Annotated in this window: 57 protein-coding genes, 1 tRNA gene and 1 other RNA gene (2 of these 59 cut by a window edge); 28 read left to right on the top strand and 31 right to left on the bottom strand. The window is 63.9% G+C overall.

Annotated elements, in window-relative coordinates; all coding sequences use genetic code 11:
* The 3 genes in view from ABDZ81_RS15315 to glpA are tightly spaced (at most 49 nt apart) and all read right to left on the bottom strand, a layout consistent with a single transcriptional unit that may run on beyond the window.
* Positions 1-540, bottom strand: the 5' portion of a protein-coding gene (locus ABDZ81_RS15315) for an anaerobic glycerol-3-phosphate dehydrogenase subunit C (RefSeq protein WP_343774882.1). It extends 804 nt beyond the left edge of the window; 540 of the gene's 1344 nt are visible here — the first part of the coding sequence; it begins with the start codon at positions 538-540; its stop codon lies beyond the left edge, outside the window.
* 49 nt (positions 541-589) lie between these two features.
* Positions 590-1885 (bottom strand): glycerol-3-phosphate dehydrogenase subunit GlpB, encoded by a 1296-nt coding sequence (gene glpB / locus ABDZ81_RS15310; protein ID WP_343774881.1) that lies wholly within the window; start codon positions 1883-1885, stop codon positions 590-592.
* On the bottom strand, positions 1875-3671 hold the full coding sequence (gene glpA / locus ABDZ81_RS15305; protein ID WP_343774880.1) for an anaerobic glycerol-3-phosphate dehydrogenase subunit GlpA: 1797 nt from the start codon (positions 3669-3671) through the stop codon (positions 1875-1877). Before glpA ends, glpB begins: the two co-directional genes overlap by 11 nt.
* A gap of 252 nt (positions 3672-3923) precedes the next feature.
* Between glpA and glpK the strand changes: the two genes are divergently transcribed.
* Together glpK and ABDZ81_RS15295 are read left to right on the top strand one after the other, a co-directional pair.
* Positions 3924-5462, top strand: coding sequence for a glycerol kinase GlpK (glpK, locus tag ABDZ81_RS15300; RefSeq protein ID WP_343774879.1), 1539 nt, complete (start codon positions 3924-3926; stop codon positions 5460-5462).
* Positions 5463-5464: 2 nt separating this feature from the next.
* The gene (locus tag ABDZ81_RS15295) at positions 5465-6529 is read left to right on the top strand and encodes a DUF7973 family transport facilitator (protein ID WP_343774878.1); all 1065 of its coding nucleotides are present in this window, start codon (positions 5465-5467) and stop codon (positions 6527-6529) included.
* Positions 6530-6547: 18 nt separating this feature from the next.
* Here the strand turns inward: ABDZ81_RS15295 and bcp are convergent, their stop codons facing one another.
* From bcp to priS, 3 genes are all read right to left on the bottom strand, one after another.
* On the bottom strand, positions 6548-7030 hold the full coding sequence (bcp, locus tag ABDZ81_RS15290; RefSeq protein WP_343774877.1) for a thioredoxin-dependent thiol peroxidase: 483 nt from the start codon (positions 7028-7030) through the stop codon (positions 6548-6550).
* Between the two features lie 68 nt (positions 7031-7098).
* Positions 7099-8094, bottom strand: a complete 996-nt coding sequence (locus ABDZ81_RS15285) for a DNA replication complex subunit Gins51 (RefSeq protein ID WP_343774876.1) — start codon at positions 8092-8094, stop codon at positions 7099-7101.
* A gap of 7 nt (positions 8095-8101) precedes the next feature.
* Positions 8102-9310, bottom strand: a complete 1209-nt coding sequence (priS, locus tag ABDZ81_RS15280; protein WP_343774875.1) for a DNA primase small subunit PriS — start codon at positions 9308-9310, stop codon at positions 8102-8104.
* A 391-nt stretch (positions 9311-9701) separates the two neighbouring features.
* On the opposite strand from priS, the gene ABDZ81_RS15275 reads away from it, so the two are divergent.
* The 4 genes from ABDZ81_RS15275 (at position 9702) to ABDZ81_RS15260 (ending at position 14302) form a co-directional block, all read left to right on the top strand.
* Entirely contained in the window at positions 9702-11273 is a 1572-nt protein-coding gene (locus ABDZ81_RS15275; RefSeq protein WP_343774874.1) for a hypothetical protein, read from the top strand.
* Positions 11274-11436: 163 nt separating this feature from the next.
* On the top strand, positions 11437-12213 hold the full coding sequence (locus tag ABDZ81_RS15270; protein WP_343774873.1) for an SDR family NAD(P)-dependent oxidoreductase: 777 nt from the start codon (positions 11437-11439) through the stop codon (positions 12211-12213).
* A complete protein-coding gene (locus ABDZ81_RS15265) occupies positions 12210-13232 on the top strand; it encodes a TIGR04024 family LLM class F420-dependent oxidoreductase (RefSeq protein ID WP_343774872.1) in 1023 nt (340 codons plus the stop codon). The genes ABDZ81_RS15270 and ABDZ81_RS15265 overlap by 4 nt, the downstream gene beginning before the upstream one ends.
* Positions 13233-13330: 98 nt before the next feature.
* Complete coding sequence (locus tag ABDZ81_RS15260; RefSeq protein WP_343774871.1) at positions 13331-14302, top strand: quinone oxidoreductase family protein; 972 nt, start codon at positions 13331-13333, stop codon at positions 14300-14302.
* 81 nt (positions 14303-14383) lie between these two features.
* On the opposite strand, the gene ABDZ81_RS15255 is transcribed toward ABDZ81_RS15260, so the two are convergent.
* Together ABDZ81_RS15255 and folP are read right to left on the bottom strand one after the other, a co-directional pair.
* On the bottom strand, positions 14384-15061 hold the full coding sequence (locus tag ABDZ81_RS15255) for a 6-hydroxymethylpterin diphosphokinase MptE-like protein (protein ID WP_343774870.1): 678 nt from the start codon (positions 15059-15061) through the stop codon (positions 14384-14386).
* Between the two features lie 168 nt (positions 15062-15229).
* Positions 15230-16450 (bottom strand): dihydropteroate synthase, encoded by a 1221-nt coding sequence (gene folP, locus ABDZ81_RS15250; RefSeq protein ID WP_343774869.1) that lies wholly within the window; start codon positions 16448-16450, stop codon positions 15230-15232.
* Positions 16451-16726: 276 nt separating this feature from the next.
* Between folP and ABDZ81_RS15245 the strand changes: the two genes are divergently transcribed.
* The 3 genes from ABDZ81_RS15245 (at position 16727) to ABDZ81_RS15235 (ending at position 19373) form a co-directional block, all read left to right on the top strand.
* Positions 16727-17836 (top strand): GNAT family N-acetyltransferase, encoded by a 1110-nt coding sequence (locus ABDZ81_RS15245; protein WP_343774868.1) that lies wholly within the window; start codon positions 16727-16729, stop codon positions 17834-17836.
* Positions 17837-17965: 129 nt separating this feature from the next.
* Positions 17966-18499, top strand: a complete 534-nt coding sequence (locus tag ABDZ81_RS15240; RefSeq protein ID WP_343774867.1) for a DUF8114 family protein — start codon at positions 17966-17968, stop codon at positions 18497-18499.
* On the top strand, positions 18492-19373 hold the full coding sequence (locus ABDZ81_RS15235; protein ID WP_343774866.1) for an RNA methyltransferase: 882 nt from the start codon (positions 18492-18494) through the stop codon (positions 19371-19373). Before ABDZ81_RS15240 ends, ABDZ81_RS15235 begins: the two co-directional genes overlap by 8 nt.
* On the opposite strand, the gene ABDZ81_RS15230 is transcribed toward ABDZ81_RS15235, so the two are convergent.
* From ABDZ81_RS15230 to ABDZ81_RS15215, 4 genes are all read right to left on the bottom strand, one after another.
* Positions 19370-19648 (bottom strand): hypothetical protein, encoded by a 279-nt coding sequence (locus ABDZ81_RS15230; protein WP_343774865.1) that lies wholly within the window; start codon positions 19646-19648, stop codon positions 19370-19372. The genes ABDZ81_RS15235 and ABDZ81_RS15230 overlap by 4 nt on opposite strands.
* 160 nt (positions 19649-19808) lie before the next feature.
* Positions 19809-21677 carry a Glu-tRNA(Gln) amidotransferase subunit GatE gene (gene gatE, locus ABDZ81_RS15225; protein ID WP_343774864.1) on the bottom strand — a complete coding sequence of 623 codons (1869 nt, stop codon included), beginning with the start codon at positions 21675-21677 and terminating at the stop codon, positions 19809-19811.
* Positions 21678-21782: 105 nt separating this feature from the next.
* Positions 21783-22019 (bottom strand): HVO_2901 family zinc finger protein, encoded by a 237-nt coding sequence (locus tag ABDZ81_RS15220; protein WP_343774863.1) that lies wholly within the window; start codon positions 22017-22019, stop codon positions 21783-21785.
* A gap of 227 nt (positions 22020-22246) precedes the next feature.
* On the bottom strand, positions 22247-23653 hold the full coding sequence (locus tag ABDZ81_RS15215; RefSeq protein WP_343774862.1) for a class II fumarate hydratase: 1407 nt from the start codon (positions 23651-23653) through the stop codon (positions 22247-22249).
* Positions 23654-23781: 128 nt separating this feature from the next.
* Between ABDZ81_RS15215 and ABDZ81_RS15210 the strand changes: the two genes are divergently transcribed.
* The 6 genes from ABDZ81_RS15210 (at position 23782) to ABDZ81_RS15185 (ending at position 31224) form a co-directional block, all read left to right on the top strand.
* Positions 23782-25104, top strand: coding sequence for an ABC transporter substrate-binding protein (locus tag ABDZ81_RS15210; RefSeq protein ID WP_343774861.1), 1323 nt, complete (start codon positions 23782-23784; stop codon positions 25102-25104).
* Positions 25105-25224: 120 nt separating this feature from the next.
* On the top strand, positions 25225-26505 hold the full coding sequence (locus tag ABDZ81_RS15205; RefSeq protein WP_343774860.1) for an ABC transporter substrate-binding protein: 1281 nt from the start codon (positions 25225-25227) through the stop codon (positions 26503-26505).
* Between the two features lie 313 nt (positions 26506-26818).
* Positions 26819-28114, top strand: coding sequence for an extracellular solute-binding protein (locus ABDZ81_RS15200; protein ID WP_343774859.1), 1296 nt, complete (start codon positions 26819-26821; stop codon positions 28112-28114).
* Positions 28115-28132: 18 nt separating this feature from the next.
* Positions 28133-29122, top strand: coding sequence for a carbohydrate ABC transporter permease (locus ABDZ81_RS15195; RefSeq protein WP_343774858.1), 990 nt, complete (start codon positions 28133-28135; stop codon positions 29120-29122).
* Positions 29119-30042: a carbohydrate ABC transporter permease gene (locus ABDZ81_RS15190; protein WP_343774857.1), complete on the top strand. Its 924-nt coding sequence runs from the start codon at positions 29119-29121 to the stop codon at positions 30040-30042. The genes ABDZ81_RS15195 and ABDZ81_RS15190 overlap by 4 nt, the downstream gene beginning before the upstream one ends.
* 36 nt (positions 30043-30078) lie before the next feature.
* Entirely contained in the window at positions 30079-31224 is a 1146-nt protein-coding gene (locus tag ABDZ81_RS15185; protein ID WP_343774856.1) for an ABC transporter ATP-binding protein, read from the top strand.
* Positions 31225-31313: 89 nt separating this feature from the next.
* Here ABDZ81_RS15185 and fen read toward each other — a convergent pair whose 3' ends face one another.
* Both fen and ABDZ81_RS15175 read right to left on the bottom strand, forming a co-directional pair.
* On the bottom strand, positions 31314-32294 hold the full coding sequence (gene fen / locus ABDZ81_RS15180) for a flap endonuclease-1 (protein WP_343774855.1): 981 nt from the start codon (positions 32292-32294) through the stop codon (positions 31314-31316).
* A gap of 85 nt (positions 32295-32379) precedes the next feature.
* Positions 32380-32982 carry a GNAT family N-acetyltransferase gene (locus ABDZ81_RS15175; protein ID WP_343774854.1) on the bottom strand — a complete coding sequence of 201 codons (603 nt, stop codon included), beginning with the start codon at positions 32980-32982 and terminating at the stop codon, positions 32380-32382.
* A gap of 83 nt (positions 32983-33065) precedes the next feature.
* Here ABDZ81_RS15175 and ABDZ81_RS15170 point away from each other — a divergent pair, with 83 nt between their 5' ends.
* The gene (locus ABDZ81_RS15170) at positions 33066-33461 is read left to right on the top strand and encodes a hypothetical protein (protein ID WP_343774853.1); all 396 of its coding nucleotides are present in this window, start codon (positions 33066-33068) and stop codon (positions 33459-33461) included.
* 157 nt (positions 33462-33618) lie between these two features.
* On the opposite strand, the gene ABDZ81_RS15165 is transcribed toward ABDZ81_RS15170, so the two are convergent.
* Entirely contained in the window at positions 33619-33993 is a 375-nt protein-coding gene (locus tag ABDZ81_RS15165; RefSeq protein ID WP_343774852.1) for a DUF7344 domain-containing protein, read from the bottom strand.
* A 274-nt stretch (positions 33994-34267) separates the two neighbouring features.
* On the opposite strand from ABDZ81_RS15165, the gene ABDZ81_RS15160 reads away from it, so the two are divergent.
* The 3 genes from ABDZ81_RS15160 (at position 34268) to ABDZ81_RS15150 (ending at position 35774) form a co-directional block, all read left to right on the top strand.
* Complete coding sequence (locus ABDZ81_RS15160; RefSeq protein WP_343774851.1) at positions 34268-34540, top strand: ribonuclease P protein component 4; 273 nt, start codon at positions 34268-34270, stop codon at positions 34538-34540.
* Positions 34541-34653: 113 nt separating this feature from the next.
* Positions 34654-34899 carry a YhbY family RNA-binding protein gene (locus ABDZ81_RS15155; RefSeq protein WP_343774850.1) on the top strand — a complete coding sequence of 82 codons (246 nt, stop codon included), beginning with the start codon at positions 34654-34656 and terminating at the stop codon, positions 34897-34899.
* Positions 34899-35774: a mechanosensitive ion channel family protein gene (locus ABDZ81_RS15150; protein WP_343774849.1), complete on the top strand. Its 876-nt coding sequence runs from the start codon at positions 34899-34901 to the stop codon at positions 35772-35774. The genes ABDZ81_RS15155 and ABDZ81_RS15150 overlap by 1 nt, the downstream gene beginning before the upstream one ends.
* A gap of 149 nt (positions 35775-35923) precedes the next feature.
* Here the strand turns inward: ABDZ81_RS15150 and ffs are convergent.
* Positions 35924-36235, bottom strand: an RNA gene (ffs, locus tag ABDZ81_RS15145) — signal recognition particle sRNA.
* Positions 36236-36402: 167 nt separating this feature from the next.
* Positions 36403-36822, bottom strand: a complete 420-nt coding sequence (locus ABDZ81_RS15140) for a DUF7548 family protein (protein WP_343774848.1) — start codon at positions 36820-36822, stop codon at positions 36403-36405.
* A 98-nt stretch (positions 36823-36920) separates the two neighbouring features.
* On the opposite strand from ABDZ81_RS15140, the gene ABDZ81_RS15135 reads away from it, so the two are divergent.
* Positions 36921-37280 (top strand): DUF5798 family protein, encoded by a 360-nt coding sequence (locus tag ABDZ81_RS15135; protein WP_343774847.1) that lies wholly within the window; start codon positions 36921-36923, stop codon positions 37278-37280.
* A 76-nt stretch (positions 37281-37356) separates the two neighbouring features.
* Here the strand turns inward: ABDZ81_RS15135 and ABDZ81_RS15130 are convergent, their stop codons facing one another.
* The 3 genes from ABDZ81_RS15130 to ABDZ81_RS15120 form a co-directional block, all read right to left on the bottom strand.
* The gene (locus ABDZ81_RS15130) at positions 37357-37767 is read right to left on the bottom strand and encodes a CoA-binding protein (protein ID WP_343774846.1); all 411 of its coding nucleotides are present in this window, start codon (positions 37765-37767) and stop codon (positions 37357-37359) included.
* A 63-nt stretch (positions 37768-37830) separates the two neighbouring features.
* The gene (locus ABDZ81_RS15125) at positions 37831-38448 is read right to left on the bottom strand and encodes an RAD55 family ATPase (RefSeq protein ID WP_343774845.1); all 618 of its coding nucleotides are present in this window, start codon (positions 38446-38448) and stop codon (positions 37831-37833) included.
* A gap of 142 nt (positions 38449-38590) precedes the next feature.
* Complete coding sequence (locus ABDZ81_RS15120) at positions 38591-39445, bottom strand: geranylgeranylglycerol-phosphate geranylgeranyltransferase (RefSeq protein WP_343774844.1); 855 nt, start codon at positions 39443-39445, stop codon at positions 38591-38593.
* Between the two features lie 95 nt (positions 39446-39540).
* Between ABDZ81_RS15120 and ABDZ81_RS15115 the strand changes: the two genes are divergently transcribed.
* The 3 genes from ABDZ81_RS15115 to ABDZ81_RS15105 all read left to right on the top strand — a co-directional run bounded on the left by ABDZ81_RS15115 (position 39541) and on the right by ABDZ81_RS15105 (position 41720).
* Positions 39541-39615: transfer RNA gene (locus ABDZ81_RS15115), tRNA-Arg, on the top strand.
* A gap of 664 nt (positions 39616-40279) precedes the next feature.
* Positions 40280-40624, top strand: a complete 345-nt coding sequence (locus tag ABDZ81_RS15110; protein ID WP_343774843.1) for a hypothetical protein — start codon at positions 40280-40282, stop codon at positions 40622-40624.
* A complete protein-coding gene (locus tag ABDZ81_RS15105; RefSeq protein WP_343774842.1) occupies positions 40617-41720 on the top strand; it encodes a tyrosine-type recombinase/integrase in 1104 nt (367 codons plus the stop codon). The genes ABDZ81_RS15110 and ABDZ81_RS15105 overlap by 8 nt, the downstream gene beginning before the upstream one ends.
* A 218-nt stretch (positions 41721-41938) precedes the next feature.
* Here the strand turns inward: ABDZ81_RS15105 and ABDZ81_RS15100 are convergent, their stop codons facing one another.
* The 3 genes from ABDZ81_RS15100 to ABDZ81_RS15090 all read right to left on the bottom strand — a co-directional run bounded on the left by ABDZ81_RS15100 (position 41939) and on the right by ABDZ81_RS15090 (position 43640).
* Complete coding sequence (locus tag ABDZ81_RS15100) at positions 41939-42235, bottom strand: PadR family transcriptional regulator (protein WP_343774841.1); 297 nt, start codon at positions 42233-42235, stop codon at positions 41939-41941.
* Between the two features lie 208 nt (positions 42236-42443).
* Positions 42444-42758: a HalOD1 output domain-containing protein gene (locus ABDZ81_RS15095; protein ID WP_343774840.1), complete on the bottom strand. Its 315-nt coding sequence runs from the start codon at positions 42756-42758 to the stop codon at positions 42444-42446.
* Positions 42759-43241: 483 nt separating this feature from the next.
* On the bottom strand, positions 43242-43640 hold the full coding sequence (locus ABDZ81_RS15090; RefSeq protein ID WP_343774839.1) for a DUF7344 domain-containing protein: 399 nt from the start codon (positions 43638-43640) through the stop codon (positions 43242-43244).
* Positions 43641-43753: 113 nt separating this feature from the next.
* On the opposite strand from ABDZ81_RS15090, the gene ABDZ81_RS15085 reads away from it, so the two are divergent.
* Positions 43754-44035: a HalOD1 output domain-containing protein gene (locus ABDZ81_RS15085; RefSeq protein WP_343774838.1), complete on the top strand. Its 282-nt coding sequence runs from the start codon at positions 43754-43756 to the stop codon at positions 44033-44035.
* Between the two features lie 187 nt (positions 44036-44222).
* Here ABDZ81_RS15085 and ABDZ81_RS15080 read toward each other — a convergent pair whose 3' ends face one another.
* Positions 44223-44417 carry a hypothetical protein gene (locus tag ABDZ81_RS15080; RefSeq protein WP_343775307.1) on the bottom strand — a complete coding sequence of 65 codons (195 nt, stop codon included), beginning with the start codon at positions 44415-44417 and terminating at the stop codon, positions 44223-44225.
* Positions 44418-44817: 400 nt separating this feature from the next.
* Here ABDZ81_RS15080 and ABDZ81_RS15075 point away from each other — a divergent pair, with 400 nt between their 5' ends.
* Both ABDZ81_RS15075 and ABDZ81_RS15070 read left to right on the top strand, forming a co-directional pair.
* Entirely contained in the window at positions 44818-45195 is a 378-nt protein-coding gene (locus ABDZ81_RS15075; RefSeq protein ID WP_343774837.1) for a DUF7344 domain-containing protein, read from the top strand.
* Positions 45196-45589: 394 nt separating this feature from the next.
* Positions 45590-45880 (top strand): PadR family transcriptional regulator, encoded by a 291-nt coding sequence (locus tag ABDZ81_RS15070; protein WP_343774836.1) that lies wholly within the window; start codon positions 45590-45592, stop codon positions 45878-45880.
* 617 nt (positions 45881-46497) lie between these two features.
* Here the strand turns inward: ABDZ81_RS15070 and ABDZ81_RS15065 are convergent.
* The 6 genes from ABDZ81_RS15065 to ABDZ81_RS15040 all read right to left on the bottom strand — a co-directional run bounded on the left by ABDZ81_RS15065 (position 46498) and on the right by ABDZ81_RS15040 (position 51881).
* A complete protein-coding gene (locus ABDZ81_RS15065) occupies positions 46498-46773 on the bottom strand; it encodes a hypothetical protein (RefSeq protein WP_343774835.1) in 276 nt (91 codons plus the stop codon).
* The gene (locus tag ABDZ81_RS15060) at positions 46770-47558 is read right to left on the bottom strand and encodes a serine integrase family protein (RefSeq protein ID WP_343774834.1); all 789 of its coding nucleotides are present in this window, start codon (positions 47556-47558) and stop codon (positions 46770-46772) included. Before ABDZ81_RS15060 ends, ABDZ81_RS15065 begins: the two co-directional genes overlap by 4 nt.
* Positions 47551-47739: a hypothetical protein gene (locus ABDZ81_RS15055; protein WP_097007367.1), complete on the bottom strand. Its 189-nt coding sequence runs from the start codon at positions 47737-47739 to the stop codon at positions 47551-47553. Before ABDZ81_RS15055 ends, ABDZ81_RS15060 begins: the two co-directional genes overlap by 8 nt.
* A 147-nt stretch (positions 47740-47886) precedes the next feature.
* Positions 47887-48270 carry a hypothetical protein gene (locus tag ABDZ81_RS15050; RefSeq protein WP_343774833.1) on the bottom strand — a complete coding sequence of 128 codons (384 nt, stop codon included), beginning with the start codon at positions 48268-48270 and terminating at the stop codon, positions 47887-47889.
* Entirely contained in the window at positions 48267-48935 is a 669-nt protein-coding gene (locus ABDZ81_RS15045; RefSeq protein ID WP_343774832.1) for a hypothetical protein, read from the bottom strand. Before ABDZ81_RS15045 ends, ABDZ81_RS15050 begins: the two co-directional genes overlap by 4 nt.
* Before the next feature lie 1134 nt (positions 48936-50069).
* Positions 50070-51881, bottom strand: a complete 1812-nt coding sequence (locus tag ABDZ81_RS15040; protein WP_343774831.1) for a DUF262 domain-containing protein — start codon at positions 51879-51881, stop codon at positions 50070-50072.
* 284 nt (positions 51882-52165) lie between these two features.
* Here ABDZ81_RS15040 and ABDZ81_RS15035 point away from each other — a divergent pair, with 284 nt between their 5' ends.
* Together ABDZ81_RS15035 and ABDZ81_RS15030 are read left to right on the top strand one after the other, a co-directional pair.
* On the top strand, positions 52166-52516 hold the full coding sequence (locus ABDZ81_RS15035; protein ID WP_343774830.1) for a DUF7344 domain-containing protein: 351 nt from the start codon (positions 52166-52168) through the stop codon (positions 52514-52516).
* 724 nt (positions 52517-53240) lie between these two features.
* Positions 53241-53903: a hypothetical protein gene (locus ABDZ81_RS15030; protein WP_343774829.1), complete on the top strand. Its 663-nt coding sequence runs from the start codon at positions 53241-53243 to the stop codon at positions 53901-53903.
* Between the two features lie 51 nt (positions 53904-53954).
* Here ABDZ81_RS15030 and ABDZ81_RS15025 read toward each other — a convergent pair whose 3' ends face one another.
* Positions 53955-54980 carry the end of a helicase-related protein gene (locus ABDZ81_RS15025; protein ID WP_343774828.1) on the bottom strand. It continues 1881 nt past the right edge of the window, so only the last 1026 of its 2907 coding nucleotides appear in the window; its start codon lies off the right edge, out of view; it ends in the stop codon at positions 53955-53957.

The following is a 54980-nucleotide window of genomic DNA, read 5'->3' as shown; positions in this document are numbered from 1 at the left end:
GAAGTCCCGCTCGGCCGTGACGCCGAGCGTCTTCTCCATCACCCACCGGGCGGGGCCGAAGTTCATCATGAAGTTCGAGAGGCGCGGCACCTTCGACGCCAGCCAGGCCGACGTGCGGTAGTTCGAGAGAATCCGATTCCGGATGTACTCCGGCGAGAGCTTGTCCATCTGATTCTCCACGAACGAGCCTCTCGCGGTGTTGTGCATCTGGCTCAGGGGCACCTCGGAGGGGCAGGCGCTGTCGCAGCGCATGCAGTTCGAGCACTTCATCACCGAGTCGTCGATGTCGTGGTCGTCCTTGCGCTTGAGGCGCCACTGCTCGGGGCCCTGGAACTTCGGCCCGGGGAAGTCGTCGTCGACCTCTGCGACCGGGCAGTTCGTGTCGCAGGTCGAGCACTTGTAGCAGTCGTCCGAGCCGGGCCGGAGGTCCATGTCCTCGGACTCGGGGAACACCTGTACCGGTTCGAACTCGTCGTCGCCGGTGGCGGCTGGCGAGTCGTCCGTCACGTCGTAGTCGTCGGGGGTTTCGGCGTCACTCATTGGAGATCACTTCGGGGTCCGGTTGGTCGCAGCCCGCAGTCGGTCAGTTTCACGCGCGCTCACCCGCTCCGGTGCCGGCCGCGTAGCCGGTCGCCAGCGAGACGCCGGAGCCGGACTTCTCGGCCGCGAAGTCGTAGCCGCCGACGACGGCGCCGGCGGCCCGCAGGTTCTCGTAGGCCGGTTCGTCGTCGGCGTCCAGCGGCCGCGTTTCGCGGTCGACGGGGACGCCGAACCGGGCGAAGGGGTGGTCGTCGAACGCCCCCTCCTCGAACCAGTCGTAGCGGTCCTCGGGCTGGGGGATCGGCAGGTCGAAGATCGGCTCGTAGACGCGCTCGCGGTCGGACCGGATGCCTTTCCCGACGAGCCCGCCGGTCGCGAGCACGTACTGCTCGGCGCGGTAGGGCACGCGAGTCGCGGTGTGTTCGGCGATAACGCGATCGACGCGGTCGCCGTCGGCCTCGACGTCGACGACGGGGTTGCCGGTCTCGACGTGGACGCCGGCATCTTCCAGCGCCTCGAACAGCATGTCCGAGAGGCGCATCCCGGGGAGGCTCGGCGGCCCCATCGGCACCTCGAACACGTCGGCGCCCAGCGAGTCCGCGAGGTCGGCCCGCACCCCGGCCGGCTCGGCGTCGCCCAGAATCGCCGGGAAGCCGACGCGCTCGTGGCCGCCCAGGTGGGCCTTGACGCGCTCGGCGAGCGCCTCGCGGGCGGGGCGGGACTGCCCGTCGACCTCGATCTCGTCGTTCTGATCGAGGAGGTGGGCGTACCGCGTCAGCTTGGCGTCGTCGCGCAGGTCGCCGGGGAACCGCAGTGTCGCGCCGCGAACGTCGAAGGGGACGCCCGCCGCGCGCAGGTGGTCGGCCGCCACGTCGGCGTCGAAGCCGGTCACCGCGTCGAACCCGACGAGGAAGGCGTCGCGCTCGTCGCTCGCCAGTCCCGCGGCGGCGCCGGCGGGATACCGCGCCGTGGGCTTGACCGTCCCGCCGTGAGTCGGCACGAGCGCGTTGCGGTCGGTGTGGCCGCCGGCGTACGCGTCGCCGACGGCGTCGTCGAACAGGTCGAGTCCGCCGCGGACCGCCTCCTCGCCGACGCGCTCGTAGGGGTGGCCCTCTGGCACGGCGTCGAGCGCCCCGAACGGGTCGCTGATCGGCGCCGTCCGGCTCTCGTCGTCCGCGCCCTCCGGGTGGTAGCCGAGCACGTCGATCAGCCCGCTGGCCTGCCGGAGCGTGCTCTGCTTGTGGGCGATCAGGCGAACGCGCGCGCCCGTCTCGCGGGCGGCGAGCGCGGACGCCACGGCGGCGACGCCGCCGCCGATCACCAGCACGTCGTCCTCAATTGCCATGGTCGCCTCCGTCGGGACGGTCGGCGTCCGTTCGCGATCCGGCTGATCGCTCACCGCCGTCCGTCGCGCGCACCCCGCTGTCGAACGTCCCCTCGTCGCTCGACTCGGTCGCGCCCGGCCGCCCGTCGTCGAACGCCGAGAAGTCGACCGACTCGCCGGTGCGGGCGGGGTCGCCGTCGGCGTTGATCGTCGTGGCGTGCAGGGCGTAGTTGAGCATCGCCTGGGAGAGCTGTTCGCCCCACAGCGCGTGGCGCTCGCCCTTCCAGCGTTCCTGGAACAGCTCGTCGTAGGCGTCTCTGACTGCCTGCTCGTCGTACTCCGGCGAGAGCTCCTGGGCCATCCCGAGACAGCAAAAGCCGCCCTGGCAGTTGCCCATCGACGCGCGCGTCCTGATCCGGACGGCGTTGAGGTCCGTGCCGGACTGGTCGATGGCGTCCTGTATCTCCGCGCGGGTCACGGACTCGCAGTCACAGATCACCGGGTTTGCCTCGTTCGTGTCGAGCACATCTTCTGCGCGGCTGCCGAGCCGCTGGGTGCTGCGCCGGGCGACCGGCGAGCGCAGACCGAACCGGTCCATCGCCTCGTCGAGCGCCATCTCGTCCTCGCTTCCGGGAAGCGGTTCCTCGGCCGTGCGACAGCGGGCTCGGACGCCGAGCTTCTCGCAGACGTGATCGGAGATCTGCTCGGCCATCATCCGGTAGGTGGTGAACTTCCCGCCGACGATAGAGGACATCCCCGGCAGGTCGTCGCGCTCGTCGTGGTCCAGCAGGAAGAAATCGCGCGTGATGTCGGTCGGGTCCTCGGTGCCGGTGCCCGGCGGCTCGTACAGCGGCCGGACGCCCCAGAACGAGCGCACGGTCCGGGCCTCCGAGAGGATCGGCACCAGCTCGGTCAGCGTGTCGATCATCATGTCGACCTCCCACTGCTCCTCGGGGTAGTCCTCGGGGTCCTCGACCTCCTCGTCGGTCGTCCCGAGGATCGCGGTCGTCTCGTGGGGGACGACGATGTCGGCGTCGCCCTTCGGTCGGCAGCGGTTGATCACCGTGTCGACCTGCCGGGCGTTCATCACGACCATCACGCCCTTCGAGGGGCGGACCTCGACGTCGACGCCGGCCATCTCCCCCAGCTGGCCGGCCCACGCGCCCGTCGCGTTGACGACGTACTCGGCGTGAATCTCCTCGGTCGAGCCGGGCGTCGCGTGCTCGCGCTTGCCCGGGCCGCTGTCGTGGCGGACCTCGACGCCGGCGACCGCGCCGTCCTCGACGAGCACGTCGGTCACCTCGGCGTGGGTCTCGACGCGCCCGCCGTGGTTTTCGGCGCTGACGGCGTTGGCGACGCAGAGGCGGAACGGGTCGATCGCGCCGTCGGGGACGTGGATCGCGCGCTTGACGTCCTTCGCGAGGTACGGCTCGACCTCGCGGGCTTCCTCCGCCGAGAGAACCTCGGCGGGGATGCCACACTCCCGGCAGCCCTCCAGCTTCTCGCGGAAGTACTCGTCGTCGTCCTCCGGTCGCTGGACGAACAGCCCGCCCGTCATCTCGACGCAGTGGCTCGCGATGTCCCTGAGCACCCGGTTTTCCTCGATACACTCCTCGGCGCTGGCCTGGTCCGACACGGCGTACCGCCCGCCGCTGTGGAGCAGCCCGTGCATGCGCCCCGTCGTCCCGTGGGTGAGGTTCCCCTTTTCGACGAGGACGACGTCGACCCCCCGCATCGCCAGATCCCTGGCGATGCCGGTGCCGGTCGAACCGCCCCCGACGACCACGACCTCGGTACTCGTTGGCATTCGTCTGGTGAATCGTAGCGCGCCGGCCACTTTACTTTACCGCTATTCCGAGCTATTTGGTAAAGAACTCGTTCGAGAGTACAAACGAATCCGACTTCGGCGCTATTTTAAATTCTATTGCGTTACGGGATCCGAAACGAAGCCGTTTTAGGAAACATTTATAATGAATGTGGCTTATGTTTACTGACAACGCGCCACCGTCGGTAAATCGGTGGCGTGGCCGGACGATCGGTCCGGCGACATCGACCAACCATGACAGAGAATACCTACGTCGGCGCTGTCGACCAGGGCACGACCGGCACGCGATTCATGGTGTTCGACCACGGCGGGCAGGTTGTGGCGAACGCCTACGAAAAGCACGAACAGATTTACCCGGAACCCGGCTGGGTCGAGCACGACCCCCGAGAGATCTGGGAGAACACCAAAGACGTCATCACGCAGGCGCTGGCGGAAGCCGGCATCAGCGCGGACCAGCTCGAGGCGATCGGCGTCACCAACCAGCGCGAGACGACGCTGCTGTGGGACGCCGACTCCGGGCGGCCGATCCACAACGCCATCGTCTGGCAGGACCGCCGGACGACCGACCGCGTCGAGCAGCTCCAGGAGGAGGGCAAGGCCGACGACGTGCAGGCAAAGACCGGCCTGGAGCCCGACGCCTACTTCTCGGCGACGAAGGCCGAGTGGCTGCTGGACAACGCCGACCCGATCAAGACCGAGCGCGCCCGGCCCGCGGATGTGCGAGAGCGCGCCGAAGAGGGCGAGATCCTCTTCGGCACGATCGACTCGTGGGTGATCTACAACCTCACCGGCAACCACATCACCGACGTCACGAACGCCTCGCGGACCATGCTGTTCGACATCCACGAGATGGAGTGGGACGACGAGCTCCTCGAGGAGTTCGACGTGCCACGCGAGATGCTCCCGGAGGTACGCCCCTCCAGCGACGAGGACCTGTACGGCCACACGGACGCCGACGGGTTCCTCGACGCCGAAGTGCCCGTGGCGGGCGCGCTGGGCGACCAGCAGGCCGCGCTGTTCGGCCAGACCTGCTTCGACGCGGGCGACGCGAAGAACACCTACGGGACGGGCTCGTTCTTCCTGATGAACACCGGCAACGAGGCCGTCGAGAGCGACCACGGGCTGCTGACGACCGTCGGCTTCCAGCGCTCGGGCGAACCCGTCCAGTACGCGCTGGAGGGCGCGATCTTCATCACGGGCGCCGCGATCGAGTGGCTCGAGGACATGGAGCTCATCGACGACGCCGCCGAGACCGCCGAGCTCGCGCGGAGCGTCGACTCGACCGACGGCGTCTACTTCGTGCCCGCCTTCACCGGGCTGGGCGCGCCCCACTGGGACCAGCGCGCCCGGGGGACGATCCTCGGGATGACCCGCGGGACGCGCAAGGAACACCTGGTGCGGGCGACCCTGGAGTCGATCGCCTACCAGACCCGCGACGTCGCCGAGGCGATGGAGGCCGACAGCGGCATCGACATGCAGACGCTGCGGGTCGACGGCGGCGCGGTGAAGAACAACTTCCTCTGCCAGCTCCAGTCGGACATCATCGACACCGAGATCGCGCGGCCGCAGGTCGACGAGACCACCGCGCTCGGCTCGGCGTACGCGGCGGGACTGGCGGTCGGCTACTGGGAGACGGCCGACGAACTCCGGGACAACTGGCAGATCGACCGCGAGTTCGAGCCCGACCAGAGCGCCGACTACGAGGACAAGTACGAGCGCTGGTCGGAGGCCGTCGATCGGTCGCTCGACTGGGCACGCGACGGTGGTGAGTAACTATGGTAGTCGATCTGGCCGTGATGCAGGTTCCGGTCATCGGTCTCGAGTGGGAGCACTTCCTCGTGCTCGTGCTCGCCGCCGCCGCGGGCGGGGCGTTCGGCGCCGCTGTCGGCGCGCTGCCGTCGTTCGTCTTCACCGGGTTCGTCGTCCTGCTGGGCGAGGGCCTGGCAGCGCTCGGCGGAACCGGCACGGAGTTCACCGAACTCGCGGGCGCCAACCTGGCGTCCGGCGTGACCGGGACGATCGGGTTCGGTCCCGTCACCGGCCCGCACGTCGCCTTCGCCGGCGGCGTCGCGGCGACGTCGTACGCGGGGATGCGCTACGGCGAGATGGAGCCCCCGGACTGGGACTACCACTTCGGGAAGAACATCCTCTACGCGTTCGGCACGAAGCCGGACATCCTCGCCGTCGGTGCGATCTTCGGCGTGCTGGGCATGCTGATCGTCCGGATCGGTAACGGGCTCGCCCTGCCGTTCGACACGATCGCCTTCGCCGTGTTCGCGACCGCGCTGATCGCGCGGCCGGTGTTCGGCTACCCGGTGATCGGGAGCCCGCGCGGCGACGGCTACTTCGACATGTCGCCGTTCGCGCGCGAGGAGGAACGCGGCGACGGGAGCGGCCGGCTCTCCGTCGAACCGTGGCTGCCCCAGCAGTACAAGTGGTCCGGCGTCACCGCGATCGGCCTCGTCGGCGGCGCGCTGGGCGGGTGGACCTGGATCATGACCGGCAGCATCTTCATGGCGTACGGCATCTCGGCGGCCAGCCTGCTGTTCCTGAACCTGGGCGTCGAGAAGTTCCCGGTCACTCACCACATCACGCTCGGCGGTTCGACGTTCGCGGTCGTCGCCGCGGGCGCCACCGGCAGCGAGCTCGTCGTGATGCTCGCCGCGATCTTCGGCGGCGTCGTCGGTTCGCTGCTGGCGGAGGCCACCCAGCGGATCGCCTACGCCCACTCGGGCACTCACGTCGACCCGCCCGCGATGTCGATCTTCATCTACACGCTCGCCATCGGCGTGCTGTACCTGCTGGACCTGCTGCCCAACTCCGGCTACCTCGGCCTGTAATCAATCGACTCGGACCCACTACTTTCCTTTCGTCGCTTCGTCGCCGAACGTGAGATCCGCGAGGATCTCCTCGGCGTGTCCCTCGGGATCGACGCCCTCGTAGGTCGCCGCGATTCGGCCCTCCTCGTCGACGACGTACGTGTTGCGGAACACGCCGTCGAACGTGTTCCCGAACATGTTCTTCTCGCCGTAGGAGTCGTACGCGCTCGCGACCTCGCCCGACTCGTCGGACAGCAGCGTGATCGGCAGATCGTGCTTCTCGGCGAAGTCGGCGAGATCCTCGACCGGGTCGTCGCTGATCCCCAGGACTGCGACGTCACGCTCCGCGAACTCGTCGTAGGCGTCGCGGAAGCTACACGCCTCGGTCGTGCAACCGGGCGTGTCGGCCCGCGGGTAGAAGTAGACGACGACCTTGCGCCCCTCGAACTCCGAGAGTGCGACCGGCTCGCCGTTTTGATCGTGCAGTTCGAACTCGGGCGCCTCGTCGCCGACATCGAGCATGCACGATCAGAGTGCGTCGAGCGCAAAACGGGTTCCGCTCCGGCGCGGTATCGCCGCGGTCGTCTCAATCAGTCCAGCCGCTCGGCGGCGTCGCGCTCGATCAGCGGTTCGGCGTTCGTCTCCGGCAGCGTGACGACGTCCTCGGCGCTCAGTTCGTACTCCCGCTCGTCGACGCCGAAGATCTCGCCGACGTCCTCCGTGATGCGGACGGTCGTCCGGTCCTCGTCGAATTCGGGTAGGGCATCGGGCGCGTCCGTACTTTCGCCGGGACCGTCCGCGGCGTCTGCTCCGCTCCCGTCGTCGGCCGGCGTCGCGCTTCCCGACGGCGCCGCGTCGCGCTCGGCATCGCCGGACGCCAGCTCGCCATCGTCGGCAGCCGGATCTGGCGATCCGCCGTCGCCGGCGTCCGCCTCTCCACCGCCCATCAGATCGGCCGCGCTGACGGAAGATGCCTCGCCGGACGGTCGATCTGCCGACGAATCGGCGTCGTCGGCGTCGCTCCGGTCGCCGTCGACCGGCGTGGGGTCGGCGTCCGGCGCGGTCGGGTCGGTCCGGTCGGAACTCGGCGGCGACGCCGCGGCGTCCGCGTCGCCCGGTGCGGTACCGGTGGCTGTGTCGGTCGGAGCCGCTTCGGCGTCGCTCGCGGTCGGATCGTCGTCACCCGCGTTCCCGTCGACCTCGCCCGCCAGCACGTCGAGAACGTGGGACTTGTTGGTCTCGATCCGATCGACCAGATCCTCGAACAGGTCCTGCTCCTCGGCGGTCAGCCCCTCCTCGTCGGAGGGCATCCCGGCCGCGGCGAGGCTGGCGCGCTTGACGAGCTTGCCCATCCGGCGCTCGTAGATCGCCTCGACGACCTCCTCGGCGGTCTCGATCTCGTCGGTGAGCCGGCCGACCTCCTCCGAGGAGAACGGGTCCTCGGCGCGCTCGGCGGCCCGGTCGCGCTCGTCTTTGAGTTCGGCGACGTACTCCCCGACGTCCTCGTAGAACGAATCCCGCAGATGCTGGAGGCTGTCCTTCTGGCGCTCCTTGCTCTGGACGGATCGCAGGTCGTCGAGGTTCATTCGTGGCTCATTCTTTTTCCTTTTCCGCGTGGCCGCGGGCCATCAGGTAGACGCCCACGTGCTCGGGTACTGTCTGTGCACCCTCGGTTATTGTAAAACTGTCGCCGCCAAGACTGATCATCGCGCTGTCCTGTGATTCGCCCGGCATATCATCGATCCCGGTCACGTCGATCCGGATCTCCTGGCCGACGAACTGCTCGGTGACGGCGTCGGTCAGCGGCTCGAAGTCGGCCAGTTCGTTCCGGTCGATCCGCAGCACGCGCAGGCCGGTGCCGCCGTGGAGGCTGCCCGGCAGGCGGATCAGCCGGTTCGTGTCGGTCGTCACCGGCTCGTCGATCGGTGCGCTCTCGGCGTCGAGCACGTCCTCGGCGAGGATGCCCGCGAGCTGGTAGAATGCGGGATGGACGTCGACGTTACCCGCCGCGATCTGTTCGCGGTTGTTCCGCGCGGCCGTGAGCGCGCCGCGGGCCTTCCCTTCGCCGATGCCGTCGAACTCACGGAGTCGCTCCATGGCATCCTCCTCGGGGAGTTCCAGCAGCTCGTCGACGAACGCGTCGAGTCGCTCGTGGACTCGCCGGCTCCAGCCGCCGTCGGTGATCAGCGAGCGCTTGTGCGCCGGGCTGGAGCGGCCCGCGGTGCCGCCGACGGTCTCGTGTTCGATCAGGTGGTCGAACTCGACGTCGATGCCGCGCACGTAGTCGACGATCTCGCGGCGCTGCTCGCGGTCCAGCTCGCGGACGCCGTCGTCGCGGACGTGGACGTGATAGCCGCGGCCGCCCGAAAACACGACGGTCAGGTCCTCGAAGCCGAAGTCGTCTTCGAGGATGTCGAGCAGACGGAACAGGGCGTCCTTGCAGACCGCGAGCATCTCCTCGTAGCTGTCCTCGGTCGGCGAGACGCCGGGCAGGTGGTCGGCGTCGAGGTCGAATACGAGATCCGAGCTCCGCCAGCCCTTCCGGTTCATGTTGCCCGCGCTCGGGTCGTCGTAGCGACCCGCCGAGAAGTACACGTGGCGCGGTCGCTTGCGCGCCAGAAACTCGTCGAGCGCACCCAGCTCTAGCAGCGACCGGTGGCGGACCATCGTGGTCCCGGGCCCCTCGGTCCAGGGGATAAAGCCCCACTCGCGCTGGCTGGCGTCGGGCGGCGGCGCAATCGAGGTCCGTCGGTAGTAGTCGCGGAACCGACCTCGAAGGTACGCGCGGGTGCGCTCCTCCATCGGTTCACCTCGTATGGCCGGGGGGCTCCTAAAGCTACCCTTACTAGCTCGCAGGAGTGTTCTGTCAGCGTTCAGATGGCAGTAAGGCGACCGTATCGAGACCCGCACGACGCCGACGCGGCGGCTGCGACAGCCCGATCGACGCGGACGCCCGTACGGCGGTTCCTAACCGCTGTTCTCGAAGGCGGAATCCGGACGCGTCTCGCCGCCTCGCCGTTCGACCCCGCCTCGTGGTCGGTCGACGCCGGCGCCCGCGTCTCACCGGTAAGGCTGTCTTACGACCGACAGGCCAACCGATCACGTATCGGCGCCGCGACGCCGGTCCGAAGCCGCGCCACGGCGTCGAGTTTGGCACCCTATAACTAACGCCGAACGGTGCGTGCCCCCGGGCATGAGTGAGGAGGGCGACGACGGGCCGACCCGCCGCCAGCTACTGGGCTTGATCGGCGCCGGCGGGATCACGGCGATCGGCGCCGGGCTGATCATCACCGGCGCCCGCGTCTCGCCGACCGATGACGACGGAGACGGTAACGAGTCGGCCGACGGCGACCGGGAGCCCGACGAGCCGTCGGCTCTGTCGGCCGCCTGGGACGCGACGTACGGCGACGGTCCGAGCGCGTTCTCCGCGGCGGTCGGCGGGCGCGACGTCGGCTCTATCTTCTCCGACGGAAACGCGACGAACGAGACCGCCGGGAATACGACGCTAAACGGGACCGGAACCGCGAACGAGACCGCCGGGAACGCGTCGATCGGAAACGAGTCCGGGACCGGAAACGCGACTGACGGGAACGTCTCGGATTCCGAGGACGGTCCCGACGAAGCCGTCTTCGGCGGCGTTCGATCGACCGATCAAGACGACGGCGAGGGGTGGCTCGTCGGCGTCGAAGGTCCCGAGACCACGACGTTCGACGTCACGTACTCGGCCGATCAGGGCGAACAGGCGTTCGACGCGATCGAGTGCGTGCTCCCCGCCGCCGACGGGTGGGTGATCGTCGGCTGGACGCACGTTCCCTCGCCGGACGACGGGGACACCCCGGACCGCAAGTTTCCCTGGGCTTCCGGCGTCGACGAGGCCGGGAGCAGTCAGTGGTTTCGAACGTACGAGCGCCCCGGCGTCGAGTCCTTCCGCGACGTGTTCCGCGACGGCGTCCCGACGCCGGACGGCGGCTACCTGCTCGCGGGCGTCACGCTCGGCGAGTCGTTCGACGACATTCGCCGGGGCGACGGCTGGCTGGCGAAGATCGGCGCCGAGGGGCGACTGAACTGGGAACGGACGTACGCACCGGACGGCGCGAATCGAACGACGTGGTCCGACGACGAGCGGTACGACGCGTTCACGACGGTCCGGGCGGTCGATGGGGGGTACCTGCTGGCCGGGGCGGCGACGACAGACGGCCCCTCCGACTCGAACCCCGCGGACGGGTGGGTCGTGGCGGTCGATCCGAACGGCGAACGGCGCTGGTCCTCCACGTACGAGTACGCCGGGGGCGAGGACTCGGACGCCGTGGATCTGGCTGTATCGGACGTCCGACCGGCGGGCGACGGGTTTCTGGCGGTCGGGACCGCCGGGAGTTACGAGTACGTCCGCCCGCTCCGCGAGAACCAGCTGTTCGGCGACGGCTGGATCGCCGGCCTCGGCGCCGAGGGCGAGGTCCGGTGGGAACAGAGCGTCGCGGACGCCGCGCTCCGCACCACGGCCGACGCGGGCGACGCGGGCAGGATCGTGGCCGGCGCGCGCGAGAACCAGCCGTGGGTCGGCCTGCTCGGCGAGGACGGATCTCTCGCGGAGGAACTGACGCTCTCCGAGGCGGACGGCGTCGTCTCCACGGCGGCGGTGCGCGACGACGGCGCGATCGCGCTGGCGGGACGCCGGGACGACGGCGAGACGCCGGTGGCGTTCGTCACGCAACTGTCTCCGATCGAGGACGCCGCCGCGGAGAGCGATTCCGACGCAGAGGAGTGACATCGACGTCGAAGAGCGACGTCGACGCGGAAGCGCGACGCCGCTCCGATCGGGCTGGTCGCGATGTCGACGCCGGACCGATCGCCGGGCCAACTTTAAGATAGTTCACTGTGTACTCGGGAGTGTACATGTTTAGCACGCCACGCAGGGAGGTCGAGCGACGGTGACGGGCGGCCGATTCGGGATCGAGGGGTCGACGGCGATCGTCACCGGGGCGTCCAGCGGCATCGGGAAGGCGATCGCCGAGCGGTTCGCCGCCGACGGCGTCGACGTCGTGATCTGCTCGCGCGACGAGGACAACGTCGATCCGGTCGCCGAGCGGATCAGCGAGCGCGAAGCGGGCGGCGAGGCCGTCGCCGTCGAGTGCGACGTGACCGACCGGGACGCCGTCGAGGCGCTCGTCGAGACCACCGTCGAGGTGTTCGGCGGGCTCGACGTGCTGGTCAACAACGCCGGCGCCTCCTTCATGGCGAACTTCGAGGACATCAGCCCGAACGGCTGGAATCGGATCGTCGACATCAATCTCACCGGCACCTACCACTGCACGCAGGCCGCCGAGGAGGAACTCAAAGACGGCGGCGGCGTCGTGATCAACCTCTCCAGCGAGGCCGGCCAGGACGGCGCGCCGTTCATGAGCCACTACGCCGCGGCGAAGGCGGGCGTGATCAACCTTACCAAGACGCTGGGTCACGAGTGGGCCGACGACGGCGTCCGCGTCAACTGCATCGCGCCGGGCTACGTCGCGACGCCGGGCGTCGAATCGCAGATGGGCGTCACAGCCGAGAATATCGACCGCGACGAGGTCGACCGCGCGATCGGCCTGAGCGAGGAGATCGCCGACGTGGCGCAGTTCCTCGCGAGCCCGGCGTCGTCGTACGTCGTCGGCGAGACGATCCGCGCGGCCGGCGCGCCCGACCTCATGAAATCGCCCGACCAATGAGCGACGCGAGCTCGCGCGCCGATCGGGAGATCCATCTCCCCGTCGCGGCGCAGGACGGGGTCGACGCCATCGCCGAGATGACGAACAGAGCCGAGGATCGGGGCTACGAGCGCGCCTGGCTCCCCGAGACGTGGGGCCGGGACGCCGCCTCGACGCTGGGCGTCGTCGCCGAGCGCACCGAGCGGATCGAACTCGGCACCAGCATCGCCAACGTGTACTCGCGCTCGCCCGCGCTGCTTGGTCAGACCGCCGCGACGCTCCAGGAGGTCTCCGACGGGCGATTCCGCCTCGGCATCGGGCCGAGCGGGCCCGCCGTGATCGAGGGCTGGCACGGCGCCGACTTCGACCGGCCGCTCCGCCGGACGCGCGAAACCGTCGACATCGTGCGGAAGGTCGTCGAGGGCGAGCCCGTCGAGTACGACGGCGACGTGTTCACGCTGTCGGGCTTTCGGCTTCGCTTCGAGCCGCCGGATCCCGCGCCGCCGATCGACGTCGCGGGACTCGGTCCCAAGTCGGTCGAACTCGCCGGCCGGTTCGCCGACGGCTGGCACGCCACGACGTTTACGGCCGACGGGCTGCGCGAGCGTCTGGAGGATCTGCGCCGCGGCGCCGAACTGGGCGACCGCGACCCCGAGGACGTGCGCGTGACGCTGTCGCTGCCGGCCTGCGCGCTGGAGGACGGTGACGAGGCCCGGCAGCTCGCGGCCCAGCACCTCGCGTTCTACGTCGGCGGGATGGGCACCTACTACCGCGATTCGCTGGCCCGACAGGGCCACGAGGAACTCGCGACCGACATCGCGTCGGCGTGGGCCAGCGGCGAGCGCGACCGGGCGGTCGAACTCGTCGCCGAGAACGTGCTCGACGACATGGCGGCCGCCGGGACGCCCGAGCAGGCCCGCGAGCGGCTCTCCGAGTTCGAGTCGATCGAGGGCCTCGACGCCGTCGCGCTGGCGTTCCCCCGCGGCGCCGACCGCGAGGCGATCGACGAGACGATCGACGCGCTCGCCCCCGACGCGTGACGTTTTAGCGTCCGTTCGCGGACTGACTCGCCACAAACGACCCGACTGTTGTCCCACGTTGGACTTAATTTATCATTCGGGAGGTGCAAACGGTTCCCATGAACGTGATCGAGGTGACGGAGTACGGCGACGCCGACGCGCTGGAGGTCGTCGAGCGGGAGCTGCCCGAGCCCGGCCCCGAGCAAGTCCGGATCGAGATCGAGTCCGCGGGGATCAACTTCGCGGACATCATGCAGCGCCGCGGCAAGTACCTCGGCGGCCCGGAGCCCCCGTACGTCCCCGGCATGGAGGCCGCGGGACGGATCGACGCCACCGGCGAGCGCGTCAACTTAGACGAGGGCGACCGCGTCGTCGCGATGGTCGACACCGGCGCCTACGGCGAGTACGTCCTCGCGAACCCCCAGTCGCTGTTCCCGATCCCCGAGGGGATGAGCTTCGACGAGGCCGCGGGCTTCCCCGTCCAGTTCCTGACCGCCCACGGCTGCCTGTTCGGCTGGGGCGGGCTCGAAGAGGGCGAGCGCGTGCTGATCCAGGCCGCCAGCGGCGGCGTCGGCACCGCGGCGGTCCAGCTGGCGTCAGCGGCCGGGGCCGAAGTGTTCGGAACCGCAAGTAGTCAAGAGAAGCTCGACCGGGCCGCCGAGCTGGGCTGCGATCACCCGATCAACTACGTCGAGGACGACTTCGTCGAGGAGATCGACGAACTGACCGACGGCGAAGGTGTGGATCTGGTGCTGGACGGCGTCGGCGGCGACGTGTTCCACGACAGTCTCGACGCGCTGAAACCGTTCGGCCGGATCGTCACCTACGGCGCCGCGAGCGGCGACACGGCGTCGGTCGACACCGGTCGGCTGCTGTTCGAGAACAAGACCGTGATCGGCTACCACCTCGGGCGCGCGATGCGCCACGACCCCGGGCGCGTGCTCGAAGCCGTCCCCGAGCTCACCCAGAAGCTCACCGGCGGCGACCTCGAAGTGATCGTCGGCGAGTCGTTCCCGCTCGAAGACGCCGCCGAGGCCCACCAGTACATCGAGGACCGCAAGAGCAGCGGGAAAGTCGTCCTGCACCCCTGATCGGCGACTGTTTTTCTCCCTCCGCTTGCCCGGCGTGACGCCGCCGCGGCGTCGATGCGGCGATATCCCCCTGTCGCGGCGTCAGATCGGCTCGATCGCCTCGCGCCGCCCGTCGAGCACGTCGAAACGTTCGCCGCGCTGGCGTTCGAGGTGGTAGAGGAGTCGCTCGGCCCACCGCAGCTTTCGGCGTTTCATCGGGTCGACGTCGGGGTCGTCGAAGTCCCAGCCGGGGAACGTCAGCCGCCCGGCGTCGAGCGCGTCCGCGAGAAACGCCGCCCGGTCGCCGTCGGTGAAGCCGCCGAAGTTTCGAACCGGTCCGGCCGGCTCGGCCTGGGTCGTCGGCAGCAGATACTGGTTATCGAACCGCGGGACGTACTCCCGCAGCGTCGCCACGTTGTCGCCGTGGGCGTGGACCGCGACGGGCGTCCCCGATCCGGCGAGTTCGATCGCCGTCTCGGGCGTCCCGTCGAGATCGGTCACGACGAGGTCGACGTCGACGCCGCGGTCGCGGAGTCGCTCGGCGGCCGTCGACGCCGCGACGACGGCGTCGGCGTCCGCTGCGAGTTCGACGTCGTCCGCTAACGACGGCCCGGCGCCGGCGATCGCCACCGTTTCGCCGTCGAGATCCGGCAGCCGGTCGCAGTCGAATTCCTCGACAAGCTCCGCGAGCACGTCCCTCGCTCGCTCGTCGGCGTCGCTGTCGAAACCGAAGTCCGCGAGAATTCGCTCGTAGATCGGACACCAGTCGCTCCAGATCACCTGTGTCCTCCGATAAAGACGGCGATGGTCGAGCGAGCGTATCGCTCGACGCCGTACCGTCTGCACAAGCCGCTGATGTGGGCCGGAATGGCACCTGCAAGTACCCCTACCCCAGGGCCCTTCCGGCTTCCATCCAATCGTTTTCGTGCCTCTGGCATAAGCTTTCTCTTACTGCAACAGTTCGTCGAGAGCGACCGAGAGCGATTCTCCGATCGATTCGCCGGATTTGCGCGTTTCTTGTCCGGTCCCAGCGTCGATCAACGATGCGACGCGGCGGAGCGCCTCGATCGACCCGGCAAGCAGGATCGCCCGGTCGCCCGGAACCGCCAGCGCGCCGGCGTCCTCGGCGGCCGCGAGGAGTCGTTCGCGGCCCGCCGCGTCGAGTCCTTCGACCTCGAACGCGCGTGCGCCGACGGCGTCCGCCTGGCGTCCGTCCACACCGATCCGGTCGAGATGACGCCGCGCCTCGTCGGTCGTGTGCACGTCGAGTTCGGCGACCGAAACGCCGCCGACCGACGCGCTCGCCAATTCCTCGGAGAACCGATCGCCGATCATCGCGGCGTCGCGGGTCTCGGCGACGTCGTGGGTGCGGATCACGCGGGCGCCGCGCTCGACGGCCATCGACGTCGCCGCGAGGCTGACCGGCAGGCGCTCGTCGGTGTCGCGGCCGACGATCTCCCCCAGGAAGTTCTTCCGGTTGATCGAGACCAGCATCGGCTGGCCCAAGCCGCGGAACTCGCGGAGCCGCTCGAACGTCTCGCGGTCCTCCGCGAGCGTCTTCGACTCGCTCCAGCCGCCGAACGCGGGGTCGACGATCGTCTTGTCGGTCAGCCCGTTCTGCTTGAGCGACTCGTAGAGCCGGTCGACGTAGTCCGCCCGCTCGGCCCACTCGGGCGACTTGCGCTCGGCCCAGTCGACGTCCGAGATCGCACCCGGGCGCGAGAGATCCGGCGGGCTCGCCATCTTCGCGACGGCGACGTCGTACTCGCGACAGAGCTCCGGCATCTCCGGGTCGGCGAACCCGCAGACGTCGTTTACCATGTCGAAGCCGCCCTCTAACGCCGCGCGAGCGACCTCCGCGTACCGCGTTTCGATCGAGAACACGGCGTCGCCGCTCACGCTCTCGATCGTCTCTAAGGCGACGTGGAGCCGGGCGAGTTCCTCCTCGGCCGTGAGCACGTCGAGGCGCTTGTTCGCCGATTCGAGTCCGACGTCGACGATGTCGGCGCCCTCGTCGATCAGCTCCTCGTCGACGTACGCCGCGGCCTCGCCGGGATCGTCGTAGACGCTGGGGTCGTACGGCGACTCCTCGCTGACGTTCAGCACGCCCATGATCCGCGGCGGATGGTCGTCACCGATACCCAGCCCCGCGGCGTCGACGGTTCGCATACCCGATGCTTGGCCCCGACGCTCAAAGGCGAACCGGTCGCGTCGCGCGACGCCGCGTTTCGATCGAAGGAGCCGCGGCGTGACCTATCAACCGACGAATCTGATCCGCTTTCGACCGGTCACGTGGTATTAGTCCGGCTTGTGACCTAAGCCGCCGTCCGCTCCCGTTACGCCGCGTTTACTTATCTGGGAGGTCGGTGCACCGTAATTCATGAACGAACGCACAGACCCAGGACGACCACGCCGCCATGGCGCCCCCGTTGCGCCGCGTCCCCGATGAGCGCCCTCCGCGAGTCGACGGCGGGGGACGCGACGGCGAAAACGACGCTCGCGGTCCGACGGTACCGCCATTCCGACCGGGAGTCGTACCTGAGCTTGGCCGCCCGCGCCGGAGACGATGGTGTCTCGGCGGAGCGGTTCGCGTGGCAGTACGAGGACAACCCCTATCTCGATCACGCCCCGGTCTTCGTCGCCGAACGGGGGGACGAGATCGTCGGCGCGGCGGGGCTGTGGCCGCTGCGCGTCCGTCTCGGCGACGCGACGCGCGTCGCCGTCCAGCCGGGCGAGGCCGTCGTCGATCCCGACTACCGCGACCGCGGACTGCCCGGCCTGTTGTTCGGCGAGGCGATCGACGCCTGTCGCGACGGCGAACCGTCCGTCTGCATCGACTTTTCGGCGACGCCGGGCGGCGACGTCCCCGAGCGGACGGAGCTCGGGCGGCTCTCGACGTACTACCGCGTCAACGATCCCGGCTCGATCCTCGAACTGGGCGAACCGCTCGCCCGGATCGGCCGGGCTGCGGCGCGGGGCTACGCCGCGGCGTGCGACCGCATCGCGCCGTCGACCGAGCCGCTGTCGGTCGATCGCTACGAGTCGGTGCCGCCCGAGACGTTCGCCGCGCTCTACCGACGGCAGGTGCCCGCGGCGATCCACGCCCACCGCGACGAGGCGTTCTACCGCTGGCGCTTCCGGAACCCGGCGCGGGATTACGAGGCCTACGTCGCGCGCCGGGACGGCGAACCGGTCGCCGGCGCGGTGGTGGCGTCCCGACGACCTCCCGAAGGCGAAGGGCGGGTCGCGAGAGTCGTCGACCGTGTCCCGCTCGTGCTCGACGACCGCGACGCCGAAGCGTCGCTGCTGGACGCCATCGTGTCGGCGCACTCGGACGCCGCCGCGATAGCCGTCCACCAGGACGCTTTTTCCCACCGCACGCTCTCTCGCTTCGGCTTCCAGCGCGACGACGCGGTCCCGGTGGCACGCGTCGGTAGTCCGACCGCGTTCGGCGTCCGATCGCTCCGAGCGGACGGCGCGGCGCCGATCGAAGGCTACGATCCGACCGACCGGACCGACTGGCTGATCGGGTTCTGCGAGCGCCGCGACTGCTGATCGCGGCGCCGCGGTGCGGACCGCAGCGTCGGAGTGCGGACCCCACCGGCGGCGCGCGCCGACGCGCGCTGACCCGCGCCGTCGGCGCCAGACGCGCTCTTTTTACTCGTGGGGCGGATACGTCGCGACATGAGCAAGATCAGCATCGGCCTCCGCGGGTGGCGCTTCGACGAGGAGGAGGTCTTCACCGAGGACGACGAGCTGCGGCCCCTCGAAGAGCTCTCGGAGGACACCAGGAAGCGACTGGTCCGGCTGTCCGACATCGCGGACTCGGTCTGCGACGCCTGCTGGCTGATCCACGGCGACGAGAACATCGCGGAGTGTGCCCCCGCCGAGGCGGTGTACGGCGAGCCCGTCGCGGAGGTCGTGGTCTGTGGCGACCACGAGGACGACCTCATCTACTGGTTCCGCGAGGAGGGCGGCGACCGGTACGCGGGCGACGACGAGTTCCGCGACGCCTTCCACGAGTGGTTCCTCGAGGGCGGGCGCGCGCCGGAGGGCTACGAGGGGATCCAGCACGTCGAAACCGAGCCCGAGGACCTGCCGGAGCCGCCGGAGGTCGACGACGAAGCCCGTCGCGAGCAGTGGGAGGCGACCGAGCGGAAGTCGATGCGCGACGAGGAGCTCGACCTCTCCCAGGAGTACCCGGGCAGCGATGACTGAGGGGTCCGAACCGGGATCGCAGGACGGATCGACCGACGCCGACGATTCCGAGGCCCCGGAGTCGGGAGGACGGAGCCCGCCGGCCGTCGCCGTCGTCGACGCCCAGACGTCGGGCAACGTCGGCACCATCGCGCGGGCGATGAAGAACTTCGGCTTCGAGGACCTGAAGCTGGTCGACCCGCCGGACCTGAGCCGCGACAGCGAGGCCTACGGCTTCGCCGGCCAGGCCCGCGAGGACATCCTGCCGAACGCCGACGAGGTGACGCTCGATCACCTCGCGGCAAACTACCACACCGTCGCGCTGACGGCGACGACCAACGAGGACTCGCGCAAGCACGTCCGGTTCCCGTTCTCGACGCCCGCCGAGCTCTCCGAGCGGCTCGCGACCGTCGACGCGCCGACCTGCCTGGTGTTCGGCCGCGAGGACGTCGGGCTGACCAACGAGGAGCTCGCCCAGCTCGACGAAATCTGCGCGATCCCGGCCAGCGAGGAGTACCCCTCGCTCAACCTCGGGCAGGCGGCGACGATCACGCTGTACGAGCTGCGAAACCTGGCGCTCGATGAGAATCAGCTCCCGGACGTCGAACTCGAACGTGCCGACGAGCCGATCGTCGAGCGCCTCAACGACCAGTTCGGCGAGTTCCTCGAAGCGATCGACCATCCCGTCGAGAAGCGCGCGAAGACCGGGCGGCTGTTCCGGCGGCTCGTCGGGCGCGCCCACCCGACCGACCGCGAGGCCCGGACGCTGCTGGGCATCTTCCGACGCGCGAGCGCGCACCTGAACTTTTACGGCGACGCCGACGACGCCGCTGCGAAAAATGCCGACGCGAAGGACGGCGCCGCGGACGCGGCGGCGTCGGACGCGGAAAACTAGTCGTCGCGCGACTCGACGCGCTCATCGTCGAGCCACTGCCAGTCGGCGCCCGGCGTCGCGCGTCGATCGGTGGGTGCGTCGCGACCGGCCCGTTCGGCCGGCTCGCGTCCAGTTTTCGAGCGTGCCGATTCTCGCTCGGAAGTGCCGGGCCGCGCGGTCGCGGTGTCCGGTTCGTCGTCCAGTTCGTCGCTCAGTATCTCGGCGGCCGTCAGATGGCGGTCGCGGCGGCGATCCCCCAGGATCTCCCGCGGCGAGAGGTATCGTTTGCTCCCCATGACGATCGAACCGTCGGGATAGATGCCCCTTAGTATACGCTCGCTACGATTGGAAACCAATCCGTTGCCGAGTGGTTGCCGAACGCTTCTGTTCGGTATGCGGTAGCTAAACTCATCTAAAATCAGATGACGGCGAAACGACGACTTCGGGACGCAGATCTCAGGCGCGCTTCTGGATCTCCTCGCGGAGCAGTTCGCTCACGAGGTCGCCGTCGGCCTTGCCGCGCAGCGCGCCCATGCACTCGCCCATCAGGCCCGAGAACGCGCCCATCCCCTCCTCGGCGACCTGCGACTCGTTGCGTTCGACGACCTCGACGACGGCTTCGCGCACTTCGCTCTCGTCCGCGCCGCCGAGGTTCTCGCGCTCGACGGCCTCCTCGGCGCTGAGATCGGGGCTCTCCGCCAGCGCAGTCAGTAGGTCCTCCATCCCCTCGTTGGGCACCTCGCCCTCGTCGACGAGGACGATCGCGCCGCGCAGGTGCTCGTCGGTGAGATTCTCGACGGGCACGTCGTCGCGACGCAGCGCGGTCAGCGTCGATTCCAGCGTCTGGGCGGCGAGCGTGGCGTCGACGCCCTCCCCGACCAGGCTCTCGAACAGCGGCATCCGACGCCCGTACGCTACTTGCTCGGCCAGGCCCGAACCGAGGCCGTACTCGTCCTGGTAGCGCTCGACCTTCTCGGTGAGCAGTTCCGGCTCCTCGACGGCTTCGACGTCGGGCTCGACCGGAGGGACGTCAGTCTCGGGGTACATCCGCGCGGCGCCGGGCAGCGGGCGCAGGTACTCGGAGGTGCCGTCCTCGTTCGCGCCGCGGGTCTCCTCCGGGACGCCGTCGAGGGCCGTCTCGGCGCGCTCGGCGGCGGCCTCGATCGCGTTCTCCGCGACCTCCTCGCTCGCCGCGACGATGGCGACCGCGTCCTCGGTGCCCGCGCCGACGGCGTCGCGCAGCGCGGCGACCTCCTCGTCGGTGACGCCGTAGGCCGGCAGCTCGTCGGTGTGGAAGATGCCGCCGGCGCCGTGGCGCTTGGCGTGATCGGAGAGCTCGGTGCCCAGTCGGCGGTCGGGCTGGATTTCCGCGCCCACGAGGCCGTCGAAGCCGTACAGCGGGACCGCGGTGACCTTGCCGCCCGAGTCGAGCGCGCCCCGGATGACGCCGCTGTCGGTGTCGGCGAACACGTCGGAGACGTCCTGCACGTCGCCGACTTCGGCGTCGCGGGCCTCCAGTTCCTCTTTGATCTCCAGTAGTTCGACCTGCCGCTGGGCTTCGTTGCGGACGATGTCGTCGATGTCGTCGAGGCTCTGGACGCCCTTCAGCTCGACGCGGGCGCCGTCGGCGATCGAGATGTTGACGTCCTGGCGGATCGTGCCAAGCCCGCGTTTTACCTGTCCGGTCGAGCGCAGCAGCATCCCGATGCGCTCGGCGGCGTCGCGGGCCTGCTGGGGCGTCCGTATGTCGGGCTTCGTGCCGATCTCGACCAGCGGGATGCCGAGCCGGTCGAGGCTAAAGCGCACGCCCTCGTCGGTTTCTTCGACGCGCTGGGCGCTCTCCTCCTCGAGCATCAGGTCCTCGATGCCGACCGGCCCCTCCTCCGTACTGATCTCGCCGTCGGCGGCGAGCTTCGTCGTGCGCTGGAACCCCGTCGTGTTCGAGCCGTCGACGACGATCTTGCGCATGACGTGGGCCTGATCGACCGGCGTCATGTCCAGCAGCTGCGCGATCTCCAGCGAGACCTCCAGAGCCTCGTCGTCGAGCCGGTGGGGCGGCTCGTCGTCCTCCTCGACGAGGCAGGTCGTATCGTACGCGAGGTACTCGAACTCGCGGTCGACCTGACTCTCCTCTAAGGCTGCGTCGTCGATCTCGCCGAGCTCCGACTTCGTGGGGTGGAGATAGCGCGTGAAGCTCCGCTCGGCGTCCTCCGGTTCGCGGAGGTCGGTCGGACAGCCGCAGAACAGCTTCGCCTCGGTGTCGAGCTGCTGGTGGATCTCCAGGCCGGCCACGAGCCCCAGCTCCTCGTAGTCGTAGTCGGTCATTGTCGGACTCTCTGGCGGCGAGCGATAAAAAACCGTCCAAAGCGCGACCGCTCCGGGCGGCCCCGCCCCGCGTCCCGCCCCACCTTCGCGGCCGCGGCGTCCCGACTACCGCTGCTCGGCCAGTCGCGCGTCGGATACCCGATACAGGTCCTCTTTGAGCCCTCCGCCGTCGCAGTCGTCGTTGGGGCAGCTGTAGTGCCAGCCGTCCCGCGTCGCGGCGGCCTCGCTGAACTGCTCGCCGCACTCCCCGCACAGCAGCTCGTCTTCACCGCAGGTGTCCCGGTGCAGTTCGAGCTGGAGCTCCGTCGAGAAGCTGCGGTTACAGAGGCGACAGGTGTGCATGTCTAGTCGCTCTCACTCATCACTCAAAACTGCCCCGGATCGTTTTCGCCCGTGAAAGGCGTTGACGCATCGAAATTCGACGAACGAAATCGCAAGACTGCGAGGCCGCGATCCGGGAAGCCGAATCTACCGGCAACAATTGCAAAACCTACGCGATCGTACGCGAAGTGTCACGCGAACGGACGACGATCCGAGCGGCCTGTCCGCCCGCCGCGGGTAGGGGCAGGTCAGTCCTGCCCGAGGATCCCCCGGTGGGTCATCGTCTCGGGATCGAGCACCTCGTCGGCCTCCTCCTCGTCGAGGTATCCCTCGTCGACGACGACCTCGCGCACGGTCTTGCCCTCCGCGAGCGCCTTCTTGGCGACCTTGCTGGCCTTGTCGTAGCCGATCGCGGGGTTGAGCGCCGTCGCCAGCGCCATGCTCTGTTCGACCTGCTCCTCGCAGTGGGCCTCGTTGGCCTCCAGCGGCGCGACGAACTTCTCGGCGAACGCCTCGCCGCCGTTGGCGAGCAGCTCGGCGGACTGCAGGAAGTTGTACGCGAGCACGGGCTTGTACAGGTTGAGGTCGATCTGGCCCTCGGCGGCGCCCGCCGAGACCGCGGCGTCGTTGCCGACGACCTGCTTGTGGACCTGGTTGACCGCCTCGGCGACGACGGGGTTGATCTTGCCGGGCATGATCGACGAGCCGGGCTGATTCTCGGGCTGTTCGAGCTCGCCGAGGCCGTTGCGCGGGCCGGAGGCCAGCAGGCGCAGGTCGTTGGCGATCTTGTTGAGCGAGCCGGCGACCGTCTCCAGGGCGCCGTGGGCTTCGTTCATCGCGTCGTGGGCGGCCTGTGCCTCGAAGTGGTTGTCGGCCTCTCGGAACTCGAGGCCGGTCTCCTCGCTGATGTACTCGGCGGCGCGCTCCGGGAACTCCTCGTGGGTGTTGAGCCCGGTGCCGACCGCGGTGCCGCCGAGCGCGAGCTCGGCGAGGTGGTCGGTGACCGACTCGACGCGCTCGACGCCCTTCTCGACCTGCGTGCGGTAGCCGCCGAACTCCTGGCCGAGCCGGACCGGCGTGGCGTCCTGCAGGTGCGTGCGACCGGTCTTGACGACGCCGTCGAACTCGGCTTCCTTCTCGCCGAGCGCGTCGCCGAGCGTCTCCAGTGCGGGCAGCAGATCCTTCTCGACGGCTTCGAGCGCGGCGACGTGCATCGCGGTCGGGATCACGTCGTTGCTCGACTGGCCGAAGTTGACGTGGTCGTTCGGGTGGACCTCGCGCGTGCCGACCTCGCCGCCGTAGATCTCGGTCGCGCGGTTGCCGATCACCTCGTTGGCGTTCATGTTCGTCGAGGTGCCGCTGCCGGTCTGGAACACGTCGACCGGGAACTGGTCGTCGTGCTCGCCGGCGATCACTTCGTCGGCGGCCTCGACGATGGCGTCGGCCTTGTCCTCGGGGATCAGGTCGAGATCGCGGTTCGCCCGCGCCGCGGCCTTCTTGACGATCCCGAGCGCGCGCACGTAGCGGCGCCCGAACGTCAACCCGCTGATCGGGAAGTTCTCGACGGCGCGCTGGGTCTGTGCGCCCCAGTACGCGTCGGACGGCACCTGCATCTCGCCGAGGCTGTCCCGCTCCGTTCGGTAGTCCTCCGTCATACCGTGTGAGACGGTCGCAGTGGGAGTAAAAGCCACCGAAACGACGGCGACGGCTGCGACTCGCCGTACCGATTCCCCCCGATTATTTGATTCCGGGCCCTCAAAACGAAACGAACGAGGTCGTTCCCGTGAGTTCCTTCGGATACGATCCGAAACTTTCGCGCCGCCGACTGGTCCGTGCAGGCGGCGCAGCCGCCGCGCTCGGATTCGCCGGCTGTCTCGGCAACGACGGAGACTCCGATGGCGACGACGGCGACGCCGAACCGGACGGCCCCGAACTGGAGGTCCTCCATCCCTGGATCGCTCCGGCCGAACACTCCGCGATGGAGACGCTCACCGCGGCGTTCGAGGACGCGAATCCGGACATCGTGACGGATTTCTTTGCAAACTCGGGTGATACGCCGTACCGCGAGCGCATCGGGGATCGGCTGGACGCCGACGCCCCGCCGAGCAGTTTCGCGTGTCGGGCCGGTGGCAACCTCGAACGGTATCGTGCACACCTCGGCGCCGCCGCGGACGAGATTTGGAAAGAGGCCGACCTTTCGAGCGTCTCCCCGCCCGAGATTCGAAACCTCTGTCGGGTCGACGGCGAGCAGCTCGCGGTTCCGGTCGGCGCGTACCGGACGAACCACCTGTTCTACAGCGTCCGCGTGGTCGAGGAGGCCGGCGTCGACCCGGACGCGTTGTCGACGCCTGCGGAGCTGATGGGCGCGCTCGACCGGGTCGCCGAGACCACCGACGCGACGCCGATGGCACACCCGATGAAGGGGTCCTGGGCGACGCTCCAGCTGTTCGCGAACGTCCTGCTCGGTCAGGACGGGAACGACGCCTACGTGACGTTCGTCGAGGACGGCGGTGCCGGTAGCGCCGTGCGGAGCGCTCTGGAGACGACCGGCGAGATCCTCTCGAACTACGTCACCGACGACGCGGCGTCGATGAACCCGGCGATCGCCAACGACTCGCTCGCGAGCGACGAGGCGGCGTTTCTCCCGCAGGGGACGTGGACCGCGACCGACCTCCGCGCCAACGACTTCGATTACGGCGCTGACTGGGGCAGCGTCCCGTTTCCCGGCACCGACGGTACGTACGGCCTCGCGCTCGACTCGTTCGTCGCTCCCGTTGACGGCGCCGGCGAAAATCCCTCGCCGCGGGCGACCGACGCCTGGCTTCGCCACGTCGCTGACGCCGAGTCCCAGCGGTCGTTCAACGCGCGCAGGGGATCGGTCCCGCCCCGAACCGACATCTCGACGGCGCCGTTCGATCAGTTCCTGACCGAACTGACCGAGGAGTTTCGCACCGCGGACAGTCGCCCGCCGTCGCTCGCGCACGGTCTGGCCGTCGCCCCCGAGCAGTTGTCGGCGATGGAGTCGGTCGTCGAAGAACAGTTCAGCGGCCCGTTCGACGTCGACGCTACCGCGGAGGGATTGCTCGAGGTGACGAGGAATGGATGACGCCGAAGCGGTAGCTCGTACCGCCAGACTTCGTCGCCGCAGCCCGATCGCCTCTCGGCCGGCGGGCCCATCTATTTACTTCCGCGCGTAGAGGAGAAATACGAAAGATCGCGACCCTGTATGTCCGACCGCTACCCCGCCTCGGCGCTCACGCGGCGCCGTCTGTTAGAAACGGCAGGAGCGACCGCCGCTGGATTCGCCGGCTGTCTCGGGGCGGAGCCCGAGGACCCCCAGCTGGAAGTGCTCCACAACTGGAACAGCGGCCCCGAACAGGAGGCGGTCACCGCCCTCACCGACGGGTTCGAGACGGCTCACCCGGACGTCGATACGGACTTCAGGCCGATCGCGATCGCGGGCAACAAAACCTTCGAGTGGGTCGTTCGGAATCGGCTGGAACAGGGCGATCCGCCGAGCAGTTTCGCCACGCGCGCCGGTGGCGCGCTCGGCCGCTACGAGGGCTACCTCGGCGACGAGGCGCTGCGGGACGGCGCGCTGTCCGAAGCACACGTCGACGCGGTCCGGGAACACTGCCGGTACGACGGCCGGCTCGTCGCGGTCCCGCTGAGCGTCCAGCGGACGAACTGTCTGTTCTACGGCGTCGACGTCGTCGAGGAGGCGGGGGTTGATCCGGACGCGCTGTCGACGCCCACAGACCTGCTGGACGCGCTGGATCTGGTCGCGTCCGAGACCGACGCGACGCCGATGGCACACGGTATGTACGAACCACGGACGACGCTTCGGTTGATCGCCAGCGTGTTACTCGGGCAGTCCGGTGCCGACGCGTACGCGGCGTTCCTCGAGGGCGACGGCGGCGAGGAGGCCGTCCGGCGCGCCGTCGAAACGACCGAGCGGATCCTCTCGAACCACATCCAGTCGGAGTCGGACTCGTTCGGCGAGTTCGACGCGAGGGAGGAACTCGTCCGCGGTAGGGCGACGTTTCTCCAGCAGGGCGACTGGGCGGCCGACGAACTCCGATCGGAGGGGTTCGAGTACGGAACGGACTGGGACGTCGTCCCCTTCCCCGGTACGGAGAGGACGTACGCGATGGTTCTCGACGCGTTCGCCTACCCAGTCGACGAGAACGGCGGGAACCCCTCACCGTCGCTGACGGAGACGTGGTTGGGATACGTCGCCGGGCGGGAGGGTCAGCGGCGATTTAACGCACGCAGAGGGACGACGCCCACGCGGGTTGACGTCTCGACCGAGACGTTCGAGCCGTTCGCGGCTCGGTCGGTCGACGCGTTCCGCGACGCCGAGCATCACGTCCCGTCGCTCGCCCGCGGACTGGCCGTCGATCCGGAGCGAGTTTCGGACGCGGAAACCGTCCTCCGAGAATACTTCAGCGGTCCGTTCAACGCGGAGGCGACGGTCCAGGGCCTGATCGACGCGGTACGAACGTAGTGGCGACTTCCTCCTGTCGACGCAACTATACGGGCGCCCGGGGCCGACGCGCAGACCTCCGTGCCATAGTATAAAAAACTACCGGCACTCTCGGGATTTGGCCGATCGCTGGTTTAGATCGGGTTGGAACGGTTCGTTCTTTTATCGGGGTAAAAATCCCCCACAGCCCCCGTTGTGTAGATATATGCTGAGATTATACTTCAACCTTTTCTGCTTTTTGTCGCCGTTTACTCACTCCCGTAGAAAAACTTCAGTAATTATTAAGTACGGTCACGCTCATCGTACATGTGAGTCTCTATCAGAGACAATAATCATGAGAGAACAAGACTCGGACTCGACGCTCACGCGTCGTCGGATGCTGCAGGCGACAGGTGCCGCGGGCGCAGTCGGCTTCGCCGGCTGTCTGAGTAACGTCACCGACGGCGGAAACGGTGGCGGCGGCAACACGCTGGAAGTGCTCCACGGCTGGACCGGCGGCGACGGCCAGCGAGCCATCAACGCCCTGACCGAGGGGTTCAAGGAGGCTCACTCGGACGTCGACACCGACTTCCGCCCGATCGGCGGCGGTGGAAACACGAACCTCAACACGGTCGTCAGCAATCGGCTGAGTCAGAACGACCCGCCGAGCAGCTTCGCCGGCTGGCCCGGCGCCAACCTCCAGAAGTACGACGGCGTGCTCGGCGACCTCTCCGACGTCTGGGAGGAGGAGGGCTTCACGGATTCGCACCTCCAGGAGGCCGTCGAGGCCTGCCAGTACAACGATCAGTACGCGGCCGTCCCGATCGGCTCCCACCGACTGAACTGCCTGTTCTACAACACCTCCGTCGTCGAGGACGCCGGCGTCGATCCCGACTCGATGTCGAGCATCGACGACCTCATCACCGCGATGGACACGGTCGCCTCGGAGACCGACGCGACGCCGATGGCCCAGGCGATGAAGGCGCCGTGGACGACGCTCCAGCTGTTCGGGGTCGTCCTGCTCGGTCAGGAGGGGTACGACTCCTACATGACGTTCGTCGACGGCGAGGGCGGCGGCGACGCCGTGCGGAGCGCCCTGGAGACGACCAGCACGATCCTCTCGAACTACATCTCGGACGACGCCTCGCAGATCGGGCTGACGGGCGCCAACGAGATGATCATGAACGGCGAGGCCGCGTTCATCCACAACGGCAACTGGGCGGCCGGCGCCTACCGCGGAAACGACCTCGCCTACGACGAGGACTGGGGCTTCGTTCCGTTCCCCGGCACCGAGGGGATGTACACGTTCCACCTCGACTCGTTCATCTACCCGGGCAACAACCCGTCGCCCGAGGCGACCAAGACCTGGATGCGCTACGTCGGCGGGACGGAGGCCCAGGTGCTGTTCAACACGCGGAAGGGGTCGATCCCGACGCGGACGGACGTCCCCACCGACGAGTTCGGGCCGTACCTCACCGAGACCATCGACGACTTCCAGAACGCCGACCAGCTGCCGCCGACGCTGGCCCACGGCCTGGCCGTCAGTCCGAACCAGCTCACGAACATGAAAAGCGCCATCACGGAGAACTTCACCGGTCCCTACGACGTCGAAGCGACCGCGACGTCCCTGCTGGACATCGCTCAGCAGTAAACACCGGGGTTTCCTCCCATGGACAATTTATTCGATAAATTACGACGGTTACGGGCTGATGAAGGCGACGAGCCGCCGGTACGAACGGACGGCGGGACCGCCACCGATTCGTCGCGGAGCGGGTTCCGCGAGTTCCTGGGCAGCGACTTCGTCCAGTCGATGCCGTTCTGGCTTCCCCCGTTCCTGCTGGCGGGCTTTTTCGTGTACGGGGCGATCGGCTGGAACCTGCTGATCTCGCTGACGGACTCGTCGGGGTTCGGCCCCGTCGATTACTCGTCGCTGGACTTCGAGATGTACGCCCGGGCGTTCAACGACCCGGCGTTCATCGAGGCGACGCGCAACACCCTCGTGTTGCTGATCGGGTTCATCGGGATCTGCCTCGTGTTCGGCCTGCTGCTGGCGATCCTGATCGACCGGCACATCCGCTTCGAGAACACGTTCCGGACGATCTACCTGCTGCCGATGAGCCTGTCGTTCGTCGTGACGGCCCAGTTCTGGCTCTGGATGTACAACGTCAACAACGGGATGGTCAACGCCTTCCTCGGCCTGTTCGGGCTGGGGCCGTTCAACTTCATCGGGAACCCCGAACTGGTGCTGCCGGCGGTGATCTTCGCGCTCATCTGGCAGTTCAGCGGCTACGCCATGGTCGTGTTCCTGGCGTCGTTGCGCGCGATCCCGCAAGAACACTACGAGGCCGCCCGCGTCGACGGCGCGAGCACGGTCAAGATGTACTGGCGGGTGATCATCCCGCAACTGACCAACGCCGTCATCAGCGCGCTGGTCGTCCTGATGGTGTTCGGCCTCAAGGCGTTCGACTTCCTGTACGCGCTGGTCGGCGGGTTCCAGCCGCCTAACGGCGCGGACATCCTGCCGACGCTGATGGTGCGCGTCGCGTTCCAGAAAAACCAGTGGGCGTACGGATCCGCCATCGCCATCCTGCTGTTCCTGCTGGCGTTAGGCGTGATCGCGCCCTACCTCTACTACGAATACAAGCAGGGGACCATATGACAGACGCAACGACGACGCAGACCGAACAGACAGAACAGACGCTCACCGACCAGCTCAGCCTCTACCGGGTGGGGCTGTACGCGGTGTTGCTCACGCTGGTCGGGTTCTTCCTCGCGCCGATCGAGGCGGGCCTGGTCACCTCGTTCAAGACGACCACCGCCGTCACCGAGACCGTCTCGTACATGCCGCCCGGCCCCGAGGGGTTCACCCTCCAGAAGTGGGAGACGGCGTTCGATCAGCTCCTTCGCGGGCTGATCAACAGCTTCGTCTTCGCCGCGCCGGCGACGGTGATCTCGGCGCTGCTGGGAAGCATGACCGCCTACGGCCTGACCCAGATCGACTGGCGGGGACAGATCCCGCTGCTGGCGCTGCTGATCGCCGGGATCTTCATTCCCTATCAGGCCGTGCTGGTGCCGCTGTCGCGCATCTGGTCGGTGTACATCCCGCTGGGCGACCTGCTGTGGTTCGTCTGGGCGATCCTCGGCATCTCGGACGACTACGGGCGACTGATGGCGCTGAGCATCTCGCACATCGCCTACGGGATTCCGATCTGTACGCTGCTGTTCAGATCGTACTACAAGTCGATGGACATCGACATGATCGAGGCGGCGCGCCTCGACGGCGCGAGCGTGCGCAAGATCTACCAGCGCGTCGTGTTGCCGCTGTCGACGCCGATGTTCGCGGTCGTCCTGATCTACCAGTTCACCCAGATCTGGAACGACCTGCTGTTCGCGCTGATCTTGCTGTCGAGTTCGAGTAGCCCGGCGGCGCCCGTCACGCTGATCCTGTCCGGGCTGGGCGTCGCCCAGCAGGGGCTCGACTTCGCGCTCCGGATGTCCGGGGCGCTGCTGACGGCGCTGCCGACGCTGATCATCTACATCCTGTTCGGCGAGGAGTTCGCCGAGGGGGTGGCGAGCTAAGCATGACCACGACACCTATCACACGGAGGTACACCGATGGCTGAGCTGACGCTGGAGAACGTAACGAAAGTGTTCACGGACGACGACGGGTCGGACATCGTCGCCGTCGACGACGTGACGTTCGACATCGACGACGGCGAGTTCCTCGTGCTCGTCGGCCCGTCGGGCTGTGGCAAGTCGACGACGCTGCGGATGGTCGCGGGGCTCGAGACGGTCACGAGCGGCCGGATCTCGCTGGACGGGCAGAACCTCGTCGGGCGCGATCCCCAGGATCGGGACATCGCGATGGTGTTCCAGTCCTACGCGCTGTACCCCCACATGACCGTCCAGGAGAACATGAGCTTCGGACTGGAGGAGTCGACGGACATGCCCGACGACGAGATCGAACGGCAGGTCACCGAGACCGCCGAGATGATGGGCATCGGCGATCTGCTCGATCGGAAACCCGGCGAGCTCTCCGGCGGGCAGCAACAGCGCGTCGCGCTCGGCCGCGCGATCGTCCGCGAGCCCGCGGTGTTCCTGATGGACGAGCCGCTGTCGAATCTGGACGCCAAGCTGCGCTCGCAGATGCGCACGGAGCTCCAGCGCCTCCAGGAGGATCTGGGGACGACGACGATCTACGTCACCCACGATCAGACCGAGGCGATGACGATGGCGGACAAGATCGCCATCCTCGACGACGGGAAACTCCAGCAGGTCGGCACGCCCCTGGAGTGTTACCACGAGCCCGCGAACCTGTTCGTGGCGGGGTTCATCGGCGAGCCGTCGATGAACTTCTTCGACGTCGAGCGCGTCGGCGAGAAACTCGTCCACGACGACTTCGAGTACCCGCTCTCGGAGGAAACAGCGGCGGCGGTGTCGGACACGAACGACCTCGTGCTCGGGATCCGCCCCGAGGACATCGAGCTCAAGACCGAGGGCGACGGTCCGCACGACTTCGACACGGTCGTCGACGTCGTCGAGCCGATGGGCGACGAGAACAACGTCTACCTGCAGTTCGGCGAGGGCGGCGACGTCGAGACGTTCGTCGCCAACATCAGCGGGATGCAACACGTCGAGCCCGGCCAGCCGATCGTCGCGCACATCCCCGAGGCGGCGATCCACGTGTTCGACCAGTCGTCGGGCAAGGCGCTCCGGAACCGCAAGCTCGACGAGGTCGAGGAGCTGTCCGTTCAGCTCTAACCCGGTCAACCGCTCGGTTCACTTTCTTCGCGACGCCACCCGCACAGATCCACCTGCCGAGGCCGGTCAGGTCCACCTGCCCAGGCCGGTCAGGTCCACCTGTCGAGGCCGGTCTGGGTCACCGACTCTTCGATCCGCTCGAACCCCCGACTAACTTCGTCGGCGTCGACGCCCCACTCCTCGCAGACGAACCGGCGCGCGGCGTCGACGTCCGGCGAGGGATCGGCGTCGAACGCGTAGTCATCCTCAACGGGCGGGTCCAAAAATAGCGAGCGCAGCCGGTCGGCGTGCTCGACGTGGGCGTTCTTCTCCTCCAGCGCGCCCCACAGATCGCCGTGCTCTTTGACCAGTTGTACTGCGGTCTTCGGCCCGACGCCGTCGACGCCGGGGTTGAAATCCGTTCCGCAGAGGATGCCGACGTCGACGAGTTGCTCCCAGGTCAGGTCGTGTTTCGCCAGCGTCGCCTCGAAGTCCATCCGCTCTGGATCGCCCTTGCTGGTGAGCTGGCGGAGCGTGACGGGCGACCCGAACAGCAGGGCGTCGTAGTCCTCGGTACCGGCGTAGTCCACGTCGCCCGATCGGGCCATGTAGGCGGCCTGCGCTTCCCCCTCGGCGGGCGCCTCGACGATCGGCACGTCGAGCAGTTCGAGCAGTTCGCGCGACGTCTCGTGGATCGTCTCGGTCAGGCGCTGGGTCTGGGAGTCGAGCCGCGCGACCGCGACGTCGTCGCCGCGCTCCCGGGCGTCTTCCAGCTTCTCCTCGCGCTGCTCGCGGTCCTCGCGGCGCGATTCGATCTCGTCGCTCTTGAGATCCGTGGGCGTCCCGTCGAACACGAACACCGGCGAGAGATCGTTCTCGAAGAACTTCGGCAGCCCCTGGACGATGCCGATCAGGTTGGCGACCTCCGTGCCGTCGGCGGTCGTGTACGCCTCGTCGGCGGTGAACCGCACCGTCGTCGTCAGGTAGCGGTACAGCCAGTTGTGCGCGTCGACGGCGACGACCGAGCCCTCGAGCTCGTCGAACGCCACCGACTCGATCGCGGCGAGATCGCGGAGCGCGGAGTTACCCATCGGCTCGAAGTAGGGAGCGGGAGGCTTTGAAGATGATCCTTCGAGACCACGCGGCGTGTGCAGTTGCCGAGGCGGCGCGGCGCGTTCACGCCTCGTCGAGGTCGATCGACTCCGGCGGTTCGCCGTCGAGCCGCGCGGCGACGAACTCCCGTTCGGCGTCGATCAGAACGTCGCGGCCGCGGTACTCGCGGAGTCCGTCGCGGTACTGTCCGACCCGATCGTTGGCATCGTGCCGCGCCAGCGCGGACGCCGGCGGGTGTTCCATGACGAGTTCCGCGATCCCGGTTTGCTCTCCGGTGTAGCCGAACCCGGCCTTCCAGGCGGCCTCGTACGCGAACGGGTTGTTCACGGCGATCCTGATTCGCTCGTATCCTCGGCTCGTCGCTCGCTCGACGATTCGAGCGAGCAGTCGCGGGCCGAGCCCCTCGCCGCGCCGATCCGCTCGGACGGTGACGTACCGAAGCCAGAGCGTGTCGGCGTCCGTCCGATCCTCGTTGAACGCGACGGCCGCGAGAACGGCCTCGGAGTCGTCGTCCCGCTTGTCGTCGGTGATCGTCGCGTCGGCGTCCGACAGCAGCACCGCCTTGCCCGTACTGGACATGACGAACTTGCCGGCGTAGCTAAAGCGCTCGTGATCGAGCGAGAGCGTCGGTCCGTCGGCCGGCCAGCCGAGCACCGCGAAGGGCATACTCGCCGGTACGGTCTCGGGGGCGGTAAGTGCCCCGGAGGCGGACAAAAACCCTTTTCGGTGCGGCGAGTGAATCCGGGGACATGGCCGAAGACGAATCCGCGAACGACGAGACCGAGGCCGAACAGGACGGCGAGGAGAAGTCGTTCCGAGAGCGCGTCGAGGAGATCCGAGAGAAGCGCGCCGAGGAGGCCGAGGAGGGCGAGGGCCCGCCCGAGGGCGGCATGGAAGAGATGATGGGCGGCGGCCCGCCCGGCGGCATGGGCGGCGGTGGCGGCAACCCGTTCGCGCAGATGATGAGCGGCATGATGGGCGGCGGCCCCGGCGGCGCCGGTCCGGGCGGTCCCGGCGGCCGCGACGGGCAAGAGGAGAGCCCGGGCAACGAGGAGCTCACCCGTGAGGTCCGACAGCTCCGCGACGAAGTGCGCGACGCGACGCGACAGCTCCAGCGCATCGCCGACGCGCTCGAAGACGACTGATCGCCGCGGGTCGCTCTACGACACCCGGTCAGGCTCTTTTAGGACGTCGTCCCCGCCGAGCAGCCGTGGCTCCGAGGTATTCTGGTAACGTTAGCGACGAAAAAAGCGCCACGCCGATCCGTTCGTTCCGACCCGATTCGACGAGCGCGACTGCCGATCAGGGTTCCGCGAAGTGCTGGGTCAGGATGTCCGCGACGAGCCGGAAGTTCTCGTCGGGCGCGACCATGTCCAGCTCCTGGTCGTAGGCCACGACGTCGGCGTCCGCGAGCTTCGGAACGTCGGAGTGGTACAGCATCATGTACGTGTCCCTGACGCTCTCCGGGTCGATCTCCGTGATGTCCGCGTCGGCTTCGTCGACGGTCACCTCCTCGGCGATGTCGGGCAGACTGACGCGGCCGTGCCTGTGGACGAGCCACAGCGCGTGTCTGCGCCGGCGGTTCGAGAGGAGTTCGAAGGCGCGACTCTTGGAGAGCTCGGACCGACTCGCGTCGGTCGTCTCCTCGGCCTCGCGCCCGGAGCGATCGTCGTTCATTACGCGTCGATACCGGGTTCACGGGCATACGTATTGTGATTCGTAGCCAACGGTTATATCGGCGTATCGCGGTCTGTCGTGCAGAAAATCGGGCTATATCACGAATTCGGCAGCCCCCACGAGTTCGCCGCCCCAGCGGGCCGGAACAGCGGCTCGCGGGTGGGAAAGCAAAAAATACTTGTTTCCCTCGCGCAGTTTGGTCAGTGGGGCAATACGGGACGTCCTCTCTCCTTGTCCTGGCTGCCCCGGAATCCCCCACTCCCCCCACTTTCCGATGACCCTCGCAGACGAGCGCATCGACCGACTTCACGAGCTGGCACGGGACGCGACCGTCGAGTGCGATCAGGACCGCGCCCGATACTACGTCCGCCTGGCGCGCCGGATCGCCGAGCGCCAACGCCGACAGTTTCCTCGATCGTTCGAGCGCTCGACCTGCGACGCCTGCGACGCGTACCTCCGGCCGGGCAAGAACGCCCGGACCCGGCTGCAGGACGGTCACGTCGTCGTTACGTGCGACTGCGGCAGCCAATCGCGCTACCCGTACTGACGGGCATCTGACCGCCGCTCCTGCCCCGTCCGGCCGAACGAGCGGTCGAAGCGGCCGTTTTCCCTGTCGAAGACCCAAGAGTGAAAGCGTTTCAATCCGAAGGGACGCTCATCATGTCGGACGAAGATTTACAACGAAAAGCCCACGATCTCGACGTCACCGTCTGGGTCGGAAAAGGGGGCGTCGAGTCGGTCGTCGACGAACTCGCCGACCAGCTCGACGACCGGGACCTCGTGAAGGTGAAGTTCCTCCGGGCGGCCCGCGGCGGCACCTCGACCGAGGAGCTGGCTGAAGACCTCGCCGATCGCGTCGACGCCGAACTGCTCCGGACGCGCGGACACACGGCGGTGATGCACTGATGGGCGTCATCGAAGTCGCGCTCGAAAACGTCGGGATCCCCGGCGTCGTCGCGCAGACGATCGAGTCGGCCGCGCTGTTCGTCATCGCGTTCGGCGTCGTGTACGTCCTCGGCAAGACGGTCGTGATGCCGCTGGTGGGGCGGACGCTCGACCGGCGCGACCTCGACGACCACGCCAAGAAGCCGCTCCAGCGGCTCGCCTGGGGGCTGGTGCTGTTCGCGGCGGTGGGAGTCGCCTTCGCCGCCGGCGGGTTCGGCAACATCCTCACGGCGCTGGCGACGATCGCCGCCGCCGCCGCGCTGGCGATCGGGCTGGCGACGCAGAACGTCATCAGCAACTTCGTCTCCGGCGTGTTCATCTACGCCGACAAACCGTTCCGCATCGGCGACTGGATCGAGTGGAACGACAACTCGGGCGTCGTCGAGGACATCAGCCTGCGCGTGACCCGCGTGCGGACGTTCGACAACGAACTGCTCACGGTGCCGAACTCGGACCTGACGAGCAACGTCGTCAAGAACCCCGTCGCCAAGGAGAAGCTGCGCCTGAAGTTCGTCTTCGGCATCGGCTACGACGACGACGTCGAGCAGGCGACCGACATCATCGTCGAGGAAGCCGAGAGCCACCCCGACATCATGGACGACCCCGCGCCGTCGGTCCGGCTCACCGAGCTTGCCGACTCGTACGTCGGCCTCCAGTCCCGGATCTGGATCGACCAGCCCAGCCGCGCCGACTACGTCAAGACGCGCGGCGAGTACGTCACGAACGTCAAAGCTCGCTTCGACGAGGTCGGCATCGACATCCCGTACCCGCAGCGCGAACTCAGCGGCGATCTCGAGATGTCCGAACTGGCCGAGACGCCCCAGCCCGCCGAGTAGCACCCCTCTTCTCCTCTCGCAGTTTCGAGGCTGGTAGCGGAGCCGGAACAACTGGGACCGGGGCGACACCTCGCTCGCGACGCTCCGGCGTCGAACGGCAGCATCGAGCGACGGCGCTCGCGCTCGACGACTGAATACGAAGTATGAATGGACGGACGCCCGGGGTTGCCCGGCGTTCCCGGCCGGGGAAGCCCGGTTGCCTCCTCCACCCCGCGACCCATCGAGCGACCATCGTCCGGCGGTCCGCTGCTCGCTTCCGCGCCTGACGGTGTGTCGCCGGCGAATCGCGACGGGACGTCCCTGCGGACGATCGTCGCGAACCGTGGCCCCCGATGGACGAGGCTTCCACGTCGGCTCCCGGGGCCCGGACGGGTCTGTCCGGACGCACCCAGGGTTCGGCCCCCGCTGAAGACCATAGTGCGGGTTGCGAGCAGGGCCTAACTGCCCGGCCTAGTCCACCTCAACATACCCGCCGGCATCTTAAGGACCTTTCGACTCGATCCGTCGATCGCCCCGACGCCGTCGCGTGATCGTCGCCGAAAAGGGACAGGATACCGATCGCCGAACGTCGGCCTCGTCACGCCGCCGGCGTCGCTGCGCCGTCGACATCGCTGCGCTGCCGCCGCGTTCAGACGAGATCGAGCGCCCGCACGTACCAGAGCGCGCTGGCCAGCACGCCGAGCGCGCCGACGGCGAGCAGCCAGCGGTGGTACTCGAGCCACGCCGCGGTGCCGAGCTGCTGGACGAGATCTCCGGGCACCGCAACGGCCCAGTACAGCGCGATCGCCGCGGCCGCCACGCCGAACACGAGCGTCGCGCCCGCGATCGTGACGGGATCGGTCCGCTCCTGCCGGCCGGCCGCGAACGCCACGATCGAGAGCAGCCCCAGCATCGCGACCGGCCACGGGCCGACGATACCGTGGGCGTAGTACGTCTGGAGCCCCGAACTTGCGGCGCTCGACAGGACAAGGAAGGGAGCGAACGCGACGAGCACCGTGACGGCGCTCGCGACGATGCCCGCCGACGGCGGCGTCCGGACGGTAGCCATACGGGCCACTGGGATCGCACACCGCATAAGGACGGCGTTCGCCGACGCTCTCTCGACCGATCGGAAAGCCCACAAGGGGCCGGCACGAACTCGCGCCCATGGGACTCGGCTCTACCGCGAAGAAGGTCCAGAAGCTCGCCGACCGCGCCGAACAGCTGTACGCGCAGCTCAAGGACGTCCGCGAGCGGGTCATCTCGCTCGAACGGCAGGTCGAGGAGTCAAACGAGCGCGTCTCGGCGCTCGAAACCGACTCGGAGAAACAGCTCGTCCTGCTGAAAGCGATCGCCGAGGAGCAAGGAATCGACGCCGATCAGGTGCTCGCCGACGCGGCCATCGACGAGGCCGAGGACGACACCGAAGACGCCGAGTCGGAGTCGTCGACGGACGGCGACGCCACGAACGACGCCGACGAATCAGACGAGTCCGCGGAGTCCGGGACGCCGAGCGCCGACGCCTGACCGGCGTCCGAACGTATCGCGGCGCGGCGTCGCTTCTCCGAATACGGCTGTTTCTGCGTGCTCCCGGCCTCCCGTTCTACCGGGCGCGCTTGCCGTGCTCGACCTTGATGCAGCGATCCTGTACCACTCGCTTGCCGGCTTCGCGGGCCCGCGCTGCGGCCTCGTCGTCGGAGATACCCAGCTGCGTCCAGACTACCTCCACGTCGTCCCGATCGATCGCCTCGTCGACGATGCCGGCGACCTCCTCGCTGGGCCGGAACACGTCGACGACGTCGACCGTTTCCTCGATGTCCGCCAGCGAGTCGTAGACCTTTCGGCCGAAGATCTCGTCGGCGTACGGGTTGATCGGAACGACCTCGTAGCCGTGTTCGAGCAGGTAGCTGGGAATCTCGTGGGCGTCCTTGCCCGGCGTCGACGAACAGCCCACGACTGCGATCACGTCGGCGTCCAGCGCGGTCTCGATCGCATCGTCCTCGTCGGATGCCATGCGTGAACGAAAGTACCGCGGGGAGAAAAGCGCTTGTGAGGGTAGCACCCGTCAGGGACGCGATCAGGCGATCCGGAGCGTCGGCGTCTGGGCGTCCTCCTCGCTGACTTCGATGACGCCGTCGAACAGCTGTTTGAGCGTGTTCATCGTCTGATCGTCGTGAGCGGTCGAGTCGATCACGTACAGTCCGAGCGCGTCGGCGCTCTGGACCCGGCCGGTGAACACGTGCAGGAAGCGAAAGACGGTCTGGAGATCGGAGTACATCAGCAGCGTCGACACCGAGTGCAGGAGGACGCGGTTTTTGGTGAGTCCGCGGCGCTCGTAGAACTCCTGGAGGAACTCCGAGAGCTTGATCCCGATCCCGGTCATGTCGACGGGCGAGGAGGCGTACTTCAGCTGGGGGCTGTCCTCGACGTTGCTCACGCCGCGCTGCTTGGTGACGCAATCGACGATCCCCACCGGCTTGCCTTCGATGCCGTCGACGCGCTTCTCGTACTCGTCGAGGATCTTGTCCCCGCCGTCTTTGGTCGTGACTGCGATCGCACCTTCCCCCTGGGCGGTCCCGTTCGCGAGAATGTCGAGCGCGAGACGGCGTTTCCCCGCCATCGGAGGGCCGGTGATCAGGAGATTCGTGCCGGGATCGAGTTCGGCGTCCGGGAGGACGTCAGCCAAGTCATACATAGTATCACTCGTGTGCCGGCGACAGCCTGACGTCGGCTGTCGTGTCGCGGAGAGTCTTGATGTTAACCTACAGTGACCGCCATATATTACTTTTGATTACTCGAGTGTCAGACCGGATTCTTGCCGCCTGCGCGCCGAGACCCTACGCTTGCGCCCCCGCGACGACGGCGGCGCGACCGACCACGAATGCCAGCGCCGCGACGAACATTCCGTACTTGAGGTACTCCTGACCGGCGGTCGGATCGGTGTAACTTTTGGCCACTGCCAGCAGCATCACGGCGTCGGCCGGCACCACGACCAGGAGATACGCCGCGCCGAAGATCTCGAGGAGGTAGGGCAGCGGGCTCGCCGCGACGGCCACGACCAGCAGCGCGGCGGCGACGTGGAGCGAACGGCGCTCCCCGATCGCGATCGGTAGGGTGTTGAGCCCCTCCTCGCGGTCGCCGGCGACGTCCTCGACGTCCTTGACGATCTCACGGGTCAGCGTCGACAGCGCGGCGAGCGCGAACAGCACGGCCGACGGGCCGACGTTCCCGACGGCGGCGCCGCCGAACAGGAACGCGCTTCCGCCGAGGTACGCCACGACCGCGTTGCCAACACCCGGCAGCCCCTTGAACAGTTTCGTGTACGCGATCAGCGCGAGCAGGTTGACCGCCGCGATCGCCAGCGCGAGCCGCGGCAGCGTCAGCGCCAGCGCGATCGCGCCGACGAACAGCGCCAGGCTGAACGCCAGCGCGCCCCGCGGGCTCACGGCGCCCCGCGGGATGGGCCGATCGGGCTGGTTGATGCGATCTATCTCTCGGTCGAAGTAGTCGTTGATCGCGTTCCCGGCGCCGGTCGCCAGCATCGTGGCCGCGATCGCCGCTCCGGCGTCGACCGGCCGAGCGACGACGCCGCCCGCGACGAACGCGCCCACGAACGTCAGCACGCCGGCCGCGACGGCGTTCCCCGGCCGCGTCACCTCGACGTAGCCCCGAATCCGGGCTCCGACATTCATACCCGCTACTGTCCGACCGCCCCCGAATAAATGACCCGGTCCCCGTACAGGGAAATCAGTGGGTTTAAATTCGTCTCGGCCGGACGGTGTATCGAGGGCGCTTAGCTCAGTTTGGACAGAGTACTTGGCTTCGGACCAAGCTGTCGCGGGTTCAAATCCTGCAGCGCCCATCCGTTTTCATGATGGTTAGGATTCCACAGACGGCGGAGGGTTGCTTATAAAGAACCCCCCGTCGGCCGAGGTAGATTCCATCATGCTGCGTGATGCGGGTCGACGCCGTCATACGGTTCGCAGGATCTCAAACGTGTAGAACCGTGTTAAATGTTCGTGAATCGGCTCAGGTCTGCGCGCGAGTTAGTGGTGGAGCGCGCGCCAACTCTAACTGGTTCGCTGTCGCACGCAGCGTGCGCCGTTCTCACTGTGCGTGCGACAAACCTCGTGTTCGTCTAACGCTCAGTGAGTCACGCTCACTGTGCGTGAGAACTACCACTTCTCAAACAAATATTGGCGCGTTTATCATTCGAGCAAAATTCGGGGAGTAGAGACAGGTGAGAGCCATCTTATGTAGCTATCCCGGGTATTTCCTATCATATCTCTGAGGCTGACCCTTAAGTCAATGTGACTAACGAGGTTCAGGTGCCATGCGAGATCAGAAAGGAACGGCCTCAATACGCGCTATCTATGCCCGGTATCCCCGTGAACCAAAGATAGCGCTGATCGGCCAGCGCCGGAGTCGAACCGAGCCCAACCACAGCTCGGGATCGTACAGCAGGTTGAACACCGCTGCTGATCGTCAAGCCTTGACAACTTGGCAGGACGAAGAGGTGAGTTTAGATGAGTGAACAAGAGCGACTCGACGCCTTTGAACGAGGTGGCCCCACCCATTCGACGATTGAAGAAGCTGTAGATAGCTACCTCGATCACCGGATGAACGAGTCGGAGCTCATGGAAAGCACGGTGGAAGTCGAGAAACGACGGCTCAGGTACCTTGTCGATTATTGCGAACAGCAGGGTATCGAGACGCCGCGCGAGCTGCTATCCCACGACCTCGACAAGTATCGTACTTGGCGTCGATCTGAAGCGCCTCTGAAAGTCGAGGAGCTTGCTGAATCGACTATCGTCGAGCACATGAAAACGGTCGACAGGTTTGTCGACTACGTGGAGGCGGAAGATGAGTAAGTCGGACAAGCGACAGCCATCAAGTCCTCAGGAGCCAATCCAGATCGCCGTCGACGAGGCCGTCGAAGCGTATCTCACCCGGCGCAAAACCGAGAGTAATACGACGCAAGGAACCGTCGATACTCATCGAAAGCGCCTGAACCACCTCGTGGAATACTGCGAACTCGAGGAAATCGAGTACGTCAGCGATCTCCGCGGGCACGACATCGAACAGTACCGCGAATGGCGACGGACCGAGGCTACCGAAAAGGTCGATGTGTTGGCTCCGAAGACGCTCCAAGAGCACATGAAGACGATTCGTGTCTTCATGCGCGCGATGGAGTCGATGGAGTACGTAACGCCAGGGATGGCCGATCGCGTGTACGTGCCGGAAATCGAAGACGAAGATGAGACGAGTGATGAGATCCTCGAGTATGACCGTGCAGAGGAGATCCTGAGCCACATCGCGAAAGCTGAAGGTGGAAAAGCAGAGGAGGTCGTCTGGCGACTGTTCGTGGATAGCGGTCTGAGACTCGGCAGCGTTCACTCGATCGACGTACCTGACGTTCATCTCGATGCAGAGGTGCCCCACATCGAGCTTCGAAACCGACCTGAAGAAGGAACGAACTTGAAAAATCGCGACGACTCTGAACGGCGCGTCTTCATTACGGAGGAAACCGCTGAAGCCATCGAACAGTATCTCCAGTACAATCATCCCAAGGTCACCGACGACTACGGTCGCATGCCGCTCATAGGGACGTCCCATGGTCGAGCAAATCCTTCGACCATCCGCGGGATGGTCTACAAATGGACACGGCCCTGTGAGCTCGGGGAAACGTGCCCTCACGGTAAGCAGCCCAGCTCCTGTGAAACAGCGGAGAACCGGGACAAGCCATCGGGTTGTCCATCGACTCGCTCGCCACACGACATCCGACGTGGGTACATTACTCACGTCAGTAGTGAGGGAGTCCCACCGCGAGTCCTGAGCGATCGCGTCGACGCCGAACCGGGAACAGTAAAAAAGTATTACAACAAGAACGACGACGAAGAAAAGATGCAAGCTCGTAAAGAGCTCATAGAGCGCATCATGCAGGACGAAGAAGAGGTTAACTACTAGGGATGAATTGGCCCACCTGGGATTGGGATACCTCTTCCTTCCTCCACTAACCCCGACACAATAGCCGGCTGGCGTCTCTAAACTGATCGTCTGTTAGCGATTGCTGAGTTCGAATTTCGCTAGTTACAAGAACACGACCCTGACATAGAACCGTTCTCAAGAAATTGTTTTCACCCGGACTTCAGCGAATCGGCTGTTAGATAGCTCTTGCGAATTGATCATACATTCTGCTGGACATTGCTCAACTGTTCTTGTTCCCACTCATATCTCTGGTGGAGACAATAGACTCCCTTCTCGGTAAGGAGGTAGCAGTTTGCCCGGCGATCAAGGCTCTCTTTTTTGATAAATCCATTTTCAACAAGAGTATCGAGATTGGGGTATACATTCCCGCGGTTTACTTCGGTTGCTGTTTCATCCTCGAATCGCGCTTTAATGTCTTGTCCCGTGGGATGGTCTAAACTGGCGATGATGAACAGGAGATCACGCTGAAACGCCGTTATCTTGAATAAGCTCATAGGGGAGACTCTCGAAGGTCCTCACTATTGTTATCACCTTACTTAATCGGTTATTGGTCAACTACGGGGCATGTAACCCACGTATGGCTCAGTCGGTCAGTATCTTCTCTATCTCTGAAGCTCCTGTACGTCAAGTCCAACTGGTGAATGTGTTCTCTCCACGATTCATGAGAGAACGCTCGCTCGTGACGATCAATACCGGCAGCTACTAAGACAATAGTTGTTCGGTGAGCGTCGTCTTGCCGGGGTGGACGATAATATGGGCGATCTCTTCGTGGCTGCTGACGGTCACTGTGTGACCATCGATGGTGAAGCGAACCTGAGCGACAGTCCCCGTGTTTCCATCTTGGGGACTGAGCAACGTCTCCAACGCCTCGATGTTGACGACGTCATACAGTGGCGTCCCAAGATTGTCGAGTTCTTGGTCGGTTGCTTCGAGGAGACAAACCCCAATGCTTGCGCTGAGGTCGGCTTCTCTCCAGTCGTGGTACACATGGTATGCGTCGCTGTCCGGGGGCGTCATTATATCACCCATCGGCCTGCCCGTGCAAAGCATTCACACCCAATTACTGAGGTAGTGAATCTCCTAAAATTGGTAGTACCGGGGCTTCAACGGCTTGTTTCGTCCGAGGTCAGCTACCCCGTTCTATAATCGGCTAAAAAACATTATACTGGGAAGTGGTAATTAAGGAGAGGGCCAATGTAGTATTGGATATGCAGTGTACTGAGTGTTCGGCGTCAGGAGCGCAACGGGTTCGGGTGATCTTCACTGAAGAAAAAGCTGAGGAACTTCGTCTATGCAAGGACTGCCTCAGTGAGTTTGAAGCAGGTGGCCTTGTAGTGGATGTGACTTCGATTGAGAACGTCCCTGATTCTGAGGAGGTGATCACTGAGGGATCAACCGACGATGAGCTATGACTGTAGTAAGCCACCAGACCATCTCACTGCACTGACGAAGTGTTCTCGATCCCGTTCAGGTCTGCTCCAACCGATGTAGCTCCAAATGTTAGTCCTGAACTTCGTCACGCGCTCGTTCAAGCCACGTTTCGAGTCGGTCGTCGGACCAGTATCGAAGTTGCTCAGTCCGGGTATCGTACTCGACGAGGCCAACCTCGACCAGTTTCGGCAGGTGAATGTGGTGGAGTCGCATCTCGATGCTGTCCCGGCTTGGCAGTTCACCCGTATGACTGGCCTCCTGCTGTGTGATGTGGCTCACAAGTTCATCAACCGTGGCCTCGTGATCCGCAGCGTCAGTAAGGTAGTGGAGTATCGTCCGTCGCTCGGCGTCTGCCAGGGCGTCAAATGTCGCGTCAAGTGAGAGTGGGTTAGTAGTGGCCACCGCTTGCTCTTGGTCCATTTCCTTGGCACTCTCCTTCCCGTCATCGTTGGGTGGCCCACCAGCCATGCGAAATAGTACCACGGGTCGCCCCTAAAGCATTCGGGCAAAACCGGATCTGGAGGACGTATCAACGGGCGGATACTGGACTTCTATAACTACATGTGTTGTCGATTATCATCGTGAACGATACCACGGACGAACGCGAACGGAGTATCATTCGCCAGCAATTTGATCCCGCCGAAACCACGCCGGAAACGGCTGTCGTAGAAACCGTGGCTGACCTGAAGGATACGGACCCTCAGACACTGTCTCCCCTTTACTCGACGGTCGACGATATTCTTGCCAATGTGTTCGCTGATCCGCCAGCACCGGAAGCGCAGGTCCAGATCACAGTCACCTACGAGGGGTATCGGATTACGCTGTCACAGGACGGGGCCGCGGAGTTCGTAAAGGTCACATGAAGTGATTGTCGCGCTTGGGTGCTGGAGATTGGGTCAGGGTCCCAGACTAACGCTGGAATGTTTGTCAAATTGCGCTCGAAACCCCGGGATTTCTCATACTGACTTGACAATATGTCTGCCCCAATCATCGATCAGTTGTTCCAACCGGGTGTCCCATCTCATAGACCTGCCCCGTCTATTCTGTCGGTCACTCCCCGTCTCTCACTGTGTCCCGTAGCTCATCGTAGAGATGGGGGTGATGTTCCTGGAGGAGTTCCACGTCGGTCGTCGGCTCCTCGTTGATGCGACTCCGGATTCGAGATGCTGCTTGGTACTTCCTGTTGTCCCCATGCTCACCGTTGATCTGCTCCCGCTCAGTGTCGGTTAGTAGCGCTCGTGTCAGACCACTTCTGGAGTTACTGGACGATCACAAAGGCGAACTCCCTACTGGCTGGAATACGCGCTACTGTGCTGTACCTCTACTGTATCGAACGATTGGATGATCTGCGAGAGCTGATTACTTCCGTGTGAGTCTCCTCCTGGATCTGACCCTCGTCCAGCAACTGCGGAAGGCCGAAAAGCCAGACGCTAAGACGTCGGAGAAACGAGATGAATAGTGAAAGAAGCGCTCTGCCTCAATCAGTTACGTTCTTCCCAGAACTATAGATCAGGCTCGTCGAACAGTAGCGATGGAAAAACAGCACCAAGCAGCGGCAATACACCGTTTATCTGAGAAACGGTTTTGAACGGGAAAATCGTTAACTATCTCGGTGGCGTGAGTGCGGGTAAGGTTTCACACAACCATGAGCTACAGACCTCCTCTCGGCGGGCCCGGGGCAACGGGCGAGCAAGAACTTGGGCCGGGCGAAGCCAGCGACATCGCGACCGACGAAATCTACGCAACGTTGGCCGACCAGAATCGTCGGTTGATCCTTCGGTATCTACAGGACGCCATGGGGAACGCGGCATCCCGCCACCAGCTCGCCGAGCACATCAGTGAGCGAAGCTCAGGCCCGCAGAACGCCGAGGCTGTCGCAATCCAACTCCACCACATCCACCTCCCGAAACTCATGGACGCTGGGATCGTTGAGTACGAGGCCCAGGCTGGCAGTGTCCAGTATACTCCTCTCCCCACAGTCGAGACGCACCTCGACTACGTTGACGAGAGTGACAGCCGGTGAGAAAGTGAGGTGCTTTCCCCATATCGAACGCTGCGAGGTGTCAAACCTCTTGTCCGTAGAGGGGGTCAACGAAATCGATCTTGTGAAGACTCAGTAACCGGTTTGGTGGAAGCACTCTTCGCAGATCGGAATCCGTGCGGTGAGCGCTGCATTCGGTCCATCATTGATCTCATAGTATGTTACCGGTTCTGGAGCATGACAATACGCGCATTGCTCGATCGCTTCGGGGTGCATTACCCGGCGGCAAGCCCACTACCAGTAAATGTCTGGTGGCCGTTTCCCGCCAGTCTGCCGTACAACCCAGTACGACCAGCGATCTCTCCGCTGACCAACCAAATCGCCCTTGGCTATTAAGTGTGAACGTATTGCCACCTCAAGATAGGTGGGCCAGGGCATGCACGACTTGACCGGATTCCAGCGCGACCTGCTGTACGTGATCGCCGGCCACGACCAGCCACACGGGCTCGCAATCAAAGCCGAACTCGAGGACTACTACGACCAGGAGATTCACCATGGCCGACTGTACCCGAATCTCGATGCCCTGGTGGACAAGGGACTCGTCGAGAAAGGGGAGCTCGATCGGCGGACCAACTACTACGCACTGACGCAGCGCGGCCAGAGGGAACTCGAAGCCCGCCGTGAATGGGAACACCAGTACCTCAAAGACATGGAGATCCTGGCATAGCTGACGGTCATCTGCGCACGACTATTCGATAGCATCAAATATATTCGGAAATCTATGAAACAGCTGTTAGGTTGGTATACAAATTGAACGAACTTCGGACTGGACCTACCTCTTATACGGAGCGGGAACCTGCCTGTAGACGCGGGCCAGGGTTTACTGTCCCAACCATAATCCATCGCCCGCATTTCCACCTGGAAACTGTAGTGACAAGCTCTCGGTTTCTCGAAGATCATCAGGTTGACCGCAGAAACAAGGAGTCGAGGAACTGGAGTCCTCGGATCTCCTTGGTGGTCACCTACTACCAGCCCCGAGTTTCGAAGTTATGCGACGTCGAACCTTGGGGCTGGATTTTTGTCGGTAGTGTGCCGACATTCTATATGTCGCAGTAATATGTGATAAATGGCACACCTATATCGATCACTTCGGTCACTTCGAAGCGTACGAGAAGAATTCTATGACATGCTAAGAATACGTATATCGAACGACTGATACTTTGGCTTTCATCTATGGAGACGCCATGCTGAAACTCTCTGTATTCAGCACGACCGTTAAAACATGTCACTAATTAGGTATTTAAACAAGACTGGTTAGTATTATCTGTCAAGGGAGAAGCGACGCTACTCGTCACTACGACCGTCGTCGGGAGATACTGAGTCGGCTGCCTCAATGAGGGACTCTCCAAGCGCGCGCATCCCGTCAGCGTCAGTACGCACAGTCACCTGCCGATTCTCACCATCGCGCGCTGCGTTAAGGACTAGCGCGACATCTGTCGATGAACTCCCAGCAGGTGCGAGCACCCGCGCCTGCGACAGCGTTGGCTGTGAGTTCTCACTAACGATCTCGTTCCGGTCGATCACCGACATGAGCTTCTGAATGGTTTCGTCGTGACTCATACTGCTTCTCCTCCACTGGTCGCGGACAGGTCATCTCCCTCATAGCCGTCAATTGCATCGTCCGGGGCGGCATTGAGGAGCTTACGTGCGATTCCGTCATCCCGGCATGACCGTGCTCGGTCCTCAACGTGGTTGACCCACCGCTCAATCGCTCCGCGGGAGAGCCCGGTCTCGTCTGCGATCGAACGATATGACACGCCGTCGGCGCGCATCGCGAGTGCATCCACAACAGTGTCGAACCGCTCACTTGCCACCAGATACTCGCGCGCGTCGTCGAACTCGAGACCAACCGGTGGCCGGGAGTTCCACATTGATCGCTGTTCGCGGTCGTTCACGGCCTCACGAGCCTTCCTGATCTCCTCCCGCTTGATCGCAGTCTCGACCGTACGGCGAACACCGTGTTCCATACTGTCGACATCAACGTCTCCAGCGACGAACGCGAACTCGGCACTGCCTGAAGCAGCTGCACGCCGCCATTCCGCGAAAAAGTCGTCACGGGCCAGTCGGGAGTCGTCCCAAGCGACAACGTGGTCGTACTCTCCAGTTCGCACCCGATCGATCGCGTTGAGGATCTCGTCGTTATCGTCAATTCGCGGGTCGTCCTTGTCTCGCGAGAGTATGCTGAATCCGGTGTGGACACCTAGGTCGACGACATCGCATTCGTCAGCAAGATCGCTCGCGAGCCTAGGTACCTGTTCGCGCTGGAGACGAAGGCTGGCACCATCCTCGTCGCCTTGCGATCGTCGAATGACCGCGAGCGCCTTGCTGGTGGTGGCGTCACTCATCGGTGACTGTGATTTCGAGCGTGTTCCCGCTCTTGATGTTCCACTCGACACGTGCTCCCGCGAGGTCCATCGCCTCGGCAATGCCTTTGGGGACAGTCGTTCGATACTGCTCGACAGTTCGGTCTTCTCCGTCGGAGTTGGTGGTGGTACTCGTAGTCTTTGTAACGGTTGTCTTGGGCATTCGTAGTTAGTGCTAAAGGTAGCACTACATTTAGTGCTAATCACTGGCGTCCCGGTACCCCAGGGTAGTGGGACGCCTTCCCTTCCTGACTACATCTCAGACACAACTCGCAGACTTGATTCTGAGCAAAGCAAAAGCTGTGATGAGTTAGTCCTGAACTTCGCTCCAACCTTCCTTCGCAAACGGATGGGCTTGCTTCGACATCAACTCAGCCGTGAGGTCACGTAAATCATCGACAGTGAGATCGTAGTCGATCTCTTCGTAGAGACGCTCAGTTCTCTCGAGAGCAACGGTCGAGACCTTTCCGAGGACTATCACTGTCCACTCAACGACCCCGATACGTCCTCCAGCATGGGTAGGACGAATTTCGAGTTCACAGCGGACCAGAACAGGATCAGCCCAGTCACGGAAGCGAACTTCCCTCCTGACGCTCATCCCTAGTGGAGTCGCACCTACGACATTGCTGACGCTCGTTCGGTCCTTGTCAGCCGTCGGGAACCACTCGAGTAAGTCGTGTTGATCAGCACTCACAGATCGATTCCCTCCATTATGGATGTTTGACCCTCATCTGCGTCGCAGAATCTCGCAATGTCCTCTGGTTGAAGGTCTGGGCCCAGACAGTCCGGGTGGACCCAGACTGCGAATCCACTTTGGCCTTCGAGGGCTTCGTCGATCTGCACTCGACCTTCCGATCCAGGGCCACGCCATCGAACATATGCATCGTCTATAGACTCGAGGGCACAGATCACCGCTGGGAGTAGCTGGTTATAGATCGTCCCCTCGTACTCGACATCAGCCTGCTCTGCGGCATCGAGCTCGAGAGAGACATTATTCGAGATGAACGTAGCAGCAGCGTCGGGCGAATCCCACGACCCGTCGGTCATACTGCGATAATCCTTCTGAGTCGGGACCCCTAACGCAGCCTGTCGGTTGACTTCACGCAGTCGGTCGCTGTTGTTCAAGTCCTGTTCTGGAACGAACAGGATGATCCCCGGTCTGTGGGCGTTGTCTCGACCAAACGAAATTCGGCCTAACGATCTCACGGCTAGGTGACCCGACGGAATGGGTGCCCGTGCAAGGTAGTGGAAAGCTGGCGAAAGAAGGCCGCTTGGTGGGGCGTTGCCCAGTGCTACCTTTTTAGCGATGTCTCGAAGCTCGGTCAGTGCCTGCTTGTCTAACTGCTCTTGGTTGCTCATTCGTTCCGTGACGCAGTCAAGGATGGTTCATTATAAGCCTGAGCACCCTCCAGATACTCGACTTTGAAGGAGGAATATGGGAAGATCACCCAATAGAGGGGCAATGTAGCTCGGAAAGCCGTTGTTGCAGCAAAGAACTGAGGAACTCAAAATCGGTCTATAATTAACAGACCCAGCAGCTAACGAGCAGATTTCCCCCTTGAATGTACAACGGGATTCGGAAAGCAGTCAAGACGATCGTCGTCGGTTGAACTCCCTGACAAACTTCCAGCCAACTTTCAAACCAAAAATGGGGTAATCGCAGTGGCCTGAGGGTACTGTTTTGACGTGAGCTCTACTAAGAAGCGGAAAATGTCAATATACAGAGTTGGACACACACACCGTGCTTCATCTGCAAATGCCTCTGAGAGAGGGAGGGCCCAGAAATAGAGCCCGGTCACAGTATTGGGCGTACTCTACAGTGAGACTTTGCCTTCGGAATAATCGATAGGATGGGTGCTTCTGTGAGTAGATGTGAGGGAACTAATAAGATGGCCGAGTGGAGAGTTTAGACACAACTCTCGAAGACTTAGACTGAGATTCCAGACACACACACCCCGTGTTTCATCTGCAAATGTATCTGAGAAGGCCCGTCGGGTAGCTTTTCGCCGGTCCCTGAAAAAGAGAACTGCCTGTAGAGCGCTTATATTGCTCGTTTCTCATGGGTAGAGGTGGATATACGATCTGCTGAGTAGATTCTCTGATAGCAGTAATAATAACCTATACCAAAAGAGTTTTATTATAGTTAATAAGGGGATCTCTCAGCAAGAGGTGAGTAAAAGATCATATCTCGAGGTAATCCTGCTCTTGGGAACTTGCGATAGAATCAGGGTAGATGATTCTCTGTCCTACGCTAATTGGATGATTCCAAAGTCACTGATTTCGAAGGGGGCCTCCCTTCTCACGTGGACTTGCAGATGAAGTACGGTGTGTGTGTCTCCAAGCGCATCACCTTCTCAGCGAGTTCAGTGAATCGAAAGCAACATCGATTCACTAAGTTGATGATTTCAAGACCGCTGATTCGGAGGGGGTCCCCCCTCTCAAGAGGACTTGCAGATGAAACACGGGGTGTGTGTGTCGAAACTCGAGTTAGACTTAGGTACCAGAGAAGTCCTCGAATGTACTTGTGATTCGATCGCGGATCAAGGTTTCACGCTGATCGAGGAACTCGATGAAATTATCTATCTGATAGAGTTCGTCGTCGTTCGGAATACAATGCCGCTCTCGATAGTCTTCGGTTCGAGTAGTGATCCACTCGTGGAATGGCATTTCTTGCTTTTGCGCGTTCTCTTCGTCGGTAAGTAACTGGAGGTTTGCAATTCGATCTTTTGCCTCCTCATATTGTTCGGCACGTACTCGGCTGATTCCATGTTCCTCAACTAACTTGTCCGCATCTAGCTGGTTTCGCGGGAAGATATGATCTTGCTCGTATTCGATCCCGCGACGAACAGTCTCGCCAAAGTGGAGAAGCGACAGTAGCAGGAACGACTTCTGTGACCGGTACGTTGTCTCTTCGAGAAGCGTATCTAGAACGTCTTCGCTGAATCCAACAACTTTCCCTCTTCCCCGCATTTTGTAGTGGATCTCTTCAAGTGGGAACTCACCGTCTGTCTGATTGATAGCTTCTCTGGCATCGTCTAAAACCTCGTCTGGACGTGAGTTGAACGTTCCATTCAGTAACGCCGACGTCAGCCAATAGTGAATCCGACGACGCATCTCCAAACCAGTCTGAGAGGTCCAATCCAGAGAGGGGTCATGTCTATAGATATAATAGGCAATCGGGATGAGCGCATTATGACTCGTTAGACTCCGATCGTCAAGCCCGAACTCGACAATCAAGTCCAGCGCTCGTTTTATCGAGTCTTGGAAGTTACCGCCATCCCATACCTCCTGCATTCGATCGAGATTCTCGTTCGAGAAGTTCCCGATGCGATACTGTGGAATCGTTTCCGTCCCATACATTAGAAGCGCCTTCAGAACGAAATCGATGCCGAATTTGAAGCTCTTGTCCGAATGCCGGTTGTTCAGGTTGTCTACAAACGTTGTGATCTGCTCACGTGCGTCAAGTGCATTATCGCCTTCTCCCCATCGTGCAGTTGCCATCGAGAGGAGAATTTCCGACTTACTCAGCGGCGTACCTCCATCATTCATCCGGATGAAGATGTCTAGGACACGCTCCCGATCAGAGGTATTCTCTTCGTGGTACTGGATAACGTCATCGTTGTGAACGACGTCAAACAACTTTTTCAGGGTCTTCCCAGCTGTCCACCGGTATTCGTCTTCGATGTCCAACTCTTCAGCAATATCCATTATATCGTCAGCAGGGTCGATCTCAAGCACCTTTCCAACTCGGTACCAGTAAGCTCCATCTGAGTTCGCAGGTTCCGGTTTCTTGAATGCGAACTCATATTCAAGACCGAGTTCGTCATCCACAGGTCCGTCATCGCCAGAGAGCAAATTCAAATAAAGTCGTTTCTGGTTCCACGCGTCAGGGTTCTTTCGTTGAGCGTATTTTCTCTTTTCCGTGAATGTGCCCTTGAGTCCGATATAGAACGCCGTTAGACGCTGTTGTCCGTCTAGGATGAGATCCTGTTCCGATGGGAGTTCGAGCTCATCCTCTTCACGTATTTTCTTATTGTGATGTCTCATCTGCTCGAACTCGGGTTCATCAGGATGGACGCTATCTTCGATGTAGTGCTGGATGAATTGGTATTTCATCTCGTCGTTGGCGTCCTCTCCATTAAGATGCCAGACAAGGAACGAGCCGATCGGATACCCCTGCATCAGTGAGTCGAAGAGTCTGATGATTTGGTCAGAGCCCCAGACGAACTCACGCTGAATCGCTGGCAACAGAATGGAGTGATTTAGTCGATCGACCGCCTGCGAAATGCTCCAAGACTGCGTCATACTATCAGTCGTTACAAGCAGTCATCAAGAAGGTTCGGTCATGAAACGGGTTCTATCTCTAATCAGTGATGAGCAAATCCCAGTAGAGCAAGATGCAACCGCTTATTCTAGTTCGGTCCACAATAACTCATACACCGTACCGATATGAGTAACGGCCCGCGTTAGGGCGCGGGCCAGGTGCGGTGTAGACCAACCGCATATGCAATTACGAGCTATCAGACAAAAACGTCTCGCTCGGTTCCAGACGTACAGTCTTCCAAGTAGACTACCTGAAGGAGGAAGCGATGACTGATACTGGGAGCACCGACTACGAGCTGCCGTTCGGTATGATCCTCAGTAGTCAACGACGGGTCAATGTTGCCCGCTATCTACTCGAGGAATCTCCCGAACCACCAGTAGATGTCGGTGATTTGGCCGAAGGAGTTGCAGCAATCGAAGTCAGCAAAGAACCACGTCAGGTCACTGGGAAAGAGAAGCATCGAGTCTACGTCTCGCTCATCCAAAGTCATCTTGACCCTCTCCACCGACAAGATGTTGTCCGATTCGACCACGACCGCAATGTCGTCTATCCAGGAGCAAATCTACGGACGTTCTACGCTTTCGCGATCTTGTTACCTGGTTCTAACATTCAGTAGCTAAAATCCAGTCTCAGAGCTTCAAGAGCGGGAATTCTCTCTTTTATAGTGGGTGAATTTAATTAGTTGATGATAGGTCTACACGTCCTTGAGGTGTTTGTATCGAATCGTATAGCCACCAGGTAACGTTCGTCCCTCACAGTACGCTTCACGGTTGAACAGGAGTTCGAGTCGCCCGTAGGGCCAGTCGTACGCTTTCTGATTCCTGCGTAGATTGAACCCTGGGATGCACTCCCAGCCGTCGACTCGTCCGGTGAGCCGATGCATGTACTTCCGTCCGGTGTCGGGATTGGAGACTCCTGAACAGTTGCACATGATCTCCTGAGCCGTCGTGATTTTCCGAGGATCAACGGGACTCGTTCGCTCGATACACAAGGCCAGTATTTGACGTACTACTGCTTCTGTCTTCGCTTCCGCGGTCTCTGGAACACATCATCAACGCGGTCAAATGCCGCCCAAATCTCGCTATCGGTTGGTCCCTGCTCTTTTCCGGTCATATTCTGTCATTCTCACCTTGGATTGAAGAACATTAGGCGCAAGCTCGGATGGACAAACCGATGATCGACTAACAACCGAATGTATATCGATCAGAGGTTCTAGACAATCTAAGTCAATTCCTTAGTCCAAAACTCAATACAGGAGCAGACGGTCTTCTATCCCATTTCTAGACCTCCTAATCTAAGCCAACTAATAGCCAACTACTGATAGGCCATATCGTTGTTTGATGACACAGGAAACAGATGTCGAGAACTCTGTACCGGATCTTCCACCGGTCGGCGAGTTCTATTCAGGGCTGGAGGCGCTCGACTCGACCCTGGTCGAGTTACCTCAAGACGTTCCAGAACCGACGGAAATCACTACGACTGAATCACCAACTGACGTTCGCGAAACGGAAACACCTGTAGGAGAGACTTGGTTCACAGTTTCAGAGATAGTTAGAGAGAATTTCTCGGGGCTCTCAGCTGCGAACCACGAATATGATCCTCAGGCGAATGAACCGCTGTATCTAAGAGCAGCGTATCCCGATCCATCGGAGCCGGCCACAACGATCAGAGTCACATACAAACCTTCAGGGACCCTCTTTGTCGAAGCAAAATACTACATCGGTCTCGCATCGTGGCCATACTATCTCGGGACGAACGAGGGGCTCTCTATACCGGTCCTCTATGCAGCTGCGATCGCAGCAGGCCTCAACTACAGCTCTGTCGCAGTCGCGACAGGACAAACTCAGCTCAGCTATCACCAAGGTCTCGCAGTCAACTCGGCAGTCGGTGACGTCCACGAGCGCTTAGAAGACCTTCGAGATGATACGGCGGAATCAACCAACGAGGACACACTTGACAAGTTCCTAGCTCTCGTCAAAGATCGACCCGAATGGACGATCTAGTCCAGAGGTAGTGGAGGACGGCAGTTAGCCTAGTTCGGAAGGACAGAATTGCTAAACTGGAAGAGCAAGGCAGAGATTCTCAACATCCGGAGCAAGCGAGATCACCTGCGCTTTTCGTTCCAATTCCTTGCGCCGATCTTCGATACGCTGCTCGAGCTTGTTGAGCCGCTCCCGTTGACCGCGAATGGCAATGTCCATGTTTGATCCGGCCTCAGCCTTGCGTTCATAGTCCTCGATGAACTCCTCGATACGTTGGCGCTCAGTTTCTGCGTACTCCTCCAGATCATCCAGTTCTTGCTGAGTCTCCTCTCGCCGGCGTTGATGTAGCTCCTCTCGCAGCGATGCGACCCGCTGACTGATGTAGCGATCAGCTGCTGCTCGCAGTTGGTCCTGGCTCTGAATCAGAGAGCGCACGCGGTCTGCATCGGGCGATCCTTTGACGCTATCTCCCTGAACAACACGTTGACCCAGTCGTTGTCGAGGATCCTGATGGTGGGCATCGACATACACCGGAATCATCTCTTCGCGAATGACTTCTCCCGTCCCGTCCTCGAACTTCACACGGTAGTTGTAGGTGATTCCTGGCTCGTCGACGAACGGAAGAAGTTTCAGACCGGCATCGCCCTGCTCACTATCCAGTACGTACTGCATAAGTCGCTGGACCAACTCGTCGTCCGGAGACACGTAGTCGATACCGTCGTAATCCATTGCGAAGTCACGACTGAACGTGAACGGGCCATACTCCTCATCGGTTCCTTGTCGGAGAGAGGCGGGTAGTTCGGCTCTGTAGAGATTGCTCCCAGCCTTCTCGACATCGCCACCAAGTGCTTCAACACCACGCTCAACGAACTCGTGAATGTCCGCTTCAGTTCCATAGACGTCCTCAGACTCGTCCATTACCTCCTGGATCTTCTCACGGCTTTCCTGATCGAACGTACTCGTGTCGATCAGGCTGCGCTCGTACCACTCCTCGAGTGTGCGCTGCCGCTCATCGATCAACTCTTCGAGTTCCTCCTTTGTGGCACTTGCAGGTTCCTCGTTCTGGATGGACTCCATGATGAGCGAGTCGACGTTAAT

The organism is Natronoarchaeum mannanilyticum (genome assembly GCF_039522665.1).
In the GTDB taxonomy this organism is placed as follows: domain Archaea; phylum Halobacteriota; class Halobacteria; order Halobacteriales; family Natronoarchaeaceae; genus Natronoarchaeum; species Natronoarchaeum mannanilyticum.
This window is presented reverse-complemented; position numbering and strand designations above follow the sequence as displayed.

Coding starts and splice junctions, on each gene's coding strand:
- ABDZ81_RS15040 (WP_343774831.1), bottom strand. CDS start 51,881: ATGACGCAGTCTTGGAGCATTTCGCAGGCGGTCGATCGACTAAATCAC.
- ABDZ81_RS15165 (WP_343774852.1), bottom strand. CDS start 33,993: ATGAACGACGATCGCTCCGGGCGCGAGGCCGAGGAGACGACCGACGCG.
- ABDZ81_RS15100 (WP_343774841.1), bottom strand. CDS start 42,235: ATGAGCTTATTCAAGATAACGGCGTTTCAGCGTGATCTCCTGTTCATC.
- ABDZ81_RS15200 (WP_343774859.1), top strand. CDS start 26,819: ATGAGAGAACAAGACTCGGACTCGACGCTCACGCGTCGTCGGATGCTG.
- ABDZ81_RS15140 (WP_343774848.1), bottom strand. CDS start 36,822: ATGGCTACCGTCCGGACGCCGCCGTCGGCGGGCATCGTCGCGAGCGCC.
- ABDZ81_RS15150 (WP_343774849.1), top strand. CDS start 34,899: ATGGGCGTCATCGAAGTCGCGCTCGAAAACGTCGGGATCCCCGGCGTC.
- ABDZ81_RS15090 (WP_343774839.1), bottom strand. CDS start 43,640: ATGGCTGGTGGGCCACCCAACGATGACGGGAAGGAGAGTGCCAAGGAA.
- ABDZ81_RS15235 (WP_343774866.1), top strand. CDS start 18,492: ATGACTGAGGGGTCCGAACCGGGATCGCAGGACGGATCGACCGACGCC.
- ABDZ81_RS15065 (WP_343774835.1), bottom strand. CDS start 46,773: ATGAGTCACGACGAAACCATTCAGAAGCTCATGTCGGTGATCGACCGG.
- ABDZ81_RS15215 (WP_343774862.1), bottom strand. CDS start 23,653: ATGACGGAGGACTACCGAACGGAGCGGGACAGCCTCGGCGAGATGCAG.
- gatE (WP_343774864.1), bottom strand. CDS start 21,677: ATGACCGACTACGACTACGAGGAGCTGGGGCTCGTGGCCGGCCTGGAG.
- ABDZ81_RS15070 (WP_343774836.1), top strand. CDS start 45,590: ATGCACGACTTGACCGGATTCCAGCGCGACCTGCTGTACGTGATCGCC.
- glpB (WP_343774881.1), bottom strand. CDS start 1,885: ATGGCAATTGAGGACGACGTGCTGGTGATCGGCGGCGGCGTCGCCGCC.
- ABDZ81_RS15275 (WP_343774874.1), top strand. CDS start 9,702: ATGAGTGAGGAGGGCGACGACGGGCCGACCCGCCGCCAGCTACTGGGC.
- fen (WP_343774855.1), bottom strand. CDS start 32,294: ATGGGTAACTCCGCGCTCCGCGATCTCGCCGCGATCGAGTCGGTGGCG.
- glpA (WP_343774880.1), bottom strand. CDS start 3,671: ATGCCAACGAGTACCGAGGTCGTGGTCGTCGGGGGCGGTTCGACCGGC.
- ABDZ81_RS15230 (WP_343774865.1), bottom strand. CDS start 19,648: ATGGGGAGCAAACGATACCTCTCGCCGCGGGAGATCCTGGGGGATCGC.
- ABDZ81_RS15220 (WP_343774863.1), bottom strand. CDS start 22,019: ATGCACACCTGTCGCCTCTGTAACCGCAGCTTCTCGACGGAGCTCCAG.
- ABDZ81_RS15295 (WP_343774878.1), top strand. CDS start 5,465: ATGGTAGTCGATCTGGCCGTGATGCAGGTTCCGGTCATCGGTCTCGAG.
- ABDZ81_RS15245 (WP_343774868.1), top strand. CDS start 16,727: ATGAGCGCCCTCCGCGAGTCGACGGCGGGGGACGCGACGGCGAAAACG.
- ABDZ81_RS15095 (WP_343774840.1), bottom strand. CDS start 42,758: ATGACGCCCCCGGACAGCGACGCATACCATGTGTACCACGACTGGAGA.
- ABDZ81_RS15130 (WP_343774846.1), bottom strand. CDS start 37,767: ATGGCATCCGACGAGGACGATGCGATCGAGACCGCGCTGGACGCCGAC.
- ABDZ81_RS15135 (WP_343774847.1), top strand. CDS start 36,921: ATGGGACTCGGCTCTACCGCGAAGAAGGTCCAGAAGCTCGCCGACCGC.
- ABDZ81_RS15170 (WP_343774853.1), top strand. CDS start 33,066: ATGGCCGAAGACGAATCCGCGAACGACGAGACCGAGGCCGAACAGGAC.
- ABDZ81_RS15160 (WP_343774851.1), top strand. CDS start 34,268: ATGACCCTCGCAGACGAGCGCATCGACCGACTTCACGAGCTGGCACGG.
- ABDZ81_RS15285 (WP_343774876.1), bottom strand. CDS start 8,094: ATGAACCTCGACGACCTGCGATCCGTCCAGAGCAAGGAGCGCCAGAAG.
- ABDZ81_RS15075 (WP_343774837.1), top strand. CDS start 44,818: ATGAGCTACAGACCTCCTCTCGGCGGGCCCGGGGCAACGGGCGAGCAA.
- ABDZ81_RS15055 (WP_097007367.1), bottom strand. CDS start 47,739: ATGCCCAAGACAACCGTTACAAAGACTACGAGTACCACCACCAACTCC.
- ABDZ81_RS15030 (WP_343774829.1), top strand. CDS start 53,241: ATGACACAGGAAACAGATGTCGAGAACTCTGTACCGGATCTTCCACCG.
- ABDZ81_RS15205 (WP_343774860.1), top strand. CDS start 25,225: ATGTCCGACCGCTACCCCGCCTCGGCGCTCACGCGGCGCCGTCTGTTA.
- ABDZ81_RS15175 (WP_343774854.1), bottom strand. CDS start 32,982: ATGCCCTTCGCGGTGCTCGGCTGGCCGGCCGACGGACCGACGCTCTCG.
- ABDZ81_RS15185 (WP_343774856.1), top strand. CDS start 30,079: ATGGCTGAGCTGACGCTGGAGAACGTAACGAAAGTGTTCACGGACGAC.
- ABDZ81_RS15265 (WP_343774872.1), top strand. CDS start 12,210: ATGAGCGACGCGAGCTCGCGCGCCGATCGGGAGATCCATCTCCCCGTC.
- ABDZ81_RS15260 (WP_343774871.1), top strand. CDS start 13,331: ATGAACGTGATCGAGGTGACGGAGTACGGCGACGCCGACGCGCTGGAG.
- ABDZ81_RS15155 (WP_343774850.1), top strand. CDS start 34,654: ATGTCGGACGAAGATTTACAACGAAAAGCCCACGATCTCGACGTCACC.
- folP (WP_343774869.1), bottom strand. CDS start 16,450: ATGCGAACCGTCGACGCCGCGGGGCTGGGTATCGGTGACGACCATCCG.
- ABDZ81_RS15105 (WP_343774842.1), top strand. CDS start 40,617: ATGAGTAAGTCGGACAAGCGACAGCCATCAAGTCCTCAGGAGCCAATC.
- ABDZ81_RS15045 (WP_343774832.1), bottom strand. CDS start 48,935: ATGAGCAACCAAGAGCAGTTAGACAAGCAGGCACTGACCGAGCTTCGA.
- ABDZ81_RS15120 (WP_343774844.1), bottom strand. CDS start 39,445: ATGAATGTCGGAGCCCGGATTCGGGGCTACGTCGAGGTGACGCGGCCG.
- ABDZ81_RS15060 (WP_343774834.1), bottom strand. CDS start 47,558: ATGAGTGACGCCACCACCAGCAAGGCGCTCGCGGTCATTCGACGATCG.
- ABDZ81_RS15125 (WP_343774845.1), bottom strand. CDS start 38,448: ATGTATGACTTGGCTGACGTCCTCCCGGACGCCGAACTCGATCCCGGC.
- bcp (WP_343774877.1), bottom strand. CDS start 7,030: ATGCTCGATGTCGGCGACGAGGCGCCCGAGTTCGAACTGCACGATCAA.
- ABDZ81_RS15195 (WP_343774858.1), top strand. CDS start 28,133: ATGGACAATTTATTCGATAAATTACGACGGTTACGGGCTGATGAAGGC.
- priS (WP_343774875.1), bottom strand. CDS start 9,310: ATGGAGGAGCGCACCCGCGCGTACCTTCGAGGTCGGTTCCGCGACTAC.
- ABDZ81_RS15035 (WP_343774830.1), top strand. CDS start 52,166: ATGACTGATACTGGGAGCACCGACTACGAGCTGCCGTTCGGTATGATC.
- ABDZ81_RS15190 (WP_343774857.1), top strand. CDS start 29,119: ATGACAGACGCAACGACGACGCAGACCGAACAGACAGAACAGACGCTC.
- ABDZ81_RS15240 (WP_343774867.1), top strand. CDS start 17,966: ATGAGCAAGATCAGCATCGGCCTCCGCGGGTGGCGCTTCGACGAGGAG.
- ABDZ81_RS15110 (WP_343774843.1), top strand. CDS start 40,280: ATGAGTGAACAAGAGCGACTCGACGCCTTTGAACGAGGTGGCCCCACC.
- glpK (WP_343774879.1), top strand. CDS start 3,924: ATGACAGAGAATACCTACGTCGGCGCTGTCGACCAGGGCACGACCGGC.